The organism is Virgibacillus sp. W0181, from assembly GCF_051846915.1.
GTDB lineage: Bacteria > Bacillota > Bacilli > Bacillales > Amphibacillaceae > JBPYCR01.
The window spans coordinates 115,344-173,014 of record NZ_JBPYCR010000003.1 but is presented as its reverse complement, the minus strand read 5'-3'; the positions used below and the strand labels follow the sequence as shown (position 1 = coordinate 173,014).

Annotated in this window: 57 protein-coding genes and 1 pseudogene (2 of these 58 cut by a window edge); 41 read left to right on the top strand and 17 right to left on the bottom strand. The window is 37.7% G+C overall.

Annotation, left to right across the window (positions count from 1 at the left end; all coding sequences use genetic code 11):
• Window positions 1–691: the 3' end of a mechanosensitive ion channel gene (locus tag ACLIBG_RS03020; protein WP_439311230.1), read on the top strand. 836 nt of this gene lie to the left of the window's left edge; 691 of the gene's 1,527 nt are visible here — the last part of the coding sequence; its start codon lies beyond the left edge, outside the window; its stop codon occupies window positions 689–691.
• 752 nt (window positions 692–1,443) lie between these two features.
• Here the strand turns inward: ACLIBG_RS03020 and ACLIBG_RS03015 are convergent.
• The 3 genes and pseudogenes from ACLIBG_RS03015 to ACLIBG_RS03005 form a co-directional block, all read right to left on the bottom strand.
• Window positions 1,444–2,649: an NAD(P)/FAD-dependent oxidoreductase gene (locus ACLIBG_RS03015; RefSeq protein WP_439311229.1), complete on the bottom strand. Its 1,206-nt coding sequence runs from the start codon at window positions 2,647–2,649 to the stop codon at window positions 1,444–1,446.
• Window positions 2,650–2,740: 91 nt separating this feature from the next.
• Window positions 2,741–3,046: pseudogene (locus ACLIBG_RS03010) on the bottom strand ((2Fe-2S)-binding protein); the annotation flags it as partial.
• Window positions 3,036–3,314, bottom strand: a complete 279-nt coding sequence (locus tag ACLIBG_RS03005; RefSeq protein WP_439311242.1) for a (2Fe-2S)-binding protein — start codon at window positions 3,312–3,314, stop codon at window positions 3,036–3,038. The gene ACLIBG_RS03005 and the pseudogene ACLIBG_RS03010, both read right to left, overlap by 11 nt.
• A 228-nt stretch (window positions 3,315–3,542) precedes the next feature.
• On the opposite strand from ACLIBG_RS03005, the gene ACLIBG_RS03000 reads away from it, so the two are divergent.
• Together ACLIBG_RS03000 and ACLIBG_RS02995 are read left to right on the top strand one after the other, a co-directional pair.
• Complete coding sequence (locus ACLIBG_RS03000; RefSeq protein ID WP_439311228.1) at window positions 3,543–4,718, top strand: NAD(P)/FAD-dependent oxidoreductase; 1,176 nt, start codon at window positions 3,543–3,545, stop codon at window positions 4,716–4,718.
• A gap of 34 nt (window positions 4,719–4,752) precedes the next feature.
• A complete protein-coding gene (locus ACLIBG_RS02995) occupies window positions 4,753–6,063 on the top strand; it encodes an ArgE/DapE family deacylase (RefSeq protein ID WP_439311227.1) in 1,311 nt (436 codons plus the stop codon).
• 83 nt (window positions 6,064–6,146) lie between these two features.
• On the opposite strand, the gene ACLIBG_RS02990 is transcribed toward ACLIBG_RS02995, so the two are convergent.
• The 3 genes from ACLIBG_RS02990 to ACLIBG_RS02980 form a co-directional block, all read right to left on the bottom strand.
• The gene (locus tag ACLIBG_RS02990) at window positions 6,147–6,662 is read right to left on the bottom strand and encodes a type 1 glutamine amidotransferase domain-containing protein (RefSeq protein ID WP_439311241.1); all 516 of its coding nucleotides are present in this window, start codon (window positions 6,660–6,662) and stop codon (window positions 6,147–6,149) included.
• A gap of 274 nt (window positions 6,663–6,936) precedes the next feature.
• Entirely contained in the window at window positions 6,937–7,803 is an 867-nt protein-coding gene (locus tag ACLIBG_RS02985) for an SDR family oxidoreductase (RefSeq protein ID WP_439311240.1), read from the bottom strand.
• 217 nt (window positions 7,804–8,020) lie between these two features.
• Window positions 8,021–8,395: a carboxymuconolactone decarboxylase family protein gene (locus ACLIBG_RS02980; protein ID WP_439311226.1), complete on the bottom strand. Its 375-nt coding sequence runs from the start codon at window positions 8,393–8,395 to the stop codon at window positions 8,021–8,023.
• Window positions 8,396–8,546: 151 nt separating this feature from the next.
• On the opposite strand from ACLIBG_RS02980, the gene ACLIBG_RS02975 reads away from it, so the two are divergent.
• Complete coding sequence (locus tag ACLIBG_RS02975) at window positions 8,547–8,978, top strand: pyridoxamine 5'-phosphate oxidase family protein (RefSeq protein ID WP_439311225.1); 432 nt, start codon at window positions 8,547–8,549, stop codon at window positions 8,976–8,978.
• Window positions 8,979–9,025: 47 nt separating this feature from the next.
• A complete protein-coding gene (sspO, locus tag ACLIBG_RS02970; protein WP_439311224.1) occupies window positions 9,026–9,169 on the top strand; it encodes a small acid-soluble spore protein O in 144 nt (47 codons plus the stop codon).
• A gap of 56 nt (window positions 9,170–9,225) precedes the next feature.
• On the opposite strand, the gene ACLIBG_RS02965 is transcribed toward sspO, so the two are convergent.
• Window positions 9,226–10,422 carry a cation:proton antiporter gene (locus tag ACLIBG_RS02965; RefSeq protein ID WP_439311223.1) on the bottom strand — a complete coding sequence of 399 codons (1,197 nt, stop codon included), beginning with the start codon at window positions 10,420–10,422 and terminating at the stop codon, window positions 9,226–9,228.
• 216 nt (window positions 10,423–10,638) lie between these two features.
• Between ACLIBG_RS02965 and ACLIBG_RS02960 the strand changes: the two genes are divergently transcribed.
• From ACLIBG_RS02960 to ACLIBG_RS02945, 4 genes are all read left to right on the top strand, one after another.
• Complete coding sequence (locus ACLIBG_RS02960) at window positions 10,639–11,832, top strand: exonuclease SbcCD subunit D (RefSeq protein WP_439311222.1); 1,194 nt, start codon at window positions 10,639–10,641, stop codon at window positions 11,830–11,832.
• 21 nt (window positions 11,833–11,853) lie between these two features.
• Window positions 11,854–14,946 (top strand): AAA family ATPase, encoded by a 3,093-nt coding sequence (locus ACLIBG_RS02955; protein ID WP_439311221.1) that lies wholly within the window; start codon window positions 11,854–11,856, stop codon window positions 14,944–14,946.
• 158 nt (window positions 14,947–15,104) lie between these two features.
• The gene (locus ACLIBG_RS02950) at window positions 15,105–15,893 is read left to right on the top strand and encodes an HAD family hydrolase (protein ID WP_439311220.1); all 789 of its coding nucleotides are present in this window, start codon (window positions 15,105–15,107) and stop codon (window positions 15,891–15,893) included.
• A gap of 108 nt (window positions 15,894–16,001) precedes the next feature.
• Window positions 16,002–17,720, top strand: coding sequence for a pyruvate oxidase (locus ACLIBG_RS02945; protein WP_439311219.1), 1,719 nt, complete (start codon window positions 16,002–16,004; stop codon window positions 17,718–17,720).
• A gap of 193 nt (window positions 17,721–17,913) precedes the next feature.
• On the opposite strand, the gene ACLIBG_RS02940 is transcribed toward ACLIBG_RS02945, so the two are convergent.
• On the bottom strand, window positions 17,914–18,888 hold the full coding sequence (locus ACLIBG_RS02940) for a 2-hydroxyacid dehydrogenase (protein ID WP_439311218.1): 975 nt from the start codon (window positions 18,886–18,888) through the stop codon (window positions 17,914–17,916).
• Between the two features lie 514 nt (window positions 18,889–19,402).
• Between ACLIBG_RS02940 and ACLIBG_RS02935 the strand changes: the two genes are divergently transcribed.
• The 8 genes from ACLIBG_RS02935 to ACLIBG_RS02900 all read left to right on the top strand — a co-directional run bounded on the left by ACLIBG_RS02935 (window position 19,403) and on the right by ACLIBG_RS02900 (window position 28,288).
• Window positions 19,403–20,512, top strand: coding sequence for a TRAP transporter substrate-binding protein (locus tag ACLIBG_RS02935; RefSeq protein ID WP_439311217.1), 1,110 nt, complete (start codon window positions 19,403–19,405; stop codon window positions 20,510–20,512).
• A gap of 247 nt (window positions 20,513–20,759) precedes the next feature.
• Complete coding sequence (locus ACLIBG_RS02930; RefSeq protein ID WP_439311216.1) at window positions 20,760–21,191, top strand: TRAP transporter small permease; 432 nt, start codon at window positions 20,760–20,762, stop codon at window positions 21,189–21,191.
• A 20-nt stretch (window positions 21,192–21,211) separates the two neighbouring features.
• The gene (locus tag ACLIBG_RS02925) at window positions 21,212–22,492 is read left to right on the top strand and encodes a TRAP transporter large permease (RefSeq protein ID WP_439311215.1); all 1,281 of its coding nucleotides are present in this window, start codon (window positions 21,212–21,214) and stop codon (window positions 22,490–22,492) included.
• Window positions 22,493–22,552: 60 nt separating this feature from the next.
• The gene (locus ACLIBG_RS02920) at window positions 22,553–23,200 is read left to right on the top strand and encodes a GntR family transcriptional regulator (protein ID WP_439311214.1); all 648 of its coding nucleotides are present in this window, start codon (window positions 22,553–22,555) and stop codon (window positions 23,198–23,200) included.
• A gap of 66 nt (window positions 23,201–23,266) precedes the next feature.
• Window positions 23,267–24,691 carry an NAD-dependent succinate-semialdehyde dehydrogenase gene (locus ACLIBG_RS02915; RefSeq protein ID WP_439311213.1) on the top strand — a complete coding sequence of 475 codons (1,425 nt, stop codon included), beginning with the start codon at window positions 23,267–23,269 and terminating at the stop codon, window positions 24,689–24,691.
• A 125-nt stretch (window positions 24,692–24,816) separates the two neighbouring features.
• On the top strand, window positions 24,817–25,911 hold the full coding sequence (locus ACLIBG_RS02910; protein ID WP_439311212.1) for a tartrate dehydrogenase: 1,095 nt from the start codon (window positions 24,817–24,819) through the stop codon (window positions 25,909–25,911).
• A 298-nt stretch (window positions 25,912–26,209) separates the two neighbouring features.
• Window positions 26,210–26,584: a YisL family protein gene (locus ACLIBG_RS02905; RefSeq protein WP_439311211.1), complete on the top strand. Its 375-nt coding sequence runs from the start codon at window positions 26,210–26,212 to the stop codon at window positions 26,582–26,584.
• 195 nt (window positions 26,585–26,779) lie between these two features.
• Window positions 26,780–28,288 (top strand): alpha-amylase family glycosyl hydrolase, encoded by a 1,509-nt coding sequence (locus ACLIBG_RS02900; protein WP_439311210.1) that lies wholly within the window; start codon window positions 26,780–26,782, stop codon window positions 28,286–28,288.
• Between the two features lie 808 nt (window positions 28,289–29,096).
• On the opposite strand, the gene ACLIBG_RS02895 is transcribed toward ACLIBG_RS02900, so the two are convergent.
• Complete coding sequence (locus ACLIBG_RS02895) at window positions 29,097–29,957, bottom strand: DegV family protein (protein WP_439311209.1); 861 nt, start codon at window positions 29,955–29,957, stop codon at window positions 29,097–29,099.
• Window positions 29,958–30,074: 117 nt separating this feature from the next.
• On the opposite strand from ACLIBG_RS02895, the gene ACLIBG_RS02890 reads away from it, so the two are divergent.
• Both ACLIBG_RS02890 and ACLIBG_RS02885 read left to right on the top strand, forming a co-directional pair.
• On the top strand, window positions 30,075–30,917 hold the full coding sequence (locus tag ACLIBG_RS02890) for a YitT family protein (protein WP_439311208.1): 843 nt from the start codon (window positions 30,075–30,077) through the stop codon (window positions 30,915–30,917).
• 36 nt (window positions 30,918–30,953) lie between these two features.
• The gene (locus tag ACLIBG_RS02885; RefSeq protein ID WP_439311207.1) at window positions 30,954–31,583 is read left to right on the top strand and encodes a fumarylacetoacetate hydrolase family protein; all 630 of its coding nucleotides are present in this window, start codon (window positions 30,954–30,956) and stop codon (window positions 31,581–31,583) included.
• Window positions 31,584–32,090: 507 nt separating this feature from the next.
• Here the strand turns inward: ACLIBG_RS02885 and ACLIBG_RS02880 are convergent.
• From ACLIBG_RS02880 to ACLIBG_RS02865, 4 genes are all read right to left on the bottom strand, one after another.
• Window positions 32,091–32,354, bottom strand: coding sequence for a NifU N-terminal domain-containing protein (locus tag ACLIBG_RS02880; protein WP_439311206.1), 264 nt, complete (start codon window positions 32,352–32,354; stop codon window positions 32,091–32,093).
• Window positions 32,355–32,560: 206 nt separating this feature from the next.
• Window positions 32,561–32,755: a DUF3813 family protein gene (locus tag ACLIBG_RS02875; protein ID WP_439311205.1), complete on the bottom strand. Its 195-nt coding sequence runs from the start codon at window positions 32,753–32,755 to the stop codon at window positions 32,561–32,563.
• Window positions 32,756–32,905 (bottom strand): hypothetical protein, encoded by a 150-nt coding sequence (locus ACLIBG_RS02870; protein ID WP_439311204.1) that lies wholly within the window; start codon window positions 32,903–32,905, stop codon window positions 32,756–32,758. It abuts the gene before it with no gap.
• A 264-nt stretch (window positions 32,906–33,169) separates the two neighbouring features.
• A complete protein-coding gene (locus ACLIBG_RS02865) occupies window positions 33,170–34,006 on the bottom strand; it encodes a Cof-type HAD-IIB family hydrolase (protein WP_439311203.1) in 837 nt (278 codons plus the stop codon).
• 134 nt (window positions 34,007–34,140) lie between these two features.
• Here ACLIBG_RS02865 and yjfP point away from each other — a divergent pair, with 134 nt between their 5' ends.
• The 5 genes from yjfP (at window position 34,141) to moaD (ending at window position 37,199) form a co-directional block, all read left to right on the top strand.
• Window positions 34,141–34,896: an esterase gene (gene yjfP, locus ACLIBG_RS02860; RefSeq protein ID WP_439311202.1), complete on the top strand. Its 756-nt coding sequence runs from the start codon at window positions 34,141–34,143 to the stop codon at window positions 34,894–34,896.
• A 71-nt stretch (window positions 34,897–34,967) separates the two neighbouring features.
• Complete coding sequence (locus ACLIBG_RS02855) at window positions 34,968–35,279, top strand: metal-sulfur cluster assembly factor (RefSeq protein WP_439311201.1); 312 nt, start codon at window positions 34,968–34,970, stop codon at window positions 35,277–35,279.
• Window positions 35,280–35,965: 686 nt separating this feature from the next.
• Entirely contained in the window at window positions 35,966–36,487 is a 522-nt protein-coding gene (gene mobB, locus ACLIBG_RS02850) for a molybdopterin-guanine dinucleotide biosynthesis protein B (RefSeq protein ID WP_439311200.1), read from the top strand.
• Between the two features lie 12 nt (window positions 36,488–36,499).
• A complete protein-coding gene (locus tag ACLIBG_RS02845) occupies window positions 36,500–36,973 on the top strand; it encodes a molybdenum cofactor biosynthesis protein MoaE (RefSeq protein WP_439311199.1) in 474 nt (157 codons plus the stop codon).
• Window positions 36,966–37,199: a molybdopterin converting factor subunit 1 gene (gene moaD, locus ACLIBG_RS02840; protein ID WP_439311198.1), complete on the top strand. Its 234-nt coding sequence runs from the start codon at window positions 36,966–36,968 to the stop codon at window positions 37,197–37,199. Before ACLIBG_RS02845 ends, moaD begins: the two co-directional genes overlap by 8 nt.
• Window positions 37,200–37,403: 204 nt before the next feature.
• Here moaD and ACLIBG_RS02835 read toward each other — a convergent pair whose 3' ends face one another.
• Window positions 37,404–38,099: a Crp/Fnr family transcriptional regulator gene (locus tag ACLIBG_RS02835; RefSeq protein WP_439311197.1), complete on the bottom strand. Its 696-nt coding sequence runs from the start codon at window positions 38,097–38,099 to the stop codon at window positions 37,404–37,406.
• A gap of 189 nt (window positions 38,100–38,288) precedes the next feature.
• Here ACLIBG_RS02835 and ACLIBG_RS02830 point away from each other — a divergent pair, with 189 nt between their 5' ends.
• Together ACLIBG_RS02830 and ACLIBG_RS02825 are read left to right on the top strand one after the other, a co-directional pair.
• On the top strand, window positions 38,289–38,528 hold the full coding sequence (locus tag ACLIBG_RS02830; protein WP_439311196.1) for a DUF2249 domain-containing protein: 240 nt from the start codon (window positions 38,289–38,291) through the stop codon (window positions 38,526–38,528).
• A gap of 346 nt (window positions 38,529–38,874) precedes the next feature.
• Window positions 38,875–39,999, top strand: a complete 1,125-nt coding sequence (locus tag ACLIBG_RS02825; RefSeq protein WP_439311195.1) for a TIGR04053 family radical SAM/SPASM domain-containing protein — start codon at window positions 38,875–38,877, stop codon at window positions 39,997–39,999.
• A 234-nt stretch (window positions 40,000–40,233) separates the two neighbouring features.
• Here the strand turns inward: ACLIBG_RS02825 and ACLIBG_RS02820 are convergent, their stop codons facing one another.
• Window positions 40,234–41,046, bottom strand: coding sequence for an undecaprenyl-diphosphate phosphatase (locus tag ACLIBG_RS02820; protein ID WP_439311239.1), 813 nt, complete (start codon window positions 41,044–41,046; stop codon window positions 40,234–40,236).
• 155 nt (window positions 41,047–41,201) lie between these two features.
• On the opposite strand from ACLIBG_RS02820, the gene ACLIBG_RS02815 reads away from it, so the two are divergent.
• Window positions 41,202–41,585 carry a hypothetical protein gene (locus ACLIBG_RS02815; RefSeq protein WP_439311194.1) on the top strand — a complete coding sequence of 128 codons (384 nt, stop codon included), beginning with the start codon at window positions 41,202–41,204 and terminating at the stop codon, window positions 41,583–41,585.
• 103 nt (window positions 41,586–41,688) lie between these two features.
• Here the strand turns inward: ACLIBG_RS02815 and ACLIBG_RS02810 are convergent, their stop codons facing one another.
• The gene (locus ACLIBG_RS02810) at window positions 41,689–41,865 is read right to left on the bottom strand and encodes a DUF2929 family protein (RefSeq protein ID WP_439311193.1); all 177 of its coding nucleotides are present in this window, start codon (window positions 41,863–41,865) and stop codon (window positions 41,689–41,691) included.
• 176 nt (window positions 41,866–42,041) lie between these two features.
• On the opposite strand from ACLIBG_RS02810, the gene ACLIBG_RS02805 reads away from it, so the two are divergent.
• From ACLIBG_RS02805 to ACLIBG_RS02770, 8 genes are all read left to right on the top strand, one after another.
• Window positions 42,042–42,665, top strand: a complete 624-nt coding sequence (locus ACLIBG_RS02805) for a hypothetical protein (RefSeq protein ID WP_439311192.1) — start codon at window positions 42,042–42,044, stop codon at window positions 42,663–42,665.
• A gap of 14 nt (window positions 42,666–42,679) precedes the next feature.
• Entirely contained in the window at window positions 42,680–43,639 is a 960-nt protein-coding gene (locus ACLIBG_RS02800; RefSeq protein WP_439311191.1) for a BMP family ABC transporter substrate-binding protein, read from the top strand.
• A 116-nt stretch (window positions 43,640–43,755) separates the two neighbouring features.
• Window positions 43,756–44,694, top strand: coding sequence for a beta-ketoacyl-ACP synthase III (locus ACLIBG_RS02795; RefSeq protein ID WP_439311190.1), 939 nt, complete (start codon window positions 43,756–43,758; stop codon window positions 44,692–44,694).
• 268 nt (window positions 44,695–44,962) lie between these two features.
• On the top strand, window positions 44,963–46,198 hold the full coding sequence (fabF, locus tag ACLIBG_RS02790; protein ID WP_439311189.1) for a beta-ketoacyl-ACP synthase II: 1,236 nt from the start codon (window positions 44,963–44,965) through the stop codon (window positions 46,196–46,198).
• Window positions 46,199–46,485: 287 nt separating this feature from the next.
• Window positions 46,486–47,043, top strand: a complete 558-nt coding sequence (locus ACLIBG_RS02785) for an O-acetyl-ADP-ribose deacetylase (RefSeq protein ID WP_439311188.1) — start codon at window positions 46,486–46,488, stop codon at window positions 47,041–47,043.
• 134 nt (window positions 47,044–47,177) lie between these two features.
• A complete protein-coding gene (locus ACLIBG_RS02780; protein WP_439311187.1) occupies window positions 47,178–48,974 on the top strand; it encodes a glycerophosphodiester phosphodiesterase family protein in 1,797 nt (598 codons plus the stop codon).
• A 135-nt stretch (window positions 48,975–49,109) separates the two neighbouring features.
• Window positions 49,110–49,316: a hypothetical protein gene (locus ACLIBG_RS02775; protein ID WP_439311186.1), complete on the top strand. Its 207-nt coding sequence runs from the start codon at window positions 49,110–49,112 to the stop codon at window positions 49,314–49,316.
• 73 nt (window positions 49,317–49,389) lie between these two features.
• Window positions 49,390–50,148, top strand: coding sequence for a DUF3603 family protein (locus ACLIBG_RS02770; protein WP_439311185.1), 759 nt, complete (start codon window positions 49,390–49,392; stop codon window positions 50,146–50,148).
• Between the two features lie 282 nt (window positions 50,149–50,430).
• Here the strand turns inward: ACLIBG_RS02770 and trpS are convergent, their stop codons facing one another.
• Window positions 50,431–51,414 carry a tryptophan--tRNA ligase gene (gene trpS, locus ACLIBG_RS02765; protein ID WP_439311184.1) on the bottom strand — a complete coding sequence of 328 codons (984 nt, stop codon included), beginning with the start codon at window positions 51,412–51,414 and terminating at the stop codon, window positions 50,431–50,433.
• 620 nt (window positions 51,415–52,034) lie between these two features.
• On the opposite strand from trpS, the gene ACLIBG_RS02760 reads away from it, so the two are divergent.
• The 6 genes from ACLIBG_RS02760 to pepF form a co-directional block, all read left to right on the top strand.
• Complete coding sequence (locus ACLIBG_RS02760; RefSeq protein WP_439311183.1) at window positions 52,035–53,234, top strand: putative glycoside hydrolase; 1,200 nt, start codon at window positions 52,035–52,037, stop codon at window positions 53,232–53,234.
• Window positions 53,235–53,437: 203 nt separating this feature from the next.
• Window positions 53,438–54,025: a GNAT family N-acetyltransferase gene (locus ACLIBG_RS02755; RefSeq protein WP_439311182.1), complete on the top strand. Its 588-nt coding sequence runs from the start codon at window positions 53,438–53,440 to the stop codon at window positions 54,023–54,025.
• Window positions 54,026–54,313: 288 nt separating this feature from the next.
• Window positions 54,314–54,709: a transcriptional regulator SpxA gene (gene spxA / locus ACLIBG_RS02750; RefSeq protein ID WP_439311181.1), complete on the top strand. Its 396-nt coding sequence runs from the start codon at window positions 54,314–54,316 to the stop codon at window positions 54,707–54,709.
• A 363-nt stretch (window positions 54,710–55,072) separates the two neighbouring features.
• Window positions 55,073–55,744, top strand: coding sequence for an adaptor protein MecA (gene mecA, locus ACLIBG_RS02745; RefSeq protein ID WP_439311180.1), 672 nt, complete (start codon window positions 55,073–55,075; stop codon window positions 55,742–55,744).
• Between the two features lie 262 nt (window positions 55,745–56,006).
• Complete coding sequence (locus ACLIBG_RS02740) at window positions 56,007–57,182, top strand: competence protein CoiA (protein WP_439311179.1); 1,176 nt, start codon at window positions 56,007–56,009, stop codon at window positions 57,180–57,182.
• Between the two features lie 135 nt (window positions 57,183–57,317).
• Window positions 57,318–57,671 carry the start of an oligoendopeptidase F gene (gene pepF, locus ACLIBG_RS02735; protein WP_439311178.1) on the top strand. The gene runs 1,464 nt beyond the window's last position, so only the first 354 of its 1,818 coding nucleotides appear in the window; the start codon lies at window positions 57,318–57,320; the stop codon falls past the right edge of the window.

The following is a 57,671-nucleotide window of genomic DNA, read 5'->3' as shown; positions in this document are numbered from 1 at the left end:
TGAAAAACTTAATTTAACCGGCATTACAGATCCTGCAATTGCAATGTTGAATCAAATCATGAATATGATTCCAAATATTTTAATAGCAGCAGCATTAATTATTGTAGGTATCTGGTTAGGAAAATTAATAGGCGAATACGTTGGTCAATTCCTTGCTCGGATGGGCTTTAATCGTTTAGCACTTCAAATGAACATAGGTTCTAAATTAGACAGCGAACGAAAAATGACTCCGTCTACTATTGTTGGTTATGTTGTACAAGTACTAATTGTTTTCTTCCTAGCGGCTCAAGCTCTTCACGTGATTAAGCTTGACTTTCTAGTTAATATTGCAAAAGCGATTACGGCATATTTACCACTTGTTCTATCAGCCGTACTAATCCTTGGTATAGCCTTTATTTTGGCAAATATGGTACAAAAGGTTTTACTGAATCTATTATCAGGTCCAGCTACTTCTATTTTAGCCGGGTTTGCTAAGTATGCGATTATTGTACTCGCTGTATTTATGGCATTAACACAATTGGGTATTGCAACAACGATTGTTAGCTCCGCCTTTATCTTAATACTAGGTGGTTTAGCATTAGCGTTCGGGCTAGCATTTGGTTTTGGTGGAAAAGATTTTGCACGTAAATACTTGCAAAAATTTGATAATACAATTGATGAAACAAGTACCAAACAATCAGACATTGAGTAATTAACTATTGTTAAGGAAGGGTATCCGAAAAAGAGTTCGGATGCCTTTTTTAAAAGATAAGAATGTATAAAATTTTTCGCGTAGCTCTCCAGCTTCGACGTACAGATTTTTTCGATGAGACGAAAGTGTAGCTACAGTCCCAACATTGAACCACCAGCTCCCGTCTGGCGCCGTCGCTACGTTTCTAAGCAGGGCGCTTAGGCTTTTCTTTAAAAGATAAGAATGTATATAATTTTGTGCATAGCTGTCTAGCTTCGACTTACAAATTTTTTCGATGGGACGAAAGCGTAGCTACAGTCCCAGGATGTTCTAGTGCAAATCTTTTCGGTGGGGCGAGCATTTATGCGCAGTCCCAGGCGGCGCCACAAATCTTTTCGGTGGGACGAGCATTCACGCGCAGTCCCAGGACGTGGCGTTCTAAGCCTGCTAGCCCAGAAACTAGGCGACTTCCTGCAGCGCCTTGCGATAAAGAAGACTTGCCGATTGGCTTAGACAGAGGCTTAGTCGCCCTTATGCCCTTGGGTGAAAGTCATCATCGATTCGGTAAGACAAAGGAATGCCAACTAAAAACGGACTTTGCGCCCAACTCACGTATCCCCTTTTGCAGGGGCATGATTCCTTTATCTTAGGGTATATGGGAATGTTCGATTAAAACCGCCACTTTGCGTGGCGACATCGAACCACCAGCTCCCGTCTGGCGCAGTCGCTACGTTTCTAGGCAGGGCGCTTACGCTTTTCTTTAGTTACCCGGATTATCTATTTTCTTGAAAAGCATTTTCTATTTTAGAACGACCTTCGTTGATTCCCGGGTGAAATTGGATAGAAGCAGATTCTCTAACAGCTTTTACACGATTCATCGCTTCCTTTAGTGGGGTTTCCAAATTACTATTATCTTTTTGAATGTTTTTTACGATCGAAAGTCCGGCTAAATTACCCTGCTCCTTGGCGACTTTAGCACTCTCAATTCCAGTAATATTACCAGCAACATATAATCCTTCCACCGGAGTTTCCATTTGTTCGTTATGTACCGGAACATGTCCACCAAGTTCCTCGATATACCGAAAAGGACAACCGGCTACAGAAGCAAGCTCTGCGAGAGGGTACAATCCGCCAGCTATACAGACAAAATCGACTTCAATTGTTTCTTCGCTGTTCGGAACGACTTTGCCATCTGCTGTAAGCGAGCACATCGTAACCGATTCCACTTGTTTAGCTCCATTGATTTGCACAATAGCTTTTCTAATGTGAATCGGCATTCCCCACATTTTAATACCGTTTTTAGGATAAAATTGAACGGCTAAATTACGCACCCATGCTGCTTTTGCAAATTTGCTACCAAATCGAAGGAAAGCAGACGGTGCCAAATGGCCAATACGCGCCAATGCCTCCATTACTTTGCTCGGATTTGCGGCATCCCCTGTTACTGGATTCGCAACAGGCAAGGCCATGCTATGAAGATCAACCCCTGCAAGTTGTAGCTCACGGGCAATGGCTGCCGAAAGGACATTTACTCCTGCAACGATCCCTTTAGTACCAACACGTACGCGATGTACATTCGTCATGACTTGCGCCGCTCCAATCGACATAACGCCCGGTAACGTCCAACCGGGTATGGGGGCAGCTGTTTCTGCAGCTCCAGTAGCAATAAGAACAGCTTTTGTATCGAATATTTTTTCATTTGTATGAACTCGAAAACAGTTATCCATTTTTTCAAGGTGGTGCACGGAAATTCCGCATTGTATTTCTGTATGTAGCTTATGTGCTTCATCGACGAGCAATTTTGTTTCTTCCACGCCATTCCACCATTCACCTGAAGGTTCCTGGTGAAGCTGTCCTAGCAAGCGACCACCAGGGCTTGGGAACTCATCCAGTACAAGGACATGTAAATCCCGTTTTCGACATGCATTTGCAGCTGATAATCCTGCCGGTCCTGCGCCAATAATGATGACATCATACAAGAGGATCACCTTCTTTTTTGTTGCTGTTTGATTTAAATTCTTCATATGTACGAGGAAGTTTCTCATCGTTCGATGCTTTCTTTAGTGGTAGCGGCTGTGGTTTTCCACTTTCAACAACCATGTTTTGTTCAATTGGTGTTAAGCACGCTCGTACACTGGAAGTCGTATCAACGGTTACGCGACATTCGAAGCAATGACCAATATTACAATATATTCCCCGAGGTGCTTCTGTTTCTTCATGAACACGTAGCGTACGTATGCCATTAGCTAATAGCGCAGAAGCAATTGTATCGCCACGGCGGCCATGATACGTTTTGCCATCAAACGTAAAAGTAATCGACTCTATATTTTTTAGCTTTCCTAAGATTGGGTGGTCTTCAATTCGATTATTTTCCATTTTCATAACCTCCTAAAGCGCCCATCGAGATAGGGCGGACCGGGGGCTGGACTTTTAGAGGAATATGATTGCTTGGTATCTCCCCCGTTACTTCGCTTAAAATAGCATCAACAGCGGGACGGCAAGTGCGACCTCCGCAATACCCCATTCCGGCTCTCGTCCGCAATTTTACTTCCCGGGCAGAACATTTATATGTATTCACAGTTTGTTTTATATCGTTTATCGATACTTCTTCACACCGGCAGACGATTAAATCATCCACAATAATTCTCCTTTCACTTTCTATGAAGCAGTAAAATATTGAACAACAACCATTTTTATCTTAACATAAATATGACAAGGCTTAACCTTGAATAATATTATTTTCAATCAGAGTTATTCATTATTCTATCATATAATGATTTAGTGTAATAGATTCCGATTTTTTAAATTCATAGAGTTATAGATTTCATGTAAAGAACGTACGAAAAAGGGGAATTAAAAGGGGGGCCTTAGCGTGTCTGCTGAAAAACATGCGGAAGTTGCAATTATTGGTGGAGGAATTGTTGGTTGTGCGATTGCGTATTACGTTGCTAAAGCTGGAATGGATTGTGCGATTATCGAAAAAAATGATATTGCAAGCGGTACGTCTTCGCGTTGTGATGGGAATATCACAATAGTTGATAAAGATCCAGGGTTTGACAGTAAAATGTCATTAGTAAGCCAAGAATTAACTGTTGACTTGAATAATGATTTGGAGCTTCCTTTTGAATACAGGGCACATGGTAGTATATTAGTTTGTGATAATGAAGAGGAAATGGAAGCGGCTACTGAATGGGTAAAGGTTCAGAATGATTCAGGATTGAAATTTAACGTGTTGGATCAAGTGGATATTCGTAATGAATCTCCTTATTTTGCTGATGATATTCCAGGAGGGCTGGAATGTGAGACGGATTCGTTAATTAATCCTTATTTATTTTGCTATTCCTTGATCGAAAAAGCAAAGCAGTATGGGTTAAAAGTAATCACAAATTCGGAAGTAACAAATATATCCAAAGAAGAAGATTTCATAATTGAAACGAATAAAGGAACGTTTACTGCAAAAAAGGTCGTTAATGCAGCAGGAGTATGGGCACCTTTTATAGGTGAAATGCTGGATATTGACATTCCAATCAGACCGAGGAAAGGGCATATACTTGTTGGCGCAAGACAGGAACCAGTTATGATGCGCAATGTAATGGAATTCGGCTATTTAATGAATAAATTCGGCCGCGATCGGAAAGTAGATGCAAGAACAGCAGAACACGGGGTTGCATTAGTACTCGAACCTACTGAAAGCCAAAACTTTTTACTCGGAAGTAGCAGGCAATTTGTTGGTTATGATGGACGTGTTGATATAAATGTTGTTCAAACGGTTGCAAATCGGGCATTGCGATTTTTCCCAAAGATGAAGGATTTTAATTTAATTCGTTCGTATACGGGTTTACGCCCATGGACAGAGGATCATTTACCGATTATTTCATCAGTAGAAGAAGTTCCAGGATTTTTTATTGCCGCAGGTCATGAGGGAGACGGCATTAGTCTCGCTACCGTTACTGGTAAATTAATCGAGCAACTCATTAAGGAAGAGGAGACCGTAATTCCTGTGGAGCCTTTAAGGTACGATCGATTAGCGGAAGGAGTAACCTTATAAGGGAAAAAACATAATGAATTAGGAGAGAATGCGTATGTCAATCGTAAAGAAAGTATTTGACCAGATAGATGCATCCTGGACTGAGGAAGTGCACTTTTTGCAAAAACTAGGGAGATTTCCGAGCACGTTAGGAAATGAAGCGGCTATCCAACAGTTTGTTGCCGATAAGTATAAGGAGTTGGGGCTTAATACAGATGTATTTATTCCAGATGAAGAGGAAATTAAAAAAATCCCCGGCTATGGTCCACATGAATTGCCTTACGAAGGGCGTCCTGTTGTTGTTGGGAAATGGGAAACGAAGGGGAAACCAATAGGAAAAAGCCTTATTTTACAAGGTCATATTGACGTTGTCAGTGCCGAGCCGCTACGACTATGGGATGTGGACCCATGGGCGGCAAAAATTGAAGGCGATCGCATGTATGGACGAGGTATTTGTGATATGAAAGCTGGAGTGGCTGCCCTTATATACGCTGTCCAGGCAATTAAGGATGCAGGTATTGAATTGGGTGCTGATTTATTTGTCCAAAGTGTTTATGAAGAAGAAGTAACAGGAAATGGTGCGGTTGCTACAATTGCAAAAGGGTATAAAGCGGATGCTTGCTTGATACCCGAACCGTTCGGGCCTAACGCAGTTGCTTCACAGATTGGTGTCCTTTTAATGAAAGTACGTGTGACTGGAAGTGGTGCTCATGTGCTTGGGGCAAACCAAGCTGTCAATGCTATTGAAAAGGCATATGTTCTTATAGAGGAATTGAAAAAATATGAGTACGAACTTAATTATATACGAGCAAAACATCCATCTTTTCAAGAGGTTGATCACCCATTAAATGTTAATATTGGTGTAATTCAAGGCGGCGACTGGGCATCAACCGTTCCAGCCGATTGTATGTTTGAAGCACGAGTAGGCTTTTATCCTGATATTGATCCGAAGCATGTGATAAACGAAATTACAGATCGGTTAATGAAGGTAGCAGATAACGATCCATGGCTTTGCAACATGAAGCCTGAAATTAGTTTTTACGGACACCATGCTTGGGGTGTGGATTTGGATAGAGACCATGATATCTTCAAATGTCTGAAAAAAGCGCACAGTAAAGTGCATCGGGAGCCGATGGAATATCTTTCCGTTACGGCAACTGTTGATACAGCAGCATATAATATTAACGGTATTCCTGCTACTTGTTATGGTCCTGCTGGGAAAAATATTCACGCACCGAATGAGTGGGTGGATCTGCCAAGTGTAAAAGAGTGTACGAAAGTTTACGCCGCTTATATATTGGATTGGTGCGGTGTCCGAAATGAATCTGAATTTCTGGAGGATAAACCAAAATTAATTAAAGCATAAACTATGCCGGGATTGAATAGATGGGATTTGCCATTCAATAATAGAGGAATGAAAAATCCAGAGCTTGTAGCTCTGGATTTAAATTATTGTTTCAGCAAATTGTTGGATTCACGTATAAAGGCGGGGAGATCATTAGGCGTACGACTTGTTACAAGTTGCTTCTGACATACAACGACTTCTTTGTCGTGCAACTTTGCTCCTGCATTTTCCAAATCGACGTGAATGGACTTATACCCCGTCGTATCCCGACCTTCAAGCGTTCTTGCTGTAATTAATAATTGGGGACCATGACAAATGGCAAATACCGGCTTTTTAGCATCCATGAAAGCTTTTGCAAATTTTACAAACCGATCATCTGCGCGGAGAATGTCGGGTGAAAAGCCCCCGGGAATAAATAATGCGTCAAATTCATCTGGTTTTACCTCGTCAATGCCTTTGTCTATAGTTACTTTTTCTCCCTTTTTTCCTTTTATTTCAGTGCCTGCCTCTTTTTCAATCGTCACTACTTCATGACCTTCTTTTTTATATGAATTTGCAGGCTCCGTAAACTCCGAATCCTCAAACATGTCCGTAATTAATGTTGCAATCTTTGTCATTATTAAAACACTCCTTATACTTATTCTTATATTTTATATACCCAGTCAGTTGTTATTCCAAACTAAAGTAAAATATATCTGTACTATTTGAACAAAAACATGCTATAATAATAAAGCGATGAGCTGATTTGTGTAAGTCGAAGAACGCTCACATGTGGATGTGAACACATGGTTTTTCGCCACAAATTTCGTAAAACGCCTGTATTCAATTACAGGCGTTTTTAATTTGTGCCAATTCAGATAAACTGAACAATTACATTTCATATGCAATCTTAATTTATCCATTCAAAACAATTCCGCCGTTTACGTGTAATACCTGCCCAGATACATAAGTGGAATCATCGCTTGCTAAATATACGTATGCAGGCGCAACTTCACTTGGCTGACCAGGTCGCTTCATTGGTGTATTGCCACCGAATTGACCTACTTTATCTTTGGAAAAAGATGCAGGGATTAGCGGTGTCCATATAGGACCAGGAGCAACCCCGTTTATGCGGATACCTTCACTTACCATATTTTCCGACAGTGATCTTGTAAATGCAGTGATTGCACCCTTAGTTGACGCATAGTCGATTAAGTCGTCACTACCTCCATAAGCTGTAACAGACGAGGTGTTAATAATTGTACTTCCCTTCCTCAAGTATGGCATCACAGCTTGCGTTAAATAAAACATACCGAAAAAGTTTGTTTGAAATGTTTTCTCAAGCTGTTCGCTTGAAATGTCCAAAAAATCATCCAAAGGGTGCTGTTCACCGGCATTATTCACAAGGATATCAATTTTGTTGAATACGTCCAGAGTTTCTTTTACGACTTGTTTGCAAAAGGATTGATCTCCGACATCGCCAGCAATTAAATGGCAACTGCCACCTTCGTTTTCGATGAGCTCTTTCGTTCTTTCAGCATCTTTATCTTCATCCAAATAAACGATGACTACTTTTGCTCCCTCTTTTACATAGTGGAGGCTTATAGCTCTTCCGATTCCGCTATCGCCACCGGTTATAATTGCTGTTTTTCCTTTTAATTTATCGCTGCCTTTATACCCATCCCGAATGTATTCAGGTGCAGGCTTCATATTATGCTCCAAACCTGGCTGACGATTCTGCTTCTGGGCTGGAGGTGTAATTTTTCCATTCTTTTCGTCCATTGAATCCACTGTTAATGACCCTCCTGATGTTATAGTCGTTTCGCTAAACAATGTACCCATATAAGATAAAATTAAAACCATATAGTGAATGAAGCACAGAAAAGGTGCGGAAAATGATACTTTTATATACATTCTGTTTTAAAGTAGTGAGTACAATTGAGCTGATTTTCATGGACAAACAACATCCACCTACATATGGAGCAGGTGGATGTTGTTCTTAATGTATTTGTTGCTTATAAAAATCAAATGCATCCATAGCCAATGTCACACCTTGAGAAAAAGCAGCACCCCCACCCAGAGCTGCAGAAACTGCTATTATTTCCGTCATTTCTTCCTCAGTCGCTCCGTGTTCAACTGCGCCTTTTGCATGGTATATAATGCAATATTCATCCTGTGCATACATACTGATTCCTAGTGCTGTTAGTTGCTTGTTTTTTTCACTTACTGCACCTTCACGAAAACACTCTTCCGTGAAATCAAAATATTCTTGTACGACTTCAGGTAGGTGTTTTTGTAAACGACTGCTCCCTTGTTTGTAATCCATAATCGATTGATCGAAATAATTGGCTGGTTCATTTTCTTGCGGATTCATTGTATATCACTCCACTTTTTTGTTTAGTATGGCTTGAAAAGGATAGAATACTCGTTGAATTTCCATAAAAACATCTAGCACATTTATTTAATAATTTGGTCCAAGCGAGGAATAATAGGTGTGCTAAGTGAGCAAAGAAGGAGGAACGAAATTGAATCAACAGGATATTCGTCATGAGATCGAAAAAGTTTTGGATCATGATCATGTAGGAACGATGGCAACTATTAAAAACAATAAGCCCCAGTCACGTTATATGACATTTCATCATGAAAATTTGCAACTTTTTACTGCAACAAATGAGGAAACGCATAAAACGGAGGAAATAATTAAAAATCCATATACGCATGTTATATTGGGGTATGAAGGTGATGGATATGGTGATGCATACGTGGAGTACGAAGGGAAAGTTTCAATAAGTGATTCGCCTACCCTAAAAGAAAAATTATGGGTCGAGGAAATGGAAAAATGGTTTGATGGTCCGGATGATCCAAATTATATTGTATTGGAAATTAATCCAACTCAAATCCGTCTAATGAATAAAAATAATCATACTTCTGAACAACTTGAACTGGATTTAATGTAAACTTGCATTATCCAATTTAAAAATTGGGAAAGGAGATTTTCTTATTTATGAGTAAAAACAAGAAGGATCAAGTAAGTGATGAGCAAGCAGTACGTAAACACTTATCAAGAAAATATGACCATGAATTAGCAAATGAACCGTTAACGGCAAATGAAAAATATAATAATAAAAAAACGAAAAAAAGACAATAACGACCATAAACGAATCGACTGCGCGCAATAGGCATCCTCGATTCGTTTATGAAAAATTAGACGTTATGACGATTATTCAACAGTTTTGATAAAGGATAAACACCAATGCTTTGAAATATCAAAGATAGAATAACAACTGAATATCCAATGGAGCCGATTTGATTCGAGCTGTTTTCTGCACTTAGTGTAAATGATAACAGCAAAAAGATAGACATCGTTCCTTTAATCCCCGCCCAGGAAATAATGACGGATTGATCCCACGTTATGTGATTCCAATGGGAAAAAATTTTTAATGTACCTGAAACAATAATAAAACGAATGAACAGTGACGCAAAGAAAATAATAATGACAAGTGTCCACTTGTCGTGCCATAAGTAAGAGGTTGCTTCCATACCGATCAGTAAAAAAAGCATGCTAAGCAAGGAAGGCTCCACAACACCCCAAAAGCTGTCCAATTTTTCACGATAATGATCCTCTTTATTTATATGACTAAATTCCCATGACAACATGATGCCTGAAGCAACTGTAGCAAGAACTCCGGAGAAACTGAATTGCTCGGCAAGATGAAAACCGCCATACGCCATAACAATGCTTAACATGACTTGGTAATTCTGTTGGGGAAATAGATGAACTGCTTTACTTAACAACCAGCCAACAATGATTCCTAAAACTATTCCTCCAAGTGAAACGGTTAAAAACGATTGAAGAAAATCGAGCAATTGTAAAGATTGGTTTTTCGTGTACATGTTAAATAAAACGGTGAATAATACAATACTCGTACCATCATTTATCATCGATTCGCCATCAACGATATTGGCGATATCGGGGCTATCGGAGGAATTTTTTAAAACAGAAACGACCGACACAGGGTCAGTCGGTGTTAGAATGGAAGCTAGTAATAAAGCACCTATAAATGAAACGCTTGTGAAAAAGAAGCCGATATAATAAATCAAAATACCTAATAAAATAACAGTTGCAACAATGCCAAATGTACTTAGAAAGCCAATAATACGTGCATGCTTCCGTAATGCTCCCGAAGAAAATTGATAAGCAGAAACAAAAAGCAAACCAAGCAGAAAAACGGAATAAATCATATCTTCTGTCACTTTAATTGAAGAAAAATAAGGTGTAAATGACAACCCCGTACCGATTAATACGAGAATAACAGGGACAGGCAAATTTTTTTGTTTGATATCAAATGTAAAAATAAGATAACCGATCGCTAATAGTAAGACAATGTGCGGAATGGTCATTATTTATACCCCCGTATTTTACGTCATGTTGTCATATTTAACACATTGGCAACTTATTAAACTTATTTACTATCTACTAAACTATTTGTGATCTAAAAAAATAATAGATTGAAACAATTTGAAAGCATCAAAAGTAAGTTATAATAGAGTAAGCAAATCATAAATGAACAAGCAACATATAGCGTTACAATCTTAATTACAAAGGAGACAGGTCTAATGAAAATTTTTCATACTGCCGACTGGCATCTTGGTAAGCTTGTACAAGGTATTTATATGACGGAAGACCAAGAATACATACTGGACCAATTCTTATATGCAGTGAAAACAGAAAAACCGGATGCAGTTATTATTGCCGGTGATTTGTACGATCGAGCCGTACCACCAACTGAAGCGGTCCATTTACTGAATAATGTTTTAGAGACAATTGTGCTGGATCTGGAAACACCAGTCTTGGCTATTGCTGGAAATCACGATAGTCCTAGCAGGCTTCACTTTGCGAGCAGCCTGCTTAAAAACAACGGCTTATATATCGTTGGACAACTGACGAAAGACCTTAATCCTGTTGTTTTGCACGATGAGCATGGAGAAGTACATTTTCATCTAATTCCTTATTGCGATCCGAGTGTTGTCCGCCATCTTTTCCAAGATGAGGAGATTATTACACATAACGATGCAGCAAGAAAAATAGTGGAAGAGATTAATAGAAAAAAAGATCCAAAGGCAAGACACGTTTACGTAGGACATGCCTTTATCACTCCATACGGTGAAGTGGAAGAAAATACGAGTGATTCGGAACGGCCTCTTTCCATCGGTGGAGCAGAATATGTCAATGCACAGATTTTTTCTGAATTTCATTATACGGCCCTTGGCCACTTACACCAGGCACATGTTGTTTCAGCGAATAACATCCGTTATGCTGGTTCAATTTTAAAGTATTCTATTTCGGAAGAGCATCATCGAAAAGGGTTTTATATTACGGATATCGACAAAGCGGGCGGAATATCTGTTGAAAAATGCAATCTTGTTCCTAAAAAAGATATGCGCACTGTAGAGGCATCGATGGATGAATTATTAACTTACCCAACTAATGAAGATTATGTGTTTGTTAGATTGGTAGACGAAACGGCTATTTTGTCTCCAATGGAAAAAATACGCTCCGTTTTTCCGAATGCGATGCATGTGGAACGGAAAAATTACGTCTTATCTAATGGTTCAGGGCAGGTTGATCAAACGAAAGAACGTACGGAGATGAGCGATCTGGAACTTTTTAAAGCATTTTACAAGCAAGTTAAAGGATTTGAAGCAACGGAAGAAACGGAAAGCCTTTTTAAAGATGTGTTAAATGAGCTGCTGCAAGAAGAAACCCCAACATTAAAAACAGGAAAAGATAAAGAATTTGTAACGAATTAATCAGAATAAGGGGGGATAAAATTGAAACCACTAAAGTTAAAAATGACGGCATTTGGACCGTATAAAGATACCGAATCCATTGACTTTACGGAATTAAAAACGAATCGCTTGTTTGTTATATCGGGCAATACGGGTGCTGGAAAGACAACGATCTTTGATGGTATTTGTTTTGCATTATATGGTTCAGCAAGTGGCCGGGATCGGGAAAACATAACGATGCTTCGAAGTGACTTTGCGGAAGATGATACACATACCGCTGTAGAACTGGTATTTACAATTCATGGGCGAAAATATCGGATACTTAGGCAATTGGGGCATGTAAAAACAGGTAACAAATCAAAAACCGGGGATCGCTACGAGTTTTTTGAAATCCGGGGTGATAAGGAAGTTCCTTGTGTCGATCGTCAAATCGTGTCGGAAATTGACAAAAAAGTAGAGTCGATTATTGGATTAACTCAGGATCAGTTTAAACAAATTGTTATGTTGCCCCAGGGCGAGTTTCGAAAACTGTTAACTTCACAAACGGAGAATAAAGAAGCGATTTTAAGACGTTTGTTTAAAACAGAATCATATAAAATAATCGGCGAACGATTAAAAGAAAAAAGATCGCTTATAGAGGAGCGTTTTAAGCAAGAACAGCAAACATTAGATACATATGTCCAAAACATTCATGCTGCATTACCGAGACGGGAAGAGTCCGCTTTATTTCATTTGTTGGATGAAGCGCATTTTAATATGAATCAATTAATGGATGCAATAGCGGAAGAAATCACGTTTTTAAAAAACAAAATAACAGTCGATGAAAAAAAATATGATGAAGCATATGAGGAACATGAAAAAAAAGCACAAGCTTACTACAAACAGAAAGCAATCAATGAACGATTTACAGAACTTGCAGCTAAAGAGAATCGACAAAAAGAGCTGGGTGAACAGGCTCCGCTTTATAAAGAAAAAGAAGTGCAGCTGAAAAATGCGGAAAAAGCAAATGAGCTTAGACCGTATGAAAAGCAACTGCAAGAATTACGTAAAGACGAAAAAATAAAGCAATCTGACTTTGAACTTGCCCAAAAAGAACAAAAAGAGGCAGAGAGTAAACAATTCCAAGCAAAAAAGCATTTCGAAGAGGAGGAAAAGAAACAGCAAGACAGAGAAGCAGTAAACCAAAAGTTAAATCGTCTGCATGAATTTTTGCCAGCTGTAAAGGCAATCGATGAAGAAAAAAACCGACTTCAAATTATCGAAAAGAATTTACAGTCAAGCTTTACTCAACTAGATAAATTATCAAATCAGCTCATCCAGATGGAACAAGTCATGGAAAAAGAAGAGAGACAAATCAAGGCACTTGACAAACGGGTGGATCGTTTACCAGATAAAAAGGAAAGTCTTAGCGCAATGAGGGAAAAAGCTACTGTCTTAAAAGGATATTTGGATGGGAAGAAAAAGCAGGATGCGTTAGTGAAAGAAATGAATGAAAAACAAAGAGCTTACGAAAAAATAAAAAGTGAATATATACCAATGGAGAAAAGATGGCTGCATAATCAAGCAGCTGTACTTGCTTCTCATTTACATGAAGGGGAAGCATGTCCTGTATGTGGAAGTGAAACACATCCAAACAAGACAGGTACAGAGGAAGAACTTGTAACGAAAGAACAGCTTGAATCCGTAAAGAAAATGCTCGATGAAGCTGATGCTTTATATAGAGAGCTTACAGCTGCCTATAAAGTGAATAAATCCCAGCTGAAGGAAAAACAAGAATCACTGCTAGAATATCATATAACGATCAATGAAGCGGATCAAGAAATGAAACGATTGGTTGAAGATGGAAAACGGTTAAATGCTGAAGTAATTCATTTGGAAAAAGACAGAAAAAAACTAACTGAACTCAAAGAAACACATGAAAAAACAATCAACGAGCATAAAAAGCTTGACCATCAAAAGAAAGAATTAGACGAAGCTTATCAAAAACAAAAAAGCGAGTTCGACAGAAGTGTTGCTGTTCATGAAGAAAGAATTCGCGTCATACCTGAGGAAGCAAGATCTTTAAATGCATTGGAGAAAAAGATTAAAGAATTGGATGAATTGAGGAACCGGCTTAATCAGGCATGGGAACAAGCCCAAAAAGATTATCAGCAAGCGAGAGAAACAGAGACAAAAGCAGTTTCTAATTGTACACATGCTGTCAATCAACTAGATGACGTACAATCGAAAAGAAAAGCACTGGAAAAGCACTTTGCAGAACTGCTTAAGCAAGCGAATTTTACTTCAGAGGAAGCTTATCAGCTAGCAAAATTAACAGTGGAACAGCGACAAACGTTAAAAGATGATATTGATCATTATAATAAAAATAATTCTACGATTAAACAACAGATAAAAGAGTTGCAAATAGAGTTGAAGGATAAACAAAAGACTGATTTAACGGTGCTTCATGATCAGTTAAAAGCGCTCAAAGGAATGTATGAGCATGCGTTAAAAACAGTTAACCAATCTAAAGAGTACGAAAAAGAAGCATTGAATTTAAAAATGAATATAAAAAACGCTTCTGAAACGTTACAAAAATACGAAGAAAAATTAATGTTGATAACTGATTTGTATGATGCAATCAGGGGACAAAACAGCCAAAAAATTTCTTTTGAAAGATATTTGCAAATTGAATATTTGGAACAAATCATTGATGCGGCTAACCATCGACTCAAACGGTTATCAAATGGACAGTTTTTATTAATGCGAAGTGATCGTCAGGAAGCACATGGGCGGCAAAGTGGACTAGCTCTTGATGTGTATGATGCTTATACTGGTCTGACACGTGATGTCAAAACGCTATCTGGCGGGGAGAAGTTCAATGCTAGTCTTTGTTTGGCCTTGGGCATGTCAGATGTCATACAATCTTTCCAAGGAAATATAGCGATTGACACTATGTTTATTGATGAAGGATTCGGTTCGTTGGATGAAGAGTCATTAAATAAATCGATCGATACGTTAATAGATTTGCAGCATTCCGGAAGGATGATCGGGGTCATTTCACATGTAAAAGAACTAAAAGCTATATTCCCGGCAGTACTCGAAGTAACAAAAACGAAAGAAGGTAATAGTCGTGCAGCGTTTGTTATGCAATAGTTTTTAAACTGTTGCGACGAACCCGCAGGTAGTTCATCATGTATGGAAAATCTATATCTATCAAGACGATTGATTACAATAGCTGAACGGATGGAAGAATGAAATTTATTTTACGATATGTTAGTACAGAAATTAGTGCATGGAAAGGAAGAATCAATATGATAACAACAATTATTTTTGATTTAGATGACACACTACTCTGGGATGAGCGGAGTGTACAAGAGGCATTTCGAAAAACGTGTCAAACCGTGGAGCAAAAATATAATATTGATCCGAATGAACTGGAAAAAAAAGTTCGTGATCAAGCTCGTCGTTTATATGCGACATACGACACTTACGATTTTACGAAAAATATTGGTATCAATCCATTCGAAGGGTTATGGGGACATTTTGATGATGCCGGAGAATTCTTCCAAAAAATGAAGAAAATCGTACCAACTTATCGAACGGATGCCTGGACAAATGGATTAAAAGACCTCGGTATTGATGATCCCGTGCTGGGCCAACAGCTTGCTGAACTGTTTCCGAAAAAAAGGAAAGAAAGTGCATTTGTATATGAAGAGACATTTGAGGTGCTTAATCAGTTAAAAGGAAATTTCAAGTTAGCTTTGTTAACGAATGGATCTCCTAGTCTACAACAAACGAAGCTTGATATAACTCCTGAACTTGTACCTTATTTCGATCACATTATTATTTCAGGCGATTTTGGCAGTGGAAAACCGGACCCTGCATTATTTACACATGCAATAAACAAGCTGGCTGTAAATAGGGAAGAGGTATTGATGGTTGGAGATAACCTGTTAACGGATATTCTGGGTGCCTCACGTGTTGGGATAACGTCGGTCTGGATAAATCACCATGATCAAAAGCCCGATAAAGTAAAACCAACATATGAAATAGCGAGATTAAGAGAGTTGCTCCCTTTAGTGAACCAACTGAACAAATAATATTTTAAAACAATTGACGCGTGGTTTCTTTCGTACAGTTCTTCCGTTTTCAACCTGTCCGTTTAGGTTATAGTACAGTACATATTTAAATGGAGAGGTTGATAGTTAATGAAAAAACGAACTGGAGAAATTGTAACCGACCTTTTAACAAAATGGGATATTGACCGTATTTATGGAATGCCCGGTGACTCTATAAATGAATTGGTTAATGACTTAAGAAAACAAAAGGAAGATATCGATTTTATTCAAATTCGTCATGAAGAAGTCGGTGCACTTGCGGCAAGTGCTTATGGTAAGTTAACTGGTAAAATTGGAGTATGTTTATCAATAGCTGGTCCGGGTGCCATTCATTTATTAAACGGGTTATATGATGCGAAGCAAGATGGGGCACCGGTACTTGCATTAGTAGGACAAGTTTCCAGCAACCAGGTGGGTACAGACGCTTTTCAGGAAGTTAACTTAGAGCAAATGTTTGCAGATGTCTCTGTTTTTAACCATCGCGTAGAAGCGGCTGAACAATTACCTGATCTACTAAATAAAGCGATTCGTACAGCATATGCGCAGAACGGTGTATCGGTATTGATTGTTCCAGACGATCTTTTTGCAGTTGAGCAGCATTATGACAATCCATTAACTTCACCAATTTATGAAAAACCGGCTATTTTTCCGGAACATGATTCCTTAACAAAAGCAGTTGATCTTATTAACGAAGCGAAGAAACCGGTTATTCTCGCAGGGCGCGGGGCTAAGCATTCAAGACAAGAGCTGCTGTCATTTGCAACCCATATCCAAGCGCCAATCGTTTTGAGTTTACTTGGGAAAGGCACGATTTCCGATGATCATGTACTTAATCTTGGACAGCATGGGCAAATCGGCACAAAACCGGCCTATGAAGCGATTATGGACACTGACCTGTTATTGATGATTGGAACTTCTTTTCCATACCCTTCATTTTTACCGAAAAATGTAAAATCCATTCAAATGGAAATAGATCCGCAGAAAATAGGCTCTTTTTATCCAGTTACGATGGGACTTTGTGGCGATGTGAAAATGATTTTACCGGAACTGACTTCTCTGGTCGATGTGAAAACGGATGGAAAATTCCTTGATAAGTACAAAGGAAAAATGAAAAAGTGGCATAAGCAGATGAAAAAGGACAAAAAAGAAACGAGTAATCCGATTCAAGCTCCACAACTATTGTATGGGTTAGAAAAAGTAGTCGATAAGCATGCTGTCATTTCCTGTGATGTCGGTAATGTGACGGTATGGACGGTACGTTATTTTCCTTTTACCAACCAAGATTTTGTTGTATCCGGTAGATTAGCGACAATGGGAGCGGGACTGCCCGGGGCGATTGCTGCACAGTTGGCATATCCAAACAAGCAAGTTGTTGCCTTTTGTGGAGATGGCGGTTTTTCTATGGTTATGCAGGATATGGCAACAGCGAAAAAGTACAATTTGCCAATTAAAGTGATTGTCTTCAACAACAGTGCGATTGCGATGATCAAATACGAACAACAAGAAATGGGACATCTGGATTATGAGACGGAACTGGAAGGTGTTAATTTCGCCAAATTAGCAGAAGGTTTTGGAGTAGAAGGATTTCGTATTGAAAGGCAGGAAGACCTACATGCTTCATTGCAGCAAGCATTCTCATCAAACAAGCCGTCCATCATCGATGTTGCCATTGACGATAAAGCTCCATTACCGGGAAAAATTTCGTATGATCAAGCGATAAAATACGGCGAATACTTGACGAAAGCATTTTTCCAAAACAAAAAGGTTGACTTCCCTAATCTGAAAGAATCGATAAATAGACTACTATAGAGGCAGAAAGCGTTCTGTTGATATTTTACAGTTAAAACTCCCTTTCTCCGATGTTGAATGCCAAAGGAAAAGGGAGTTTCTATATATTGATTGAAGACTGCAAATAATCTTGTGTGAATCTCTTAAGTACGGATAAAACCTATGCCTCATCAAGAAACAGATGCAACGTTTCTCAGCGTATTTTATGCACCTTTTAATTCAACACATCTTTATTGAGTAAGCTTGGAGGAACTTCACCTTTCAGCCCAGCTTCGAGATTTCGAGCAGCAAGCCGTGACATCGCCAATTCTGTTTCGAACGTTGATGACCCGATATGCGGCAAAGTAACAACATTTTGCATATCCAGCAATGGGTTATCATGATTGACAGGTTCTTGTTCAAACACATCAAGCCCAGCAGCAGCAATTTCACCTTTTTGCAAAGCTTCAATTAAGTCATTTTCAATAATCGTTTTTCCACGAGAGCCATTGATGAAAATAGCGGACTTTTTCATGAGTTCAAATTCTCTTTTTCCAATCATTCCTGCTGTTTCATTTGTTAGAGGAGTGATCAACACGACAAAATCAGATTCAGATAGTAAATCATCTAGTGTTCGATAAGCGGCATTATATTTTTCCTCTGCTTCTTTTTTCTTGGTTCGGCTATGATATAAGATATTCATGTTGAATCCATGATGAGCTCTTTGTGCAATAGCTTGGCCAATCTGACCCATTCCGATAATCCCTACTGTTTTATGATGGACATCCACTCCAAAGTATTCTTCATCAAGTGATTCCGTCCAATTACGGCTTTTTACATAATGATCCAACTCCGGCATCCGTCGTGCGGCTGACAATAAAATACCAAAAACGGTATCAGCTACTGTATCTGTTAATACACCTGGTGTATTCGTTGCCATAATATTTCGTTTTGTTAACTCATCGAGATCGAGGTTGTTATACCCAACAGAAACATTGCTAACTACCTTTAAGTGAGGAGCATTATCCAATAGTTGTTTATCAACTTCCAATTCCAAACCAATGATACCTTCCGATTCACTTAGATGTTCCAAGAATTCTGGATCCGTTTTTGTATCTATATTTTTAAAAAACTTAACATCATACTTTCGCTGTAAATCTTCTAAAACAGGCTTTTCTACTCGGTTATAAGCAACAATTTTCTTCTTCAATTTTATTTCCCCCTTTTAATAATATTGTAACATTGTCGATAATCGACATTATTAGGACTACTCTTAAAATAGCTTTATTTAAAAAAGAAGTCAATATAAATAATAGTAAGTGAATATGGAGAGTAAATCTATAAAACTATATAAATGATAGGTTGACGATGGATTACATTAAAAAAAAGAATTCATTGACAAGTAATAAAAAAAGAATTATACTGAATTCACTGAAATAATTGTCGACAATCGACCCAGTAGTTTTACATCTAGTTTGAATTTAATGTTTTACTCATTTTGCTGTGCTTTTATGTTATGTGAAAGCGCATGCAAAAAAATTAAGTGCATAACAAAGCAAGGACTAAAACAATTCCGTCATTCTAATATTATTACATAATGCACTTTATATTTATGAAAGGGGTTGATAGTAACATATACATAATTGTAGGGTATAAGGAGAATTTGATAGTTTTTATTAGAAATCATATTTTAAAGAAATAAAACTAAAGGGGAGAATTTAAACATGGTCAAAAGCATGATCAAAAGAAATTTTGCACTTTTACTATTCGCGTTTGTTTTGATTGCACTAGCAGCTTGCGGTGGAGGAAACAATGAAGCTAGCAATGAAAGTGAAGGCAATAGCTCCAGCAATGAGGACTCAAGTGAAGAGTCAAGCAGTGAAGGTGGAGAAAGCTATACTATTCAAGCGGCACATGTTGTTTCTACAGAAGCAACACAACATGATATGTATTTGAAGTTTAAAGAACTGGTTGAAGAAAAATCAGATGGTAGAATTGAAGTTGAAGTATATCCGGATGGCCAATTAGGTGGCGAGCGAGAAATGGTTGAAAATACTCAGTCCGGAAATATTGAAATTACATCTCCATCCGTAGGGGTACTTGCTAACTTCTCATCTGCTTTGGAAGTATTTGACTTTCCATTTATTTTTAAAGATATTGATGCTGTTTACAATGTGTTTGATGGTGACGTAGGTCAGAACCTATTGGACGGATTAGAAGAAAGTGGCTTTGTTGGTTTAGGCTTTAGTGAAAATGGATGGAGACATCTATCTAACAGTAAAGGTGAAATTGTAACGCCGGAAGATGCAGAAGGATTGAAGTTACGTACGATGGAAGTTCCAATGCATATTGCATTTTGGAAGCATATTGGTGCGAACCCAACTCCAATGGCGTTCACGGAAGTGTTTAGTGGATTATCTTCGGGTGCAGTAGAAGGTGTGGAAAACCCTTTCCAGCTTATATACACAGGAAAATTCCATGAGCCAAGTGAGTATATCACAACAACAGGGCATATTTTTGATCCAGAAATTCTAATTGTTAACAAAGACTTCTTTGAAGGACTTCCTGAAGAGGATCAAGAAATTTTACAATCATCTGCGGATGAAGCAATTTCACATTTACGTGATTTGAATGCTGACCTTGATACAGAATTAAGAAAGAAATTAGAAGATGAAGGTGCTATTATCCGTGACTTGTCAGATGAAGAACACGATGCATGGGTTGAAGCTTCTATCCCATTTTATGAAGAAAATGCTGACGAAGTAGATAAAGACATGTTAATTAAACTATTGGAAGCTGCAGGAAATGATAAGATACTAGAAGCAATAAAATAAACCATTCGCACCCGGGCAAAAGTGCCGATCCAAGGCGAAAGTGCCCGGGTGTTTTATTACAGAATTATGTTTTGAAAACCTCATACTAAATAAATGAACAAAATCCACTGCGCCAAAGGCTTGATTTCCACGTTTTATTTATTAAGCCAGATAGAAGGAGGCGATTCCAATAAAACTCTATAAGCATCTTGATGACCATATTGAAATTTACTTTTCTGCTATTTTAATTGTTTTTTTCTCCGTATTAATGCTTATCCAAGTAATCATGCGTTATGTATTCGATAACTCGCTTACATGGTCGGAAGAATTATCGAGATATGCATTCGTTTGGTTTGTTTATACAAGTGCGAGCTATGCGGTGAGATACCAAAGGCATGTTAAATTTAATTTTTTAGTGAATATCGCTAATAAAATAACTCCGCTTGCAGCTCTATTAATTCAATTTATAGCTTTACTATTTTGGATAGGATTTCTTATCTTTCTCGATATATACAGTATTAAACTAGTTATGGATCAATACAACACGCAACAACTGTCACCAGCAAATCAAATTCCAATGTATCTTATTTATATTGGATTACCGCTAGGATCTTTTATGATGACATTTAGAGTTAGTCAACATATTTACCGATTAATAATAGACGTAAAAAAACATGTTCTTAAAACACGAATGAATTAATTGACAGGAGGTGAGCGCATTTGGGTACGCTGGTTTTATTCGGAAGTTTTATTGTATTAATGTTACTAAGTGTTCCTATTGCATTCGCATTAGCTATTTCATCTATTTTTACACTGCTTGTAACAGAAAAAATGCCTATTGAATTTATCGCACAAGGGATGTTTTCTACTGTTGATTCTTACGCTTTAATGGCTGTTCCTTTATTTGTTTTCGCAGGAATACTGATGGAGTATGGCGGTCTTTCCAGACGGTTAATTGATTTTGCTAAATCGTTTGTAGGTCATTATACGGGAGGGCTTGCCGGGGTTACGATTGTGGCTTGTACTATTTTTGCAGCCTTGAGCGGATCCGGTCCTGCAACGGTTGCTGCGATCGGTGGAATTATGGTTCCGGCTATGGTAAAGGAAAAATATGAAGCAGGGTTTAGTGCAGGTGTTGTAGCATCTGCAGGAACATTAGGAATTATTATTCCTCCAAGTATCCCGTTAATTATTTATGGAATCACGACAAACACATCCATTGGCGATTTATTTATAGCAGGTGTCATCCCTGGGTTATTAATTGCTATCCTGTTATGGGGGCTCAGCTACTACATTTCCAAGAAAAAAGGATTTGTTGGCTCTGGCGAAAAAGCAACAGGGAAAGAACGATGGAAGTATTTTAATGAAGCAAAATGGACACTTTTAATGCCGATCATTGTTCTTGGAGGAATTTATGGTGGGATATTTACGCCAACCGAAGCTGCAGGAGTAGCGGTAGGGTATAGTGCATTATTAGGTATTTTTGTCTATAGAGAAATTAAGTGGTCAAAAGTTCCTGAGATATTTACACAGACTACTTTAATATCCGGCATTATTCTTATTATCGTTGCAACTGCAGCAACTTATGGACGAATACTTACGGTAGAACAGGTACCTACCACAGTTGCTAACTTTTTAATATCGCTACCTGTTGATTCATGGGTGATTATTGCACTCATCGTACTTTTGCTTATTTTTATAGGTATGTTTATGGAAACTTTGGCAGGCATTCTCTTGCTTGCACCGATATTGCTGCCGGTAGTAATGGAATTGGGTATGCATCCGGTTCATTTTGGTATTATAATGATTTTAGCTGCTGAAATTGGATTTCTAACACCGCCGGTTGGTGATAACCTAAACGTTGCGAGTGCAATTAGTGGTCTGTCTTTAGAGCAGGTGGCAAAAGCAACGCTTCCGTTCACAATAGCATTGATAACATTATTGTTTATATTTACATTTTTACCTGAGTTAGTCATGTTTTTACCGAATTTATTAGACTAATTAAACTGTTTTTAGTTCCATTTTAAAATGAAATTAGAATGATTGGAGGTGGCTGAATAAATGAGCGAATCTATTGTACAAGAGTCGCTAGGTGAACAAATTGCGGATCAATTGAGAAGGAAAATATGGAACCGTGAGCTTCAGTTTGGAGAACGTTTGCTTGAAAGTGAGCTATCGAATAATTTTGATGTAAGCCGAAGTACAATACGTGAGGCGCTGAAAATATTGGAGTATGAAGAAATGGTAATAAGTAAAGCGCGAAAAGGGACTTATGTTTCTCCGTTTTCTGAAAAGGATTGGAAAGAAATTATTGAACTGCGTACATTAATTGAAGCACACGCATTTGTCCAAGCTTTGCCGCAACTTAATGAAGGCCATTTCGAGAAATTGTATGCTATTTTAGAGCAAATGAAAGAGCAGCTTAATAACAGTAATTGGAGCAAATTATTTGATTTGGATATGAATTTCCATAGTTATGTTGTTAACTTGTCAGGAAATTCACGGATTATTAAAATTTATGATTCCATTCAGGTACAAATCAGAACTGTTCTTCTGCATCTGGATGAATACTATTCCAGCCCCCAAGTTTTTTATCAAGAACATAAAGATTTACTAGAAGCGTTACAAACGAACGATAAAGACATTGTTAGAAGAGGGGTTAAAAACCATATTGAATATGTTGAAGAGCAATTGATTGCGGAGCATTAAATAAGCATTGAATCATATGTTTTTAATTATTTAGCTATATGATCTAATATGTTAATAGAGGTGATATTGATGAACAATTTGAATTATATTAATGGAGAATGGACTGGTAAAAACCTTCAACAATCCCCCGTCTACAATCCAAGCACAGGGGAAGTAGTCTCTGAGGTGCCAAAAGGCGGTAAACAAGAAGCAGTCCAGGCAGTTGCAGCTGCATCCGATGCTTTTGAAGGTTGGGCGGATCAAACAGCTTATGACCGCTCAAAATTATTACGTAAGTTTTTCGATTTAATGATTGAGCACGAAGATGAGCTTGCAGAAATAATGACGAAAGAAATGGGAAAGCCTTTTAAGGAAGCGAAAGGCGAAGTACACTATGCAGCTAACTATTTGGAATGGTATGCGGAGGAAGGAAAACGTATTTATGGGGAAACAATTCCTACACATGTTCCAAATAAACGATTGCAAGTTTGGAAGAAGCCGATAGGTGTTGTTGCTGCAATTACACCTTGGAATTTTCCAGCGGCTATGTTGACAAGGAAAATGGGTCCAGCACTTGCTGCAGGCTGTACAGTTGTTATTAAGCCTTCCAGTGAAACTCCTTTAACAGCAATTAAACTTGTAGAACTTGCCGAAAAAGCAGGATTTCCTAAAGGAGTTATTAATATCGTTACCGGCTCATCCAGAGAAATTGGTGAAGTGTTCTTGACAGATGAACGCGTAAGAAAAGTTACGTTTACCGGTTCTACAGAAGTTGGTAAAAAGCTAATGGAGCAAGGGGCAAGTACCGTTAAAAAACTTTCTCTTGAATTGGGTGGACATGCACCGATTATCATTTACAACGATGCAGATATTGAAAAAGCTGTCAATGGTACGATTGCATCCAAGTTCAGAAATGCAGGACAAACGTGTGTCTGTGGAAATCGTATTTACGTTCAATCAGATATATATGATGAGTTTGTCGATGCATTTGCTGACCGCACGAAACAACTGCAAGTCGGCGATGGGATGAAAGAAGGAACGGATATAGGCCCATTGATTAACGAAGCTGGCGTGGAAAAAGTAGATGAGCACGTGAAAAATGCGGTCAGTAACGGTGGAGTAGTTGTTGCAGGCGGGCATCGGATCGGTGAGAAAGGAAACTTTTACTCCCCAACAGTTGTAAAAGATGTTAATCCATCTATGCTGATCATGAATGAAGAAACATTCGGACCGGTTGCACCAATACAGAAGTTTGAAACAGAAGAAGAAGTAATACAATTGGCAAATGATACACCATATGGACTAGCTGCCTATGTATTTACTGAAAGTGTATCCCGCGGTACCAAAACAATTGAAAAACTTGATTTCGGTATTGTTGGCTGGAATGATGGCGCACCTTCTGCCGTTCAAGCACCATTTGGCGGAATGAAAGAAAGTGGGTTAGGTCGTGAAGGTGGACATCAGGGAATTGACGACTTCCTTGAAATGCAGTATGTTTCCATCGGTATTTAAGTCAAGCTAGCTTACAAACAAATAGGAACCTGACAAAGGAGCGAGATTTAATTTATTAATGATTGCTCCTTTGTTTTCCTTATTACATATTATATGGCTATGAATAAAGTCAATTGGAGGATAAGATGAAAAATTATAACATTGCTTTGATTCCCGGAGATGGAATTGGCCCGGAAGTAGTTGCAGAAGGCGTGAAAGTATTAAAATCCATTGAAAAAATGGATAGTCGGATTTCATTTTCATTTCAGGACTTCCCGTGGGGATGCGAATATTATCTTGAGCATGGAAAAATGATGGATGATGATGGAATTGAAAAATTGAAAGCATTTGATGCCATTTATTTAGGAGCAGTAGGGTATCCAGGTGTTCCCGACCATATTTCACTCTGGGATCTGCTATTAAGAATCCGGAAAGAATTTGATTTATATGTTAACCTCCGCCCTATTACATTGTTAAATGATTCTCTGACACCTTTAAAAGATAAGACGAAAAAGGATATCGACTTTTTGGTTATTCGTGAAAATAGCGAAGGAGAATATGCAGGTGCAGGTGATTGGTTATTTAAAGGGAAACCAGAAGAAGTTGTGTTGCAAACCGGTGTTTTTTCACGAAAAGGGACGGAACGAATTATTCGTTATGCATATGAAGAAGCTCGGAAACAGAAAAAGACATTGACAAGTATTAGTAAGGGGAATGCCCTCAATTATTCGATGGTATTTTGGGATGAAGTATTTGATGAAGTTGGTAAAGAATATCCTGATGTGGAGACATATTCGTATTTAGTGGATGCAGCGAGCCTCTATTTTGTTTCGGATCCGGAGCGTTTTGAGATCGTTGTTACATCTAATTTGTTTGGAGATATTTTAACGGATATTGGTGCAGCGATTACAGGTGGAATGGGACTGGCTACTGGAGCCAATGTTAACCCGGAAAAAGAATTTCCATCTATGTTTGAACCTGTTCATGGATCTGCACCAGATATTTCCGGAAAAGAAATTTCAAACCCATTAGCTGCGATTTGGTCTGTTAGTCAGATGATGGACTTCTTTGGTGAAGAAAAGTGGGGTGCTGCCATTTTGGATTCAATTAAAAATATTTTAGAAGAAACGAATCAGCTTACCCCTGACTTAGGAGGTAAAGCTTCTACTCCGCAAGTTGGCGATCGTTTTACTGAAATTTTGAAAGAAAATGCGATATCCAAAGGAATTATTGCTAAGTAACACTTATCTATAATTCACAAAGTGTATGTATCTGCTGCTTAATATTTAGTACAAATAGGAAACGGTTCTTAATTGCAAAAATAAGCCCTATCATTTTAAATATGGTAAGGGCTTTTGCACGTTTGGAAAGATTAGTAACTCATCAGATGATGTCCCCATGTAACGGTTACCTTAGGTTGAAAACTTAAAAACATCAGGGCTATGTAGAAGTCACTTTATATGAAAAAGGCCAGTGTACGTGGTATAATGCATTCGTACATTAGAAAGATATGGTATTTATATGAAGGAGGACATCATTATGGCACATTTGCACATTACTGCTTGGGTATTGGCAGTTATACTAATTTTTGTTGTTTCTGCACTTTACGGGCAAGAAAAATCAAAACCTGGGAAAATAGTACATATGATATTGCGACTGGATTATTTATTAATTTTATATTCAGGAGGCAGTTTACTTGGAACGTATCTTGCTAATGGTGTAAGTGGTGGAATGCTTGGAGAACTAATTGTTAAAGTAATCGCTGGTTTGTGGGTGATTATTGCATTGGAAATGATTGGTGTAAAAACTAATAAAAAGAAACCAGTAAAAAGCTGGTGGATTCAATTTGCAATTGCAGCTATAATTGCCATCGGCTTAGGATTCGGTCGCTTACCTTTAGGTATTCTTCCATAGTTGAATAATTTTTATGTTGAGGAAATGAAACCATCCGTACTGACTGCCTTACACGTAGAACAGTATCGGATGGTTTTTTGTAAAAAATCTGTTCTTAAATTATGAAGGATTTTCAACAAAATGAATTATACTGTTTCCTATGTACAACTAACGTTATAATAGAGTAGACACTAATGAAGTTCTGGAGGAAACCGTATGAAAAAAACATTATTTATCATAGCAACGATTTTATTATTAACGACACATATTCAAGCAGTGCATGCTGATGAGTCGAAAGAAAATACAGAACTGAAAGAACAAATCATATATAATATTTTCATTGACCGATTTAATAACGGTGGACGCACGTTAAATGCTGAAGTTGACATTGATGATCCATATGCATATCAAGGCGGGGATTTAAAAGGAATCACGATGAAGTTGGATGACTTAAAAAAACTTGGCTTCACGGCTATATCTATATCACCCATAATGGATAATGCTCCAGATGGATATCATGGGTACTGGGTCGAAGATTTTTTTGGGTTGGAAGAACAGTTTGGAACGATGGATGATTTACATCATTTAGTTGAAGAGGCACACCAACGCAATATGAAAGTGATTGTTGAATTCGTCACAAATTATGTCTCGTTAACTCATCCATTGGTATCTGATCCAAATAAACGAGATTGGACTAAAGAGATTTCTACTACATTTCCAAAATCTGCAAATTGGATAGAAAATACAGCGCAACTGAATCAGAGCAATGAGCAGGTTGCTTCATACTTGATGGAAGCAGCTGATTATTGGATGAAAGAAACGGATATTGATGGATTTAAATTACATGCAGCAGATCAGGCTTCACCCGACTTTTTGCAAATGTTCACTTCACATATTAAGGAAACAAATCCGGAATTTTACTTACTTGCCGGTGTGTTGCAAAAGGACTCGGATATAACGTCATTAAGAAACAATGAACACATTGATGCGGTCGAAAATTATAACGTCTTTGAAAAAATAAATGAAATATTAATTAAGGAAGATAAACCGGTTTCAGAAATTTATAATGTATGGGAAAATGAAAAAAATGAAAAGGATTTGTTATTTGTAGATAACAAAAACACAGCAAGGTTTTCGAATAATTTCGCTGACAATGGTCGCAATGCATTAACGACTTGGAAGCTGGCCTTAACGTATTTGTATACAGCACAAGGTACCCCTGTAATCTTCCAAGGTTCTGAATTGCCAATGTATGGTCCCAGCTATCTGGAAAGTAGACGAATGGTTCAGTTCCAAAACAGCGACCCAGATTTAGCTGAGTTCCATGAACGAATCTCTGCTATTCGCAGCGAATTCCCTGCTCTCGCCCATGGTGAATTTACACAAGTGGATACGAATGAAGGCATGAGTGTATTTAAACGCTCCTATCAGGGCGAGGAAGTTTATATCGCTTTAAATAATGACAGTGAATCCCGTACGGTCACAATTTCCGGCATTGATTCTGATTTACAGTTAAGAGGATTACTTGGAGACAACCTCGTGCGGGAAAATGATGAAGGGATTTTTAGGATTGGAATACCACGTGAGACAGCTGAAGTGTTTATCACGGAGCCGAATAAAGGGTTTAACTGGGGATTAATTGCGTTTGTAGCCGGCGTATTTGTTATATTCATTGTCGCGGTCATTATGCTTAGTCGGAAAGACAAGCATCGTCATAATAAATAACAATTTATTTAAGCTAGGTTGCTTTCAAATAAAATGTTATTATTTGTTACACATCGTCTTCATCTGAATGATATGTGCATATTAGAAAGCGTGTTAAGCGGAAATAATTGTACATCAGCCTAGAGGAACTCGCGTCATTCATTCAATATCACACTTCACCAAGCAAGCAGAGAACAATTTTAAGGGTTGTATTAAATCTTCCTTGATTTAGTACAACCCTGTTTTTAACAGATAAGAATGTATATAATTTTATGCATAGCTGTCTAGCTTCGACGTACAAATTTTTTCGATGGGACGAAAGCGTAGCTACAGTCCCAGGATGTTCTAGTGCAAATCTTTTCGGTGGGGCGAGCATTTATGCGCAGTCCCAGGCGGCGCCACAAATGTTTTCGGTGGGACGAGCATTCACGCGCAGTCCCAGGACGTGGCGTTCTAAGCCTGCCAGCCCAGAAACTAGGCGACTTCCTGCAGCGCCTTGCGATAAAGAAGACTTGCCGATTGGCTTTAGACAGAGGCTTAGTCGCTCTTATGCCCTTGGGTGAACGTCATCATCGATTCCATAGGTAAGGGAGGGCCAACTAAATACGGCCTCCCGCGCCAACGTTGGCATACCCCTTTTGCAGGGGCATGATTCCTTTATCTTAGGGTATATGGGAATGTTCGATTAAAACCGCCACTTTGCGTGGCGACATCGAACCACCAGCTCCCGTCTGGCGCAGTCGCTACGTTTCTAGGCAGGGCGCTTGCGCTTTTCTTTACTGTATATTTTTTCACTAATACAAAAGTACAGATAACATTTCTAAACAACTTATTTATAAGGCTTATTTAAAAAGAACAGCGCCAAGGTGCCCGGTCCGGAATGGGCTCCTATAACAGACCCAACCATTTCTATAATAATTTCTTTTGGTGAAAATTTCTCCTCAATGATCGTAGCTAATTGTTCTGCACGTTCCAGATCATCTCCATGGCTAATTCCGATTACTTGATTTTCAAAATCAGTACCGCGAGATTCCATCACTTCAATCATTCGATTTAATACTCTCTTTGATCCTCTGATTTTCTCCAAAGGAATTAACTTTCCATCGTCTACATGGAGTAAAGGTTTGATTTTCAACAGTGATCCGACAAAAGCTGCTGTCTTGCTGACTCTTCCTCCTCGGTATAAATACTCCAGGTCATCAACTGTAAAAATATGCTCCATGTGCTCTGCATGATAAGTTGCCATATCAAGGATTTCATTGACTGAAGCTCCGTCTCGGGCCAGTTTTGCAGCCCGGACCACAACTAGTCCATACCCGATCGAAGCGCATTTTGTGTCCAGAATATGTATTGGTGCATTCGGATAATCTTCTTTAATTTCCTGTTCAATCATTTTGGCTGTTTGATATGTACCGGATAATTCTGATGAAAATGCTAAATAGACCAATGGCTCATTCGCTTTCGCATAATGGATAAACATGGACCTGAAAGCTTCTGGAGTGACTTGAGAAGTTTTTGTATTACTTCCTTCCCGCATAGCTTCATAGACGTTTTTGGGTGAGATTTCAATTCCATCTTTAAAATCTTTTCCATGCAAATGAACGGTTAAGGCTATCATTTTAATGTCAAACGCTTTATAATAGGTCTCGGTTAAATCACTAGCAGAATCAGTTAAAATTGTTACATTCATCCTATTCACCTTCAATTTGAAATTTTATATTGAATATTTGTATAATTTAAGTTTAATGCTATACGACTGGTTAGTCAAAGATTGAAAGTCTAAACGGATCAAAAGGGGTGACCAACGATGTTTTTAATGGAAACGAAACGAATTGTTATTGTTGTTTTAGGAGCTATTTTAAATGCCATTGCACTTAACTTTTTCTTGATTCAAGCGAATGTGTATGCTGGTGGATTTACCGGTTTTGCACAGCTTATTTCTAGTGTTTTTAAAGACTTTTTGGGTATTGGCCTTGGAACAGGGACTTTGTTACTGTTACTCAATATACCTGTCGCATTACTTGGTTGGTTTAAAGTCGGTAAAGGATTTACTATATATAGTGTGATCTCTGTAGTTGTAACTACTACTTTTTTGGGGATTCTACCTGTTATAAGCGTTTCAGATGACATTATTTTAAACGCAGTAGCTGGTGGTGTAATTTCCGGAGCTGGTGTCGGGTTCACATTGAAATGGGGGGCATCGACCGGGGGAATGGACATTATTGCCATGATTTTATCCCGAATGCAGGATAAACCGATCGGGGTTTATTTTCTTATCTTGAATGGTGTTATAATTGCTTTTGCGGGTATTTTATATGAGCCTGAAAATGCGTTATATACGATGTTAACTTTATATATAACGACCCGGGTTATTGATGCGATTCATACTCGTCACGAGAAGGTTACTGCGATGATTGTAACGAAAAAAGCAGCTGAATTGCAAGAAGCGATTCATAAAAAAATGGTGCGCGGAATTACTATTGTACAAGCAAAAGGCGCTTATTCGAAAATGGATAAGAATATGATGTTTTTAGTTATTACCCGATATGAGTTATATGATTTAGAACAAATAATTAATGAAACAGATCCTGAAGCATTTACCAATGTCGTGCAGACGACCGGTATATTCGGCTTTTTCCGACGAGATTAACATCATTTATGAATTAATCAAAGGAGACCTGATAACATGGCGACGATAAAAAATATTTATTGTGTCGGTAGAAATTTCCATTTGCATGCAGTTGAATTAGGCAACAAAGTTCCATCTGAACCACTAATGTTTACGAAGCCAACGCATGCACTTGTAAAGGCTAAAGGGCAAGATATTGCCTTGCCTGGAGATATGGGAGAAGTTCATTATGAAGTCGAGCTCGTTATTCACATAGGAAATAAGATTGAAACTGACTTTCGACTTGAAGATATCATTGATTGTTTTTCGTTGGGGATTGACTTCACCTTGCGTGATGTACAAAGTAATTTAAAGCAAGGTGGAAAACCGTGGTTATTAGCCAAAGGATTCCCTAATTCTGCTCTCATCGGAGAATTTCTTCCATTTGAAAGTATAGAGAAATTAAGTGATATTGATTTTACCTTACTTAAAAATAATCAAGTTGTTCAGACCGGTAATGTAAAAGAAATGATTTTTGATTTAATCGAAATTATATCGTACACGAAAAAGCATTTTGGTTTGAGTGAAGGAGATATTATTTACACTGGTACTCCAGCAGGCGTTGGAAAAGTTACACATGGGGATCAATTGGAAATGTACTGGGGTGACCAACTGGTGGGCGGATGTCGGGTTAGAATGAATGGTTGATATATGAATAATAAAAACAGGTTGGGCATTCCAACCTGTTTTTTTAAAAAGATAAGAATGTATATAATTTTGTGCATAGCTGTCTAGCTTAAGCGCCCAGAAACTAGGCGACTTCCTGCAGCGCCTTGCGATAAAGAAGACTTGCCGATGGCTTTAGCCAGAGGCTTAGTCGCCCTTATGCCCTTGGGTGAAAGTCATCATCGATTCGCACAGGTAAAGGAGGGCCAACTAAATACGCCCTTTGCGGGCAACGTTGGCATACCCCTTTTGCAGGGGCATGATTCCTTTATCTTAGTTGCTTCAGTCCAGTCGCTACGTTTCTAGGCAGGGCGCTTGCGCTTTTCTTTATGAAAAGCTATTTAATTTATCTGCACAACTACTACCACCAGTATAAACTCCGATCCGGAAGTATGCTTCGCCTTTGCATGCAAGGCACAAGCATCCGATACGCACTTGTATTCAAAAAGTGTTCTTTAACTCCGGCGATATGTTTAATAAAATGGAATATTAACAACCATGCTTTCGCATTATTTCAATTACCTGATCTGTAAGGCCATCCCATTCTGCATCAAATTGTTTATTGACGGTTATAAAGTTTTGATAACCAAATACATTATCGACACCTTCAAGTTCCATCAATTCATTTAAGATTGTATGTTCACTTGTGTCACCAGGCATGACGGAAATGCTGGTAGTTCCTTCAAAGATCATTTTATCCGTTGTAAATTTAATGGCGTTTGGATTTGGTGTGTTTTCAGCTCTTATTCCCATTACGCATTCCCTCCTCATTAAAACTGTCTACATACATATTACCATATTGGAAGAGGTTTTACATGAGATATAATAAGCCATCCTAATAAAAGGATGGCTTTATGCTTGCACTGTATGAGAAACCCCTTTTCATTTATAAAAAATGAATTGGCAATTAACGTGTTCGTGCAAGGCTGTACAAATGATTTAAACAGCTTTAACAAATTTTACTTAAGTTGATTTTTTTGTTTTAATTGCTGCTCAAGCTGCTGTAATTGTTGCTTTTCTTCCGGAGTAGCTTCGTTATATGCGGATTGTAATGCTTCGTTCGCTGCCTGTTTTTCATTTTCGTCGGCATCGTTTCCCATGTTTGTCATATTCATCATGGCGTCACGTGCTTGTTGAAATAGACTTTTTTCCAACTAAAACCCTCCTATTGTGCTGTTTTTTACTTCTTCTCGTTTACGTTCCGCTTCGGAAAAACGCTCCCGATAAGGAAATTTTTCTTCGTGTTTTTTAGCGGAGTCCGTAATGTTTTGGCTGAGTCGCCTTGACTTGCTTTGTTTCCCCATTTTTAATTCCTCCTTGTATTTAAACGTGGAAAGGAATAAAGAAAGTGAACACTGTATAAGCGTTCACCTCTAGTATGGTTCATATTTACATGGATTATAGAAGGAAATTGACGGCAATTTTTCAAGTGCATCTTATCAATATATTTTATAGCGTATTGTTTTCCAACAAAAAGAATGGAATCTTTGGTATGACACTTCTCTCGCTAAAAAGGATGTTGTCTTTTTTAAAAAAATAACGGATTCGAATTGCAAGATTTTAACTTATTATACTAAAATTGCTTTTATTTTTAAATAGTTTTCCAAAAATAGACTGACGCCATGTTCCTCATTTGTGACCGTTACATGTTTTGCGATTGTTTTTAAATCGTCTATCGCATTTCCCATCGCTACACCGACACCAGCATAGTCAATCATTTCCAGGTCATTATTTTCATCACCAAATGCAATTATTCGTTCTTGTGGGATATTATAATATTGTGCCACTTTTTTAAGACCTTCTGCTTTATTAATGCCTTTTTTTACGACTTCAATCATATTCATAGGCGGGCCCCATTGACGGTGTTCAATTATTTCGGCGTGATTCTCGCTTAAGTAATTAAATAATTCATGACTGTTATTCATATTGGGGCGGATAAGAAGGGACGTAGGGTGATCACGTAATTTTTCTTTAATTTTTCCTATTGTAAAGGGAGCTTGTGTATTCAAGCTTGCCTGGAAAACATCAACAATTTGTTGATCGAATTTATCCAAGTAAACACTGTCCTGTGCTTCTGCCAATATATTTTCCGTTTGGAGCTCATAACATACATCAACTATTTCCATCACTGTACGGTTTTCCAATGGATTATGATGTACCTTCCATTTTTTATCCTTCGGGTGGAGAACAAGTGCACCATTAAAGTTAACCATAGGGGTGGATAAACCAAGCTGATGATAATATTCAATACTCGTGCGATTCGATCTACCAGTAGCTATAACAACGATGTGGCCCATTTCTATTGCTTTAACAATGGTTTGTCTCGTGCGAGGACTGATTTCCTTATTGGTTGTCAGAAGAGTTCCATCTAAATCCAGTGCGATTAAATGTTTTTTATTTTCCATTACATTCACCTCATATAAACATAGTGTATTAGTGATTGTAGAAGAAGTAAAGGGAGTTTTCTTTTCTGTTTGCAAAAGTAGTGAAAAGTAATATCATTAATGATATAAGTTCAAATGTGAGGAGTTTATACATAATGATAGGAGTAAATGCTGAAAAAATAAATGATATTCCGTGCTTGATCGTTGTTAAGCAAAAAAAAGAAGATCAAGCGTTGCCTACGATTCTTTATTGTCACGGTTACACAAGTGCAAAAGAGCATAATTTGCCAATCGCGTATTTATTGGCCCAGAAAGGATTTCGTGTCATCTTACCTGACAGTATGTATCATGGGGAAAGATATTCAAATTTGTCCTCTTCAGCGCTCGAATTATCCTTTTGGGATATCGTTTTACAAAATATAAAGGAAGTTGGGGATATAAAGAAAGTACTCGATCAAAGAAACCTTATATCTGCTAACCGGTTTGGGTTGGCAGGTACGAGTATGGGGGGGATTACAACCTCGGGTGCCTTAACACAATATACTTGGATTAAAACAGCTGTTATTCTTATGGGTACTCCTAAAATTACATATTATGCCGAGCAGTTAGTTGATGAGTATAAAGATAAACTACCTATATCCGTCACAGAACTTGATCAATTGTATGAAGAATTGTCAGCCTATGACTTATCAAAACAATTATCGAAATTAAATGATCGTCCGCTCATGCTCTGGCACGGTGAAAAAGATCAGGTTATTCCTTTTGAACAGGCACAGGATTTTTTTGATGAAGCGGTCCAAACGTATAAAAACAAAGAGGCGATTCATTTTATTAGCGAAAAAAATCGAGATCATAAAATAAGCAGGATGGCAATTTTAGAAACAGTTAAATGGTTCGAAAAGCATTTGTAAGTCTGAAATTATTTTAAAAACATGTAAAATATGTTTTAATATAAGTAAGAACTTTAGGGGAGGTAAGTGCTATGGATGAAGCTCTAAAAGAAAATATAATGGGTGCACTTGAAAATGTCATTGACCCTGAGCTTGGTATTGATATTGTAAATATGGGCTTAGTTTATGATGCAGATGTTGATCAAGACGGACTGTGCACTGTTACAATGACACTCACATCAATGGGTTGCCCATTAGCAGGACATATTGAACAAGATGTACGTCGTGTACTTTCAGATATTCCGGAAATTAAGGAAATAGATGTTAATATTGTTTGGGATCCACCTTGGGGCAAGGATAAAATGTCGCGTTATGCAAAAATTGCTCTTGGTATCCCCGACTAAAAGCGTTAAATTTAGGTTGGTTCATAATAATGAATCGACCTTTTTTGTACAGTAAGAAAGTATAAAAATTGCGCATAGCTGTCTAGCTTCGACGTACAAATGTTTACGGTGGGACGAAAGCGTAGCTACAGTCTCAGGATGTTCTAGTGCAAATCTTTTCGGTGGGGCGAGCATTTATGCGCGGTCCCAGGACGTGACGTTCTAAGCCTGTCAACCCAGAAACTAGGCGACTTCCTGCAGCGCCTTACGATAATGCCCACAGGGATGTGGGTAGTTCGGTGTTGCGATAGAACATCGCGGTTTTAACCGAACCTATTCAGACGCTTAGACACAAAAGCTTGGGTGAAAGTCATCATCAATTCGGTAAGACAAAAGAGGGCCGACTAAACACGGCCTCCCGCGCCAACTCACGTATCCCCTTTTGCAGGGGCATGATTCCTTTATCTAGGATGATTTGGAATGTTCGAATAAAACCGCCACTTTGCGTGGCGACATCGAACCACCAGCTCCCGTCTAGCGCAGTCGCTACGTTTCTAGGCAGGGCGCTTGCGCTTTTCTTTGTACGCTGTTCATTTTAACGACGTATACTTATTATTCCCACCTGTAAATCAACTTTCTATTCAAATGAGTAGACAAATATCAATAAGCAGCTGAAAATAACATATTCAAACAGGCGAGGGTGTATAATGCAGCAAAAACACAACACACCTATTTTTCAAATTGTTGGGTATAAAGGATCTGGAAAAACAACGGTCATGATGGAATTAATACGATATTTATCAAATAAACAAATGCAAGTTGGCACAATAAAACATCATGGCCATGGCGGCGAACCTGAAATAGTGCAATCAACAGATAGCTACTATCATTCACAGGCGGGGGCAAAGCTTGGTGGGGTTCAGGGAGAAACGACATTGCAATTAATATTTAATCAAAGTAAATCGATGACTGTAGATGAGCTGGTTCGTCTGTATTCTTCTTTCTCGCTTGATGTCATTTTAATCGAAGGGTATAAACAAGCAGCTTATCCAAAAATTGTTTTATTAAGGCAACAAGAAGACACCGAATTATTAGAAGAGTTGCACGGAATTGTTGCCGTTGCCTCATGGGATGATCAGCTGTTGAAGCCTATGGATCTTCCGAATATCAATTTAAATATGCTGCATTCTCATTTGCCATTCATGGAACAATTAATATTTAATAAATAAAGGTTGTGGAAGATGGACAAAAAATTTTGGATTACAGACAAACCATTACAAATTCAAGCTTGTGTTGATAAAGTAATACGACCAGAAGCAGGCGCAATTTCTACGTTTACAGGTATTGCCCGTGAATTTACTAAAGGAAAGCGGACGTTATATTTGGAGTACCAGGCATATGTTGACATGGCAGAAAAAAAGCTGGCACAAATCGGTGAAGAAATCAAAGAACATTGGGGAGATGCCGAGGTCGCAATTGCACACCGCACCGGCCGTCTCGACATTTCGGAAATCGCTGTAGTCATTGCTGTATCCACTCCACATCGGACAGATGCCTTTGCAGCAAGTCGATATGCTATAGACCGGATTAAGGAAATTGTTCCGATTTGGAAAAAAGAACATTGGGAAGATGGAACATCGTGGATAGGAGATCAGAAAGAAAAAAAATCTTATGAGCATAACATTCCAATAGAGGGGGGAATAAACAATGGTTGACGTATTGTTTTTTGCCGAATTGAGGGAAGAAGCAGGCAGCGAAAAGATTACAGTTGAAGCAAACGGACTGACAATAAAAGAACTTATCAGCAACCATTTGGCAAATTATTCTTTTGAAAATTTAGATCACGCGATGATTGCTGTCAATGAAGAATACAGTAATGAAGAAACAGTGCTTTCAAGTGGAGATGTCGTTGCTTTCATACCGCCTGTCAGCGGGGGCTAACAGTTTGGCAGCAATAATAAAATTGTTGGCGCACCGTTTCGCAGGTGTTCGCCCCCACTTCAAAACTTGCGACATTCATGTAACCCATTAATCGGAATGGATGTACGCTCTTTGGAAGCTAGGTGCGCCAATTGTTCCAAAGATATTTAGCATTTTTTATACAAAAGTTGGTATTCTACTTAGCATGCATTTTTCCTCTACGTATTAAAGTACTTCATCCTCTAAATCTTCATGTGAAATAATGATATACCCGTTAATATCCGTCTTAATTAACTGCTGTTTTTTGAGCTGTGTTAGTGTTCTGCTTACTGTTTCTCTGCTTGAACCGATCATGTTGGCAAGTTCTCTATTAGTGAATTGTGTCATAATCCGTGTTTCCTGTTCACTGATGGGTTCTCCGTGTTTTTTACCAAGTCTTATTAACAAAAGTACAATCTGTTCATAAACATTGTGCAAAATTTGTTCTTCTAGTCGTTTTTGCAAATCACTTATAATTTCACTAAGCACGCGAAAAAGTTTAATACATATTTCCGGATGGGTTATGAGAAAGTTTTCAAAAGATGGTATTGGAATATGTATTAGCATTGCATCTTTCTCGATTACTTGTGCATGTGCTGGATAACTGCCTTGTTTGAAAAAACCTTGATGTGGAAACATATCCCCATCCTGTAAAACGTTGACGATTTGCTCTTTTCCGTGGAAATCAGTTTTATAAATCTTTATTTTCCCCCGATGAATAAAATACACATTCGTTAATGGATTTCCCTGCATGAATATATGGGATCCTATATGATATGTCCGCGATTTTGCTATATCAAGTATTGGTTGCATTTCATAATCCGTTAAATTTTTAAAAATGGGAAACTGCTGTAGAAAGTTTTGAATGGACTGATCTTTCATGCAAATTCACTTCCTCTCTCTATGTTGATGGTAACACATTTTATAGAAATTTACGTATATAATTTGCTTTCTATTCGCATTACCAATGAGATTAATCATAGGCTGATCGTGTTCTATCTCACAGTTTTTTTATAAAAAGCTAATTATACTTAATATAGTTCGATTTTAATTATTAAAGGAGGGCTTTACATGAGCACAAGACAGTTTAAAGAAAAAATCAATGCACCCGATATTGAGTCAAAATACAGACATCCTAAGATATTAGAAACGTTTGATGGCTTAAGTTCCGGTGAATTTTTAGAACTTACAAATGATCATAATCCAAAGCCGCTTTATTATCAATTTACGGTGGAACGCGTAGGAATATTTTCTTGGGAATATTTGGAGGAAGGACCTGAACGCTGGCGTGTCGCGATCGGCAAGTTATAATATTGTGCATTACTCAAAATATAATGGAAGTGTTTTAGAGGAGTCCGAATGGTGATTCAACATTCTTTCATGAGAAGTTGGATTCGTTTGGATTTTTCTTTTTGGCATATAATCTAACCCGTTCCTGTAATCTTTGCTGTTGACTTTCCTTAAACTGCGACGTAATTTTTTTACTAAAGCTATTATACAACCGCTCCGGCAGAATACTTCGATTTCCGTAGGCGGCAGTGGAATTGTGGCAATTTCATGAATTATGGTCATTTAGTTATGTAAATCACACCTTATATCAATATAAAGGCGTACGATGGAAACAGATTGCATTACATGACAATAAGGAGGAAATTTCATGTTTCCAACCGATTATAATGAAAATCCGTTTATCGTAATATGGGAATTAACACGTGCATGTCAGCTGAAATGTCTCCATTGCCGGGCAGAAGCCCAATATCACCGTCATCCATTAGAATTGACGTTTGAAGAAGGAAAAAAACTAATTGATGATATATACGATATGAATAATCCAATGCTCGTTTTTACCGGTGGGGATCCACTGGAAAGGCCTGACGTATTCGATATTGCTGCATATGCAGTTCAAAAAGGAGTACGCGTTTCAATGACTCCATCGGCCACGCCGAATGTTACAAAAGAAAAAATGAAAAAAGCTAAAGATGTAGGTTTGTCCAGGTGGGCGTTCAGTATTGACGGTCATAATGCGGAAATCCATGATTATTTCCGAGGCACGACAGGTTCGTTTGATTTAACAATGAATGCAATAAAATATTTACATGAACTAGATATGCCTTTGCAAATCAATACTGTTATTTCTCGGTATAACTATAAATACTTGGACGAAATGGCTGAAATGGTCGAAAACTTAAATTGTGTATTATGGAGTGTATTTTTTCTTGTACCAACCGGCAGAGGAAAAGAATCAGACATGATTTCACCTGTTGAACATGAAAAAGTGCTTCGTTGGCTGTACAAGCTTTCCAAACGGGTATCATTCGATATTAAAACGACAGCTGCTCAACATTATCGTCGTGTTGTAATCCAAAACAAAATGCGGGAAAAAGTAAGTAAAAGCGATAAGGATCATATTTTATATGAGGATGCCCTTACGAGCGGATTAATCAATCAAATTGATGGACTTGGACGAGCGCCCCGAGGTGTTAATGACGGCAATGGCTTTGTCTTTATTTCACACACTGGTGATGTGTTCCCTAGTGGACTATTGCCTATAAAAGCCGGAAATGTAAGAATGACGCCGCTAGCAGATATTTACCGGCATTCTGAAGTGTTCCAAAACTTGCGTAATCCGGATAAATATAAAGGGAAGTGCGGTGTCTGTGAGTTCCGGCATGTATGCGGTGGTTCAAGATCTCGCGCCTATAATGTGACAGGGGACTACATGGAGAGCGAACCGTACTGTGTTTATATCCCAAAGGCTTGGCGAGAACAAAAACGCGCATAGGCTTAGGATGTATATATATGTTTCTCATGATCCGCAGCGGCTAAATCATTGATAATTATGAAAAATTCGGGCAAAAGTATTTTAGTTAATAGAAATCTGGACTGATTCAAGTTTTTATAGAATCCTCGTCCAGATTTTATGTTTGAATAAATGTAGCAGGTCAATGACTACTACTTATATGGATTGTTTGTATTTAGAATAGTATTAGCAACGTCACAGCTTTTTGACTTTTTATTAGATAAATAAAATAACGAGGATTCCAACAATAAAACAATAGTAAGAAAAATATTTTAAGTTACCTGTTTTCATAACATGCATAAACCATTTTAACGAATAAAAAGTCGCGAAGATTGTTGCTATAAATGCTAGTAAGTAAGGGATGGCCAATGTACTAAAATTAGGGTCTTTAATAATGTCTTCAACAGATAAAATGGTTACGCCTAGGCTGACAGGTATGTAAAGCAAAAATGAAAAGCGAAGTGCTGTATCTTGCCTCATTCCAACGAGCATGGAAGCAACAATAGTAGCACCTGAACGGCTGATGCCCGGAATGAGTGCAACTGATTGTGCAAGCCCGACAATAAGTGCGTCTTTTACATTCAAATCGCCATCTGATTTACGTCCGCGTAAGTTTCGAATGATCCATAACGCTGCACCTGTGATAAGTAAGGTAAAGCCGACAAATATCGCAGCGCTCAGTCGGTTGCTAATATAATCTTCCAATAATATTCCAATCACACCTGTCGGGATCGTAGCGATGACTAAAAAAACAATAAAATGAAAATCCGCTTTTGCTTGTACATCTTTTTGTATTACATAACGCCATCCATTTAACACAAGGCGTATAATATCTTTTCGGTACACGAGCAAAACCGCGATTAGTGAACCAAAATTGACTAGGATTTCAAATGAGAGCCCGTGAATATTAATATTGAATAATTCTCGTAATATTACAAGATGTCCACTTGAAGAAATCGGGATTGGTTCTGTAAATCCTTGAACAAAACCTAGAAATGTATATTTTAGTAATAAAAACAGCTCGGAAATCATATCCAAGAACATCGCCCCTCATTATATAATAACAATCTTTCGAAAATAATCTTCTGATAACCTAACAAGTAAATCTGCTTGCGGTTTTATCTATACAAGTCACCAACTCATATCTGGTTGAATAACCTAGGTGGTGAGGAGGTTGTTAAAAAATGAAAAAAAATAATGATCATCACCATCATCATATGTATGAAATGTGTAAAAATCATATGCATGCTTATGTATTGGCACAAACAGCGGATGGCAGTAATGTAGACGGAATTATAACCGGTTTGGATGATGAGTATGTATACATGGCAGTTCCACTTTCCGGGTATGAGCAAGAGCCTGACGAACATTCCCCACAATCACACGAACGACAATTTGGTTACAGTGGTTACGGATATCCGGGTTACGGTTATCCATCATATGGCTATCCCGGTTATGGGGGAGGGTACGGTTCCCCCGGGTATGGCTACCGACCAAGAAGAAGGTTTAGGAGATTGATTTTACCTCTTGCCGCGCTAACCGCTTTAAGTGTCTTGCCGTGGTACTAGTAAAACCTTGAAAAAGATCTTCAAAAAATGGAAACCCTTGCCAATAATAACCGTACTGGCAAGGGTTGTGTTCATAGTTTGAAGTAATTTACGCCGCAATGATTTAGTCTTCTTGCTTTTTTAATAAACCGTCACCTAATAGGAAAATAGCTATTGCCATAATGGCAGCTAAAATGAGTGAGTCTGCTAAATTAAATGGTTCGCCAGTCATGCTACTTAGTACATAAGAAACAACTCCACTAATGAGTGCAGACCAAATTATTGTCATAATATATCGCATGTAAAACACCTCGTCTTTTTATTTCAATTTTCATAAGTCGTATAACTGTAAGTATATCCTAATATAGGATACCAAATCAACGTACAAATTTAAAGGGATATTTTCGCTTATTTGTGTCCGAAATGTTTATTTAGGCCATTCTAATTTAGTAAATGAAAAGGATAGGAGCATAGATTATGCATATTTTAGTTGAAAATTGTTTTCATTGGATTGGTTTTCATCTTATTGATCAATTATTGGAAGAAGGGTACCGGGTGGATGGAATAAATGCTCATAACAGCAATGAAACAGATCACTTTTTATTATTTTTGGGCAGAAATAGCAATTTTACGCTACTAAAAGATGTTCCACCAGATAAAACGTATGATGCTGTATTTACGATTGGATCGCCCTATGATAAAGTATCGTATAAACGGCGCTTTGAAATTTGTCGAGATCATACAACAGTGAATGAATCGGAAAGTAAAGTTATTATTGAACAACCACTGTTGTTTGGTGAGTGGATGCCGATGAATGAAAAGGGTTTCTATTATAAAAATGAATTCGTTCCCTTTATATCGGATTGCTTTTTACAAGAGGCTATTTATATCCGAAAATTCGTCAGAAGTTTGATACAATTAATGCATACTGATCGATTACCGAATAGGTTGACGATTAAATCAGCACAAAGCCCAGAATCTTCTAGCATACTTGAAAATAACATTTATCTTTATGACAATATACGAATAGATGATAAACATCAATTATTAGAGCATTATGAACGCTATATTGATTATTATAACATCCTATATGGGGATTGAATCGAGGTGTCACAGTGCATAAGCCTATTTTAGCAACTTTATGCTGCATAATGGTGTTATTTAGTACAAGCTGTACAATCAATGAACAAGATAGCGATATACATAAAGTAGGCATGTTGGTAGAAGGCACCGCACAAGACAGTGCATGGGATCGAAAAGGGTATAAAGGTTTGGTACAAATCGGTAACCAATATGATGCAGATATATATTTTCGTGATGAAGTTCAGACAGAACAGGATGTTATTAGAGTTGTTGATGAATTAGTAACAAATGGCGTTAATCTCATTTTTGGCCATAGTGATATATATGGTAAATATTTTGTAACAATCGCATCGTATTATCCGGATGTACAATTTATCTATTTTAATGGCGATTACACGAAAAAAAACGTAACAAGCTTGAATTTCGATTCGCATGCGATGGGTTTTTTTGCCGGCATGATGGCAGGAAAAATGACAACGACAAATACGGTAGGAGTTATTGCTGCCTATGAATGGCAACCGGAAATTGAAGGTTTTTTTGAGGGTGTTAAATATGAAAACAGCAACGCCAATGTTTATTTGAACTTTGTCAATGACTGGAATGATCAAACTACTGCCATCAAAATGTATGAAACAATGGTGAAAAAAAATGTCGATGTATTTTATCCGGCGGGAAATGTATTCAGCACTGAAATTATTGAGCGGGCAAGTGGTACAGGCCTATACGCGATTGGGTATGTATCCGACCAATCAGCAATCGCCAAAAAAACTGTATTGACAAGCACTGTCCAGCATGTAGATCATCTTTATTTACTTGCAGCCGACATGTTTCAATCCGGTGAACTGAAAGGGGACAAGCTAACATTTGATTTTCAAGAAGATGCTATATCATTAGGAGAATTTAGTGAAGATGTACCTGAACGTTTTATTGATAGAATAAATAATGCGGTTCAAATTTATGAAAAAACAGGGCTTTTACCTAATGAGCAATAATCATTAAAACATTTGTGCAGCGATTTTTGCTTGCAACAAATAGAAGATTACATTAAAATTAGTACCAAGTCATAATATATGATAGTAACAAGTTGAACAATTAAGGGGATGGATACATGGGTGCAGGTATTTTAGGAGTGGGACATTACGCTCCGGAACATGTAGTGACAAATAAAGATTTGGAAAAAATAGTAGATACAACAGACGAATGGATTGCTTCTAGAACCGGGATAGAAGAAAGAAGGATTGCAAAAGAAGATGAAGATTCATCGGACATGGCTTTTTACGCTGCTGAAAACGCTTTGAAGGATGCGAATATAGATGCAAAAGACATTGATTTAATATTAGTCGCAACCGTAACACCGGATACACCATTTCCTTCCGTATCCTGTATGTTGCAAGACCGCTTAGGGGCTGAACATGCAGCGGCAATGGATGTGAGTGCAGCATGTACCGGTTTTGTTTATGGATTAGTTACAGCGCAACAATTTATCGAAGCAAAAACATATAAACATGTGTTGGTAGTTGGTGTAGATAAATTATCAAAAATTACGGATTGGTCGGATAGAAATACATGTGTATTACTCGGGGACGGCGCCGGGGCTGCGGTCGTAGGTGAAGTTTCAGAAGGTAAAGGCATACTTTCTTCTGAGCTTGGTTCAAATGGTTCTCGCGGAAGCGATTTGTTTCAGGATAAAAAGAATCATCTCGTAATGAATGGCAGAGAAGTATTTAAATTTGCTGTTCGGCAGATGCCTGAATCATCGGTTAAAGTTGTTGAGAAGATAGGTTTGAATAAAGAAGATGTTGATTATTTAATTCCACACCAAGCGAATATCCGGATTATGGAGGCTGCACGGGAACGACTAGGAATTGCAGAGGACAAGATGGCAGAAACGATCAGAAAATACGGGAACAACTCTTCCGCTTCCATACCGATTGCCCTTTCCGAATCTGTGAAACAAGGTAAAATAAAAGACAATGACCTGATTGTATTGGTTGGTTTTGGCGGTGGTTTGACCTGGGGAGCAGCTGCTATTCGTTGGGGTAAATAATCAACTTAATCTGTATCATATGATAAAATTATTCTTGAGATAAATACATTGTAAGACAGTGCATGCTCAATAAGAGGAAAGAAGCGTCGGCTACAAACACGACGCCTTGGGGCTGCGCGTAAATGCTCGCCCCACCAAAAAAACTTGTTGTAACGCCGACATGCGTGAAAATTAAAGGCAGAACAGGTCCTCTTGATCTAATTGATTTTTTATCGAACTATTTGAACAACCTCTAATTTGAGAATGGATTTTAAAGGGAGGCATAATGATGGCCAATAGAAGAGTAGTTGTCACGGGACTAGGTGCCGTAACCCCGGTCGGAAATGATGCAACTACATTATGGAATAATATTAAAGCCGGAAACTCCGGGATTGATTTTATAACAAAAGTAGACAGAGATGCATTTCCTGTTCACGTAGCTGCAGAAGTGAAAGGTTTTGATCCAACGTTATATATGGATAAGAAAGATGTGCGTAAGATGGATTTATTCACGCAATATGCTGTTGCCGCTGCAAAGATGGCGACGGAGGATGCAAAATTGGCAATTGATGAAAGTATTGCCGAACGTGTCGGTGTGTGGATAGGTTGCGGAATTGGCGGCATGCAAGTATATGAGGAACAGCTTCGAAAATTTATTGAAAAAGGCTCGAAACGAGTAAGTCCATTTTTCGTACCGATGTTAATTCCTGACATGGCAGCAGGGCAAGTTTCAATTCAGCTTGGGGCCAAAGGGATTAATTCTTGTACAGTCACAGCTTGCGCATCTGGAACCAATTCAATTGGAGATGCCTATAAAGCGGTACAGCGCGGCGATGTTGACTATATTATTACCGGCGGAACGGAATCGCCAATTACAAATATGGCATTTGCCGGGTTTTCCGCAATGCGTGCACTTTCTCAAAATGATGATCCATCAACAGCAAGCAGGCCGTTTGATAAAAACCGGGATGGCTTTGTTATGGGTGAGGGTGCCGGTATATTAATACTTGAAACATTGGACACTGCACTAGAACGCGGGGCCCACATTTATGCCGAAATTGTCGGATATGGTTCAACAGGAGATGCATATCATATTTCCGCACCGGCTGAAGGTGGAGAAGGAGCGGCACGGGCAATGAAACAAGCATTGGCTGATGCGCAACTAGCACCGGAAGAAGTTAATTATATTAACGCGCACGGAACGAGCACAGATATGAATGATCGATATGAAACAGCAGCAATTAAAACCGTATTCCAAGACCATGCAACAAAGCTCGCTGTCTCATCAACAAAGTCCATGACTGGTCATTTACTTGGGGCTGCAGGTGGAGTTGAGGCGATTATCTCTGCAAAGGCCATAGACGATAGTATTATTCCAGCAACAACGAATTATGAAACACCTGACCCAGAATGTGATTTGGACTATGTGCCGAATGAAGCAAGGAAACAGGTCGTACAAGTGGCGATGAGCAATTCATTTGGTTTTGGCGGTCATAACGCTTCACTTGTTTTTAAAAAATATTAATTAAAAAAAGTAGGCATTCCTTATTTTGAATATAAGGGATGCCGATTTTGATTTGGTAAAAATTTTTATATAGTATAAATGCGATTCGGATTTTCGCTATCAAGTCTTGGTCAAGATTATTAAACAGAGTTATGAAGATATATAGTGTTTTAAATAAGCCAATCTATGCAAAAACAAGTCTCGAATTAAGCTATAATTGTGTTTTTTCTATGAATATTACGGATATATATTTAATACTGGTCAATTTATTCAATGTTTATGACGGTGAATGTAAGGAGGAGTCGCATATGCGAGTGGAAGTTAATGGGAACACACTTGAGTTAATGAAAGGTGATATTACACTTCTGAAGGTAGGGGCTATAGTAAATGCAGCTAATGGAACGCTCATGGGTGGAGGTGGTGTGGATGGTGCCATCCATAGAGCGGCTGGGCATGAACTGCTTGAGGCTTGTAAATCGGTTCGGAAAAATGAACTAAACGGCAAAAAGCTGGAGACAGGGAAGGCGGTTATTACAAAAGGGTTTAAGTTACCGGCCGACTGGATCATTCATACAGTTGGACCTGTTTGGAGTGGGGGAGATGATACAAAGGAAGAATTGCTAGCCAATTGTTATAGGAATTCCTTGTCGCTTGCACAAAATAAGGGGGTTTCAAGTATTGCATTTCCGTCGATATCAACAGGTGTTTATCGCTTTCCGGTTGATTTAGCAGCTCGTATTGCCATCGATACAATCAAGACACATTTGCAAAATAATTCATTTGGAAAAGTTATCATCACTCTCTTTTCCGATAATGATTATAATATCTATAGTGCAGCATTAAAAACAGGAATGCGTAATGAATAAAAAAATCTTTGTTCTTTTTGTTAGTGGGGTAGGAAAGGAACCCCACTGAAATGAAGTTTCACTTTATCCTCATACATATTTTGTAGAAAAGAATCATAGGGAAATTAGATGAAAGAGAATCGGGGGGTGAATAGATGGTTCAGATGTTTAAAAATAGTCTCGAAGATTTCAAACTGTCATATATAAAATATTTATCATTTGAATTGATCTATTCGTTTCTTGGAAGTGTGATTTTTGTTCCCATTTTAACATACCTTTATAATCAATTGTTTATGATGGTCGGTAAAGGCCAAGCATTGCTAAACAATGAAGTCTATAAGCTAGGTCTTAGTTTTGAAGGTCTTCTCGGTTTATTTATCGTCAGTTTTGTTGCGGTATCAATTTTATTTGTGGAGCTTGGTGCTATCATTTTAATCGCGCAAAAAAGCTACTTTAGGCAACCAGTTTACATTTCGGATGCATTTGTTACGTCGATGAAGAAGTTGCCGAAACTATTAGGGTTCGGTATTTTTCAGTTATTTTTTCTTTTGTTGCTTGGTATTCCCTTTCTTGATGCTTCAACCTTACCACCGTTATTGGACTTAAACATTACTATCTTGATAACGGATTTTTTTCAGGAGACTCTAACGGCAAAAGTCATTTATCTGGCGTTGTTTATTGGCGTCATTTATTTGTACTTACGTTGGATTTTTGCACTCCATTTTATTTTTATCAAAAATAAATCAATCTATAATGCAATGAAAGCTAGCTGGAAATTAACAGAACTTTGCAAATTCCGGATTATAATGTCCCTTATCGTATGGAATATCCTATTTATTGGGATTGGTTTTCTGATCGTTACTCTTTTATCGCGATTGGGCATAGTTATTGATTCAAAGGTGATTGGAGATTTTATCGGTAACTATTTACAAATGTTTTCCAGTTACATAACGATTGTTTTATCGTTCTTTTTTATACCGATGAACATAATCATCCTGACACGGATGTTTTATAAATCGCAAGGAGAATCCGGAATTGAGGTTAGTGATTGTTTGGATCTTGACAAAAGTATACTTTTAAGTCGCGTGGAATCAACTATCAATCGTATGATCCCGCGTGGAAAGACTACGCTTACCACACTAGCAGTTATCTTGTTCACAGCAGTGTTTTTGTTTAATTACGTTATACAGGATTCGATCGTTTATTTACGGTGGGACGTAGCCGTTGCCGGGCACAGAGGGGATGGATTTAATGCTCCGGAGAATTCCATATCAAGTATCCATTCCGTTATTGAAAAAGGAGCCGATGCAGTGGAAATCGATGTTACCTTAACAAAAGACGACGTACTCGTACTGAGCCACGATCTCGATCTTATGCGTACGGCAGGGATTCCGTCGAAAATAAGTGATTTAACGTATGAGGAGCTGAAAGATATTGATATTGGGCGCCTTTACGATGAATCCTACGCCGGGGAAAAGATTCCAACATTAGATGAAGCACTCGCATTAACAGTTGAGAAAGATATTGGTGTAATTATTGACGTAAAAACCGAACGTGACGAAGCAGTTTACGCTAAAGAATTGGCAAGGCTAATCGAAAAACATGACGCCAAGGAGCTGGCTTCCGTTCAGTCTTTTAATCAGCACTTGCTCAAATTGATTCGTGAACATAACAGTGAAATACAGCTTGGACAGATTTTGTACTTATCTGCAGGTAACCTTTCCGGACTGGATGTCGACTTTTACACCGTTCGTGAAAGTATGCTCACGAATAGATTTATTAAACGCGCAAAAAAGGAAAATCGTAAAATTTGGGTATGGACTGTTAACAACGAGCGCAACATTAAAGAGGTTTTATCATATGACATTAACGGGATTATTACAGATTACCCTGAAAAAGTTCAACGTATTATAGGGGTCAGACCTGATGAAGAGGAAGCAATAATGCGTTAAATTATATAGTTTAAACTTTGGTAAAAGCGATTTTTAACGAACTTTTGAACCACCTCTAAAATGTATTCATCATTTTTTTAACTTGACTGCATAAATATATATAAATCGATGGACAGGCTAGAGGTGATTTGTATAATGTGGTATATTTTTTTGTTTTTAATTGGATTTGGACTAGCTGTTTCCGGTGGAGTGACGATTATTGCATATATGAATTTTTTACCAGCAGGTATTACATGGTTTGAATACTTTATGTTTATTAAAAGCAGAGTAGAATGTTACTTTTTACCGATTGGTTTTTTAATAATGGCCTTTACTATTTATCGTTTTCCGAATAACATTTAGCAACCTGCACAAGAATATTTTTTAATCATGATGGTCATAATGATTTTAAATGCTTTAAAAGGTGGGTTGCAACATGTTATATGTATATGATGTATGGGTGAATTGGTTTGAAGGGGAAGAGAACGGATATAACGTATGTCATTTTCATGAATGGCGTAAGACCGATCGTATTGACTTGCTTGATCAAGTTCCGTTATTTTACATAACCGATGAATTGTTTTCCAACATAGAAAACGGAATGAATGATTTGCCTGAACAATTACTTTATAAAATACATAAGCGGGCGTACCGAAAAAATGGTCAGGAGAGAAAAGAAATTGATTATGCGTGTATTGTATCTAATGGAAAAGAAATAATTGCTTTTGATACAATTGGATACCGAATACCAGTTCGAAAAAGTCGTTTGATTCCGAGGCAGGAACAGCTTATATTTGGCATGTTGGAAAACACAAAGTTGCATATGTTTAAATTTAAACAGCCGTCGAAAGAAGAGAATAGAAATATAATGTCTTTGAAACCGTCATTAGTTATTGGTCTGACAAGAAAAGAAAGACAGCTTAAACAATTGTTGATGATGGCGTTGGATCAATTGCGAACAATCAATAATCCAGAGGAACTGCGTTATTGGCTCACGGAGTGGGATCCGAAGAAATATCCATTTATACGCGGTATGGATAAAGACAAGGTATGGAATGCTTTGTATAATGACGTCAAACATGGATGGAGCAAAAGGCACGAAGAATTATGCGCTAAACTTATAAAGGGGCAAACATTCCTTGAAAATATGTGGGAGTTTGAACAAACGCAAAAACAAAACACATCAAAGTTATAAAAAAAGTCAGTGCATATGTGGCACTGACTTTTTTATGGTTTGATTAAGATGAGTTTTCGGGTTGTGGATATCACGCTTTATATCACTCTGAGTGTGGATATATGCGCTCCAAGTACGGATATAATCTTCTCGAGTGTGGATATATCGCTGCAAGTGCGGATCTAATCTTCTTGAGTGTGGATATATCGCTTTAAATACGGGTATCTGTCACCTCATGGGTGAGATACAACGCTAATGGCATATTATATGTTTTATCCACTTATCTTTTGTACCGAAGATTGATTACTTTCTACCCAAGCCCATAGCCGCATTTGCAGCTTTCAATGTTTTATTAGCTGTTGCAGCTGCTTTTTCAGCGCCGCGATCCAAAATATCATCTAAATCATTGGACTGAATTAATTGTTCGTATTTTTCTTGAATTGGCTGAAGAAGTTGAATGACTGCTTTAGCTGTATCACCTTTAAATTCTCCGTATCCTCTATTTTTGTATTTATCTTCTACCGTTTCGATAGTTTCCCCTGTACAACTCGCGTGGATTGTCAGCAGATTTGAAATACCCGGTTTGTTTTCTTTATCAAATGCGACAATACCTTCTGAATCCGTCACTGCGCTTTTCAATTTTTTTTCAATTTTTTTAGGTGTATCCAGCATGGAAATAAACCCTTTTGGATTTTCATCCGATTTGCTCATTTTTTTCAGCGGATCCTGCAATGACATGATCCGGGCTCCTACTTTAGGGATACTAATGTCAGGAACGACGAATGTTTTTTTATATCGATTATTAAAGCGTTGAGCAAGAGTTCTTGTCAGCTCCAAATGCTGGGTTTGATCATCTCCAACCGGTACAATATTTGTCTGGTAAAGCAAAATATCTGCAGCCATTAAAGCAGGGTATGTAAACAAAGCAGAAGAAACTCCATCTTTACCGGATGATTTATCTTTAAATTGTGTCATGCGTTCCAGTTCACCCATATAGCTGATCGACTGAAGCATCCAGCTTAATTGAGCGTGTGCTGCAACTTCTGATTGAATGAACAAAGTCGATTTTTCATGGTTAATTCCAGAGGCAAGATATAATGCAGCTAAAGAGCGGATATTATGCTGTAATGTTGCAGGTTCTTGTGGCACGGTAATTGCGTGATTGTCGACAATGCAAAAATAACAATTTTCATCTTCCTGCAATTGAACAAATTGGCTGATTGCTCCTAAATAATTACCTAAAGTTAATGTTCCGCTTGGCTGAATGCCGGAAAATATTGTTTTCAAAATAATTCACTCCATCAGTTTATCTTGTTATATGTAGTTATCTATATTACAGCATTGTTTTTTATAAGGACAGGTAGTATTGTGATTAGCTGGCTAATTTAAGCGCTCAGCTCCCTTGGGTCTTAAGCATGAACTTTTCGTGAAAAAACCGCAACTACGGTTACTCGCTTAAGCTATGCCTGAGGCTGACCCGGGCTCTTGCGCTTTTCTTAAGAAATTCAATAGTCATCTTGGCTTGATGAACGATAATTATTAGCCACCTTATCGGCCATTATCGCTGCATATATATTCTTAGCAACTGTGTAAAAAGGTTCATTCTTCCCGAATCAGAACGAATAATCAATTATATTTTGCTGAATCAGATTGATTACCAATTAGTATACATTTGTGTACATAATAATTCAGAGTTAATTTCAGTGTACCCACAAATTAGGGGAGGTCTATTCGTATTATGTATATTATACCATCGTGAGTTCTTATCCACTCAAATTATATACTACGGCTGAAAAATAAATCAAGCAAAGACCAATTCGACAAAAATCGCAAATTCCCATTTAGTTTTTAGGGTTTGTCCTTTATAATAAATAAAGATACATAGTTTTATAGTAGGAGATGGGATCATGATAAAAAAACAACTACAGACTTCGTTCATCCTGACAGTTATCCTTCTTGCATTTGTTCATCCCGTCAATATTCATGGCGACGAGATCCAACAAGCAAAATTACATCAAGAAAGAGAAATCAACATTGAAGCGATAAATACAGATAAAAGTTTCCAACGATTTACATATGACACAGGCCTTAACTTCGAGTATCCAGAGGCAGTAAGAGGAATCTATGTTACAGGTCCTTCAGCAGGCGGAGAACGTCTAGGAAAATTAATTGATTTAGTAGAAACGACAAAGTTAAATGCAATGGTGATCGATGTTAAAGAAGACTTTGGGAAACTGACATTTCGTCCTGAAGATAATCCAAAATATAAGGATGCAGCTGATAATTTTATAAAAGACCCAAGAAAACTATTGGAAAAGCTGGAAGAAAAGGAGATATATCCGATTGCTAGAATCGTTGTTTTCAAAGATTCCGTATTATCGAAAAAACGTCCCGAATTATCATTTACGAAAAATGGAAAAGTATGGGTAAATAATAAAGGTGAAGCCTTTGTCAATCCATTTAGTAAAGAAGTGTGGGATTACAATATTGGGATAGCAAAAATGGCAGCTGAACTTGGTTTCCAAGAGATTCAATTCGATTATGTGCGCTTCCCGGAAGGATTTGAACGTCGTGATAAGGAGTTGGATTATACACTTGGTGACTACAAAAATTCCGATTTAAACAATATAAAAAAACGGGTACAAGCTGTAACAGACTTCGTTGCTTACGCCAAAAAGGAATTAGAATACTATGATGTGGATGTATCCGTCGATATATTCGGCTATGCTGCCACTGTCGAGGAAACTCCTGGCATTGGACAAAACTTCTCGAAAATATCCAGTAACGTAGATGTTATTTCTTCCATGATCTATCCAAGTCATTGGACGTCATACTTTGATATTCCATTTCCTGATAAAGAGCCATATCGGCTTGTGAGCGAATATGCAAAAGTCGAAAACGATGTTTTAGATAAGTTGGAAAATCGACCGACATCTCGACCATGGATTCAAGATTTTGAAGCGCCATGGTTGTACGATGGCCCCGCGACTCAGTACGGAAAAAAGGAAGTTGAAGCACAAATTAACGCATTGAAAGAGCATGGAATTAACGAATATTTACTCTGGAATGCAGGCAATACGTATACAAAAAATGTGGATTATAAATAGGGTAGAGGGTTTCGGGCATCTATTCTTTAAAGAAGTGAATAGAATGTCCGAATCGATTTAATAAGCAACAAGAAAATGCGATTATTTAATAGGATGTCGGGTATACTCTTTTACAAGTAGTTAAAAAAAGAGGATTATTGCAGAACTTTACTTAATAATAACTTCATGAAAAAGCGTATTATCCGTAAAAAAGGAGTAATAGGATGAATTGGTACGAGAAACTTAGTGAATATTTCCCGGTGGAAGAAATGAAGTCGAAAGCGCATATGGAAATATTATTAAAGGAAAAAGGTGATGTTTACCATAAGGATGAGGGACCGCATCACGTTTTAATGTATGCAGAATTTGACCAGTTTCTATTTATCGATTACTTATGGGTCTCTTCTGAGTCCAGAGGTCAGGGTATCGGACGTCAGTTAATTGAAAAACTCAAAAAGAAAAACAAGGTTATAATTCTTGAAGTTGAACCGGTAGATTATGAGGACACGGATACGAAGAAAAGACTACATTTTTATCAGCGAGAAGATTTTAAACATGCGAGTTCGATCGGTTATACTCGTCGATCACTAGCAACAGAAAAAGATACGCCGCTGGAAATCTTGTATTGGTCACCAAAAGATCATTCTGAAGATGCGATATATGAACAATTGAAGCAAACATACATCGATATTCATACTTATAAAGATATGGAAGTTTACGGGAAGCGATATCAAACAGTAGACGATGTATTAACCAAAAAGGATGGCAATGGGACAAGTATTTTCAATGGTTTGGAGAATGAAAAAAATTAAAAAACGTAAATAATTAACGGCAAATTTTAGAAAATGATTAATTTTTTTTGTAAATCAATGTTTAAAAATTCGTTGTTAGAGGTATATTACATTTAAATGAAATATATTACAAATATTGACGAAATCAATTCGCTTTTTTAGCTTTACCCCCTACCTTTTACTTGACAAATATAGTATAATCAACAGTAGGGAAGTTATTTAAACTTATTATAAAGTAATAAGTGATTTGATATGCATGGTTTACAATATGTTATATACACATTTTTTAGAAATGAGGAGTGAAGTTACATGGTAACACTTTATACCTCGCCAAGTTGTACATCTTGCCGAAAAGCAAAAGCATGGCTTGAAGAACACGGGATACCGTTTTCGGAGCGAAATATATTTTCCGAACCATTATCATTGGACGAGATAAAAGAAATTTTACGGATGACAGAAGATGGAACAGATGAGATTATCTCGACCCGTTCCAAAGTTTTTCAAAAATTGGACGTTAATATTGACCAACTTCCGTTAAAAGATCTATTTCATCTTATCCAACAAAATCCAGGCTTGTTGCGCCGTCCAATTATACTGGATGAAAAGCGACTGCAGGTCGGATACAACGAAGACGAAATTCGCAGGTTCCTACCAAGAACTGTCCGTACGTTCCAATTACGTGAAGCACAGCGAATGGTTAATTAAATTTGTGAGATATTTCGCATACACATTACAAAGCGTAGCCCATTAATAAAGGGTTGCGCTTTGTGCTTTTTATATAATAAAATTTCCACTTACTTCTAAGATGATTAGTAAGCTTTAAATTAGGGAAAACATCTAGTGACAAATATTTAAAAGTCGTTTAGAATAGTATATTAAACAGGATAAACCTTTATATTTTCAAAACGAGCATGATTATCATACAATGAATATATAAGTAGTAAGGATGAATGTTTGGTTGGAGTAATCTCTTCCACCTAATTATTTTATACTTTAAAGCTGATAACCATTTTAAGGTTAAAGTAACTAGCAAGCTTGTATTTTCCAATTGAAGGGAGAGAATCAACAATGGAAATAGAAAGAATAAATGAGAATACAGTAAAATTTTATGTTTCGTATATAGACATTGAGGATCGAGGATTTGAAAGAGAAGAAATATGGTACAATCGAGAACGCAGTGAACAATTGTTCTGGCAAATGATGGATGAGGTTAATTATAAAGAGGATTTCTCCGTGGAAGGCCCATTATGGATCCAAGTACAGGCGTTGGAAAAAGGATTGGAAATAATTGTTACAAAAGCACAAGTTTCGAAAAATGGTGAAAATCTGGAACTTCCTGTAAATGACCATGAAACAATTGATATTACTGTAAACGATAAAGTCGAAAACATGATTGGTGGAAAAATTAATAAAGAGAAGGAAAGTGAGCAAGAAGAGGATGGGCTACCATTGTCGGTTATCGTCCGTTTGAACGAATTTGAAGACGTTATTCAATTAAGTCATTATATTCATTTAAAAGAAGAAGACGATTTTATAAAGACACTATATTTTTACAATGGTAAATACTACTTGTATCTTGAATTTACACAAGATATGGAAGAGCGACAAGAAGATATTCTTAGTCAAGTTTTTGAGTATGGTGACGAGTCAAATGTGACCATTCATGTACTAGAAGCATACGGAACAGAAGTGATGAAGGAAGATGTATTCAACCAAGTAAAAGTCCAATTTTCCGCATAACAAAGACACTCGAACAATGAGTGTCTTATTTTTTTGTATTGATTTAACGAAACAATCTGTATACCTGAAGACTCCCTCGGATCATCACGGGACTACTACTCTTCATTTAAACGATTTGTGGAACTTCTTCATGCATCAAAAACATATTTGACACTTCATATAAACGTCATTTTCAGTCAATCTTTTACAAAAATTCGTCTAATATTAGCAGGACATTCCATGTTTATGTGGTATATGTAGTGTAGGAGGTGACTGTATAAAAGTGTTGCAAGCAAAAACAAGTGTTGGACAATTTGTAACGCCGGCTAGATTAACGTCAAAAGAAATAGATTGGCACCGGCAACATACAACGTTTTACTGTCCAGTATGTCAGCATAAAGTCATTTTAAAAGCCGGAATGAGAATCATACCTCATTTTGCACACCATTCAGATTCCGATTGTTCTAGTGCTCAAAGAGGAGAAGGCGCCTACCATGAAAAGGGAAAATTGATGTTATATGAGTGGCTAAAAAATCAACAGATGGACGTCCAACTCGAGCCCTACATTGGAGATATTAATCAACGGCCGGATCTGCTCGTATCGATTAAAAATCGACATATCGTCATTGAATTTCAATGTGCAACTATCTCACAAGAGCAAGTGCAAAAGAGAAACAAAGGTTATCAAGACGCAGGTTTGATACCAATCTGGATTTTAGGCGCAAATCAAATGAATCGAATCCAAAAACGATCACTAAAGTTAAATGCGTTATCGTTACAATGCATGTATCGGTTTTCTTCAACAACTCCTCTTACATTAATCTACTTCTGTCCGGACTCGCTTCGCTTACTGCTTTTTCAACATATTTTTATGACAACTACAAAGAAAGCGATAGGAACGTTCCATTTTCACCACATACAAGCGATACGATTTACTGACCTCTTTAAAAAGCAGCCGTTAACTCAAACTGAATTACAAACATTGTGGTTTAATGAAAAACGTGCATTTCGATTGTATCCAAGAAGGCGAATATATGGAAGCGAACGAAAGTGGTTGCAATGGCTCTATGATAAAAACACCCATTTTGAAAACCTGCCATCTATTATTCATTTACCCGTTTCTTCTCAATATTTGATGAAAGTGCCTCCCTGGAATTGGCAGAGTCGACTATGCCTTGATATTATTCATCCTCTTCCTATAAGAAACACCTTTTCATTTAACAGGTGTAAAACCTTATTGCATTTTTATTCGCACTCCTCAACAGATTTTCCACTTATACAAACGGACATTGATCCCATTCATCAATACTTACAGCATTTGATTCGTCTAAATATAATTAAACAAACAGCAAAAGATCAATATGAAAAAATTCACTCACTCAAATTTTATACTCATATTGAGGATGCACTTAAAGGGGATGCAGCAGTTTTAAAACAATTAATTACAAAATGCATGTAAATTACAGGCATGAACAAGCTCTAAATCGTTATACTAGTAAGAAGTGCCACTTTTAATTAAACTTGGAGTATATAGGAAATGTAGGATAAAGGTGTATGCTAATGAAATTCATAGTATAAATGGAGGTATGTAAAAATGGCAAAAGCAACGAAAAAACTGCAAAAGCGCAGCGAGGTACCTGAAGAACGTACATGGAAGCTGGAAGATATTTTTGCTTCGGATGATTTATGGGAGAAAGAATATAAAGCTCTAGAAGCAGATATTCCTAAGATCAAGGAATATCAGAATACATTGTCCGATTCCTCAAAAAGTTTATTACAAGTGCTACAATTGCAAGATGAACTATCCGAACGGCTCGGAAAATTGTATACATATTCGCATATGCGTTACGACCAGGACACAACTAACGGTTCTTACCAAGCAATGAATGCACGTGCGGATAATATATTAACCCTTGCTTCAAGCAGTATGAGTTATATCGTACCGGAA

Bases quoted from the DNA above. Each gene is read 5' to 3' on its own strand.
- mecA (WP_439311180.1), top strand. From the start codon at position 55,073: ATGGAAATAGAAAGAATAAATGAGAATACAGTAAAATTTTATGTTTCG.
- fabF (WP_439311189.1), top strand. From the start codon at position 44,963: ATGGCCAATAGAAGAGTAGTTGTCACGGGACTAGGTGCCGTAACCCCG.
- ACLIBG_RS02775 (WP_439311186.1), top strand. From the start codon at position 49,110: ATGTGGTATATTTTTTTGTTTTTAATTGGATTTGGACTAGCTGTTTCC.
- ACLIBG_RS02930 (WP_439311216.1), top strand. From the start codon at position 20,760: ATGCTTATCCAAGTAATCATGCGTTATGTATTCGATAACTCGCTTACA.
- ACLIBG_RS02870 (WP_439311204.1), bottom strand. From the start codon at position 32,905: ATGGGGAAACAAAGCAAGTCAAGGCGACTCAGCCAAAACATTACGGAC.
- ACLIBG_RS02815 (WP_439311194.1), top strand. From the start codon at position 41,202: ATGAAAAAAAATAATGATCATCACCATCATCATATGTATGAAATGTGT.
- ACLIBG_RS02960 (WP_439311222.1), top strand. From the start codon at position 10,639: ATGAAAATTTTTCATACTGCCGACTGGCATCTTGGTAAGCTTGTACAA.
- moaD (WP_439311198.1), top strand. From the start codon at position 36,966: ATGGTTGACGTATTGTTTTTTGCCGAATTGAGGGAAGAAGCAGGCAGC.
- ACLIBG_RS02965 (WP_439311223.1), bottom strand. From the start codon at position 10,422: ATGACCATTCCGCACATTGTCTTACTATTAGCGATCGGTTATCTTATT.
- ACLIBG_RS02865 (WP_439311203.1), bottom strand. From the start codon at position 34,006: ATGGAAAATAAAAAACATTTAATCGCACTGGATTTAGATGGAACTCTT.
- ACLIBG_RS02995 (WP_439311227.1), top strand. From the start codon at position 4,753: ATGTCAATCGTAAAGAAAGTATTTGACCAGATAGATGCATCCTGGACT.
- ACLIBG_RS02950 (WP_439311220.1), top strand. From the start codon at position 15,105: ATGATAACAACAATTATTTTTGATTTAGATGACACACTACTCTGGGAT.
- ACLIBG_RS02835 (WP_439311197.1), bottom strand. From the start codon at position 38,099: ATGAAAGATCAGTCCATTCAAAACTTTCTACAGCAGTTTCCCATTTTT.
- ACLIBG_RS02890 (WP_439311208.1), top strand. From the start codon at position 30,075: ATGTTTTTAATGGAAACGAAACGAATTGTTATTGTTGTTTTAGGAGCT.
- ACLIBG_RS02825 (WP_439311195.1), top strand. From the start codon at position 38,875: ATGTTTCCAACCGATTATAATGAAAATCCGTTTATCGTAATATGGGAA.
- ACLIBG_RS02805 (WP_439311192.1), top strand. From the start codon at position 42,042: ATGCATATTTTAGTTGAAAATTGTTTTCATTGGATTGGTTTTCATCTT.
- ACLIBG_RS02830 (WP_439311196.1), top strand. From the start codon at position 38,289: ATGAGCACAAGACAGTTTAAAGAAAAAATCAATGCACCCGATATTGAG.
- ACLIBG_RS02910 (WP_439311212.1), top strand. From the start codon at position 24,817: ATGAAAAATTATAACATTGCTTTGATTCCCGGAGATGGAATTGGCCCG.
- ACLIBG_RS02795 (WP_439311190.1), top strand. From the start codon at position 43,756: ATGGGTGCAGGTATTTTAGGAGTGGGACATTACGCTCCGGAACATGTA.
- sspO (WP_439311224.1), top strand. From the start codon at position 9,026: ATGAGTAAAAACAAGAAGGATCAAGTAAGTGATGAGCAAGCAGTACGT.
- ACLIBG_RS02845 (WP_439311199.1), top strand. From the start codon at position 36,500: ATGGACAAAAAATTTTGGATTACAGACAAACCATTACAAATTCAAGCT.
- ACLIBG_RS02880 (WP_439311206.1), bottom strand. From the start codon at position 32,354: ATGGGAATAAGAGCTGAAAACACACCAAATCCAAACGCCATTAAATTT.
- ACLIBG_RS02905 (WP_439311211.1), top strand. From the start codon at position 26,210: ATGGCACATTTGCACATTACTGCTTGGGTATTGGCAGTTATACTAATT.
- ACLIBG_RS02885 (WP_439311207.1), top strand. From the start codon at position 30,954: ATGGCGACGATAAAAAATATTTATTGTGTCGGTAGAAATTTCCATTTG.
- ACLIBG_RS02985 (WP_439311240.1), bottom strand. From the start codon at position 7,803: ATGGACGAAAAGAATGGAAAAATTACACCTCCAGCCCAGAAGCAGAAT.
- yjfP (WP_439311202.1), top strand. From the start codon at position 34,141: ATGATAGGAGTAAATGCTGAAAAAATAAATGATATTCCGTGCTTGATC.
- ACLIBG_RS02760 (WP_439311183.1), top strand. From the start codon at position 52,035: ATGATAAAAAAACAACTACAGACTTCGTTCATCCTGACAGTTATCCTT.
- ACLIBG_RS02770 (WP_439311185.1), top strand. From the start codon at position 49,390: ATGTTATATGTATATGATGTATGGGTGAATTGGTTTGAAGGGGAAGAG.
- ACLIBG_RS02935 (WP_439311217.1), top strand. From the start codon at position 19,403: ATGGTCAAAAGCATGATCAAAAGAAATTTTGCACTTTTACTATTCGCG.
- mobB (WP_439311200.1), top strand. From the start codon at position 35,966: ATGCAGCAAAAACACAACACACCTATTTTTCAAATTGTTGGGTATAAA.
- ACLIBG_RS02755 (WP_439311182.1), top strand. From the start codon at position 53,438: ATGAATTGGTACGAGAAACTTAGTGAATATTTCCCGGTGGAAGAAATG.
- ACLIBG_RS02785 (WP_439311188.1), top strand. From the start codon at position 46,486: ATGCGAGTGGAAGTTAATGGGAACACACTTGAGTTAATGAAAGGTGAT.
- ACLIBG_RS02810 (WP_439311193.1), bottom strand. From the start codon at position 41,865: ATGCGATATATTATGACAATAATTTGGTCTGCACTCATTAGTGGAGTT.
- spxA (WP_439311181.1), top strand. From the start codon at position 54,314: ATGGTAACACTTTATACCTCGCCAAGTTGTACATCTTGCCGAAAAGCA.
- ACLIBG_RS02900 (WP_439311210.1), top strand. From the start codon at position 26,780: ATGAAAAAAACATTATTTATCATAGCAACGATTTTATTATTAACGACA.
- ACLIBG_RS02920 (WP_439311214.1), top strand. From the start codon at position 22,553: ATGAGCGAATCTATTGTACAAGAGTCGCTAGGTGAACAAATTGCGGAT.
- ACLIBG_RS02980 (WP_439311226.1), bottom strand. From the start codon at position 8,395: ATGAATCCGCAAGAAAATGAACCAGCCAATTATTTCGATCAATCGATT.
- ACLIBG_RS02945 (WP_439311219.1), top strand. From the start codon at position 16,002: ATGAAAAAACGAACTGGAGAAATTGTAACCGACCTTTTAACAAAATGG.
- ACLIBG_RS02780 (WP_439311187.1), top strand. From the start codon at position 47,178: ATGGTTCAGATGTTTAAAAATAGTCTCGAAGATTTCAAACTGTCATAT.
- ACLIBG_RS02855 (WP_439311201.1), top strand. From the start codon at position 34,968: ATGGATGAAGCTCTAAAAGAAAATATAATGGGTGCACTTGAAAATGTC.
- ACLIBG_RS02895 (WP_439311209.1), bottom strand. From the start codon at position 29,957: ATGAATGTAACAATTTTAACTGATTCTGCTAGTGATTTAACCGAGACC.